The sequence below is a fragment of the Pseudomonas sp. EL_65y_Pfl1_R83 genome, from assembly GCF_963970695.1.
Lineage (GTDB): Bacteria > Pseudomonadota > Gammaproteobacteria > Pseudomonadales > Pseudomonadaceae > Aquipseudomonas > Aquipseudomonas tritici.
This window is the reverse complement of the sequence record NZ_CAXAQI010000026.1, coordinates 1-47,288: the sequence shown is the minus strand read 5'-3', so window position 1 is coordinate 47,288 and position 47,288 is coordinate 1. Positions and strand designations below refer to the sequence as shown.

The 47,288-nt window shown below is 58.8% G+C and carries 40 protein-coding genes, 4 tRNA genes, 1 pseudogene and 1 riboswitch; of the genes and pseudogenes, 13 read left to right on the top strand and 32 right to left on the bottom strand.

Going from position 1 to position 47,288, the window contains the following annotated elements:
• From AACY08_RS26495 to AACY08_RS26465, 7 genes are all read right to left on the bottom strand, one after another.
• Window positions 1-253: transposase domain-containing protein (locus AACY08_RS26495; protein WP_339472091.1), on the bottom strand; the 253-nt coding region annotated here is incomplete at its 3' end.
• A gap of 116 nt (window positions 254-369) precedes the next feature.
• Window positions 370-1,674 (bottom strand): flagellar hook protein FlgE, encoded by a 1,305-nt coding sequence (gene flgE, locus AACY08_RS26490; protein WP_339472089.1) that lies wholly within the window; start codon window positions 1,672-1,674, stop codon window positions 370-372.
• Window positions 1,675-1,705: 31 nt separating this feature from the next.
• The gene (gene flgD / locus AACY08_RS26485) at window positions 1,706-2,431 is read right to left on the bottom strand and encodes a flagellar hook assembly protein FlgD (protein ID WP_339472088.1); all 726 of its coding nucleotides are present in this window, start codon (window positions 2,429-2,431) and stop codon (window positions 1,706-1,708) included.
• Between the two features lie 16 nt (window positions 2,432-2,447).
• Window positions 2,448-2,891, bottom strand: coding sequence for a flagellar basal body rod protein FlgC (gene flgC, locus AACY08_RS26480; protein ID WP_065873987.1), 444 nt, complete (start codon window positions 2,889-2,891; stop codon window positions 2,448-2,450).
• 3 nt (window positions 2,892-2,894) lie between these two features.
• Window positions 2,895-3,302 (bottom strand): flagellar basal body rod protein FlgB, encoded by a 408-nt coding sequence (gene flgB, locus AACY08_RS26475; RefSeq protein WP_010208346.1) that lies wholly within the window; start codon window positions 3,300-3,302, stop codon window positions 2,895-2,897.
• A 243-nt stretch (window positions 3,303-3,545) separates the two neighbouring features.
• Window positions 3,546-4,373, bottom strand: a complete 828-nt coding sequence (gene cheR / locus AACY08_RS26470; protein ID WP_065873988.1) for a protein-glutamate O-methyltransferase CheR — start codon at window positions 4,371-4,373, stop codon at window positions 3,546-3,548.
• Between the two features lie 43 nt (window positions 4,374-4,416).
• Window positions 4,417-5,349, bottom strand: a complete 933-nt coding sequence (locus AACY08_RS26465) for a chemotaxis protein CheV (RefSeq protein ID WP_339472087.1) — start codon at window positions 5,347-5,349, stop codon at window positions 4,417-4,419.
• Between the two features lie 81 nt (window positions 5,350-5,430).
• Between AACY08_RS26465 and flgA the strand changes: the two genes are divergently transcribed.
• The 4 genes from flgA (at window position 5,431) to AACY08_RS26445 (ending at window position 8,021) form a co-directional block, all read left to right on the top strand.
• Entirely contained in the window at window positions 5,431-6,201 is a 771-nt protein-coding gene (flgA, locus tag AACY08_RS26460) for a flagellar basal body P-ring formation chaperone FlgA (RefSeq protein ID WP_445262046.1), read from the top strand.
• 140 nt (window positions 6,202-6,341) lie between these two features.
• The gene (gene flgM / locus AACY08_RS26455) at window positions 6,342-6,656 is read left to right on the top strand and encodes a flagellar biosynthesis anti-sigma factor FlgM (protein WP_065873991.1); all 315 of its coding nucleotides are present in this window, start codon (window positions 6,342-6,344) and stop codon (window positions 6,654-6,656) included.
• 48 nt (window positions 6,657-6,704) lie between these two features.
• Window positions 6,705-7,175 (top strand): flagella synthesis protein FlgN, encoded by a 471-nt coding sequence (locus AACY08_RS26450; protein ID WP_339420747.1) that lies wholly within the window; start codon window positions 6,705-6,707, stop codon window positions 7,173-7,175.
• Window positions 7,176-7,271: 96 nt separating this feature from the next.
• Complete coding sequence (locus AACY08_RS26445; RefSeq protein WP_339472084.1) at window positions 7,272-8,021, top strand: flagellar brake protein; 750 nt, start codon at window positions 7,272-7,274, stop codon at window positions 8,019-8,021.
• Between the two features lie 59 nt (window positions 8,022-8,080).
• On the opposite strand, the gene AACY08_RS26440 is transcribed toward AACY08_RS26445, so the two are convergent.
• Both AACY08_RS26440 and AACY08_RS26435 read right to left on the bottom strand, forming a co-directional pair.
• A complete protein-coding gene (locus AACY08_RS26440; protein WP_339472083.1) occupies window positions 8,081-9,466 on the bottom strand; it encodes an MFS transporter in 1,386 nt (461 codons plus the stop codon).
• Window positions 9,467-9,722: 256 nt separating this feature from the next.
• On the bottom strand, window positions 9,723-10,505 hold the full coding sequence (locus AACY08_RS26435; protein ID WP_339472082.1) for a hypothetical protein: 783 nt from the start codon (window positions 10,503-10,505) through the stop codon (window positions 9,723-9,725).
• A 196-nt stretch (window positions 10,506-10,701) separates the two neighbouring features.
• Here AACY08_RS26435 and AACY08_RS26430 point away from each other — a divergent pair, with 196 nt between their 5' ends.
• Window positions 10,702-11,091 (top strand): DUF2946 domain-containing protein, encoded by a 390-nt coding sequence (locus AACY08_RS26430; RefSeq protein WP_339472081.1) that lies wholly within the window; start codon window positions 10,702-10,704, stop codon window positions 11,089-11,091.
• Window positions 11,092-11,262: 171 nt separating this feature from the next.
• Window positions 11,263-13,281: a TonB-dependent receptor gene (locus tag AACY08_RS26425; RefSeq protein WP_339472095.1), complete on the top strand. Its 2,019-nt coding sequence runs from the start codon at window positions 11,263-11,265 to the stop codon at window positions 13,279-13,281.
• A gap of 97 nt (window positions 13,282-13,378) precedes the next feature.
• On the opposite strand, the gene AACY08_RS26420 is transcribed toward AACY08_RS26425, so the two are convergent.
• Window positions 13,379-13,455 (bottom strand) — tRNA-Arg (locus tag AACY08_RS26420).
• A gap of 325 nt (window positions 13,456-13,780) precedes the next feature.
• Between AACY08_RS26420 and AACY08_RS26415 the strand changes: the two genes are divergently transcribed.
• The 3 genes from AACY08_RS26415 to AACY08_RS26405 all read left to right on the top strand — a co-directional run bounded on the left by AACY08_RS26415 (window position 13,781) and on the right by AACY08_RS26405 (window position 14,903).
• Complete coding sequence (locus tag AACY08_RS26415) at window positions 13,781-14,008, top strand: hypothetical protein (protein ID WP_339472080.1); 228 nt, start codon at window positions 13,781-13,783, stop codon at window positions 14,006-14,008.
• 11 nt (window positions 14,009-14,019) lie between these two features.
• A complete protein-coding gene (locus tag AACY08_RS26410; protein WP_339420755.1) occupies window positions 14,020-14,199 on the top strand; it encodes a PA3371 family protein in 180 nt (59 codons plus the stop codon).
• Window positions 14,200-14,576: 377 nt separating this feature from the next.
• Window positions 14,577-14,903, top strand: a complete 327-nt coding sequence (locus tag AACY08_RS26405; protein WP_003175643.1) for an Arc family DNA-binding protein — start codon at window positions 14,577-14,579, stop codon at window positions 14,901-14,903.
• Window positions 14,904-15,040: 137 nt separating this feature from the next.
• On the opposite strand, the gene mgtE is transcribed toward AACY08_RS26405, so the two are convergent.
• The 8 genes from mgtE to ltaE form a co-directional block, all read right to left on the bottom strand.
• The gene (mgtE, locus tag AACY08_RS26400; RefSeq protein WP_065873997.1) at window positions 15,041-16,486 is read right to left on the bottom strand and encodes a magnesium transporter; all 1,446 of its coding nucleotides are present in this window, start codon (window positions 16,484-16,486) and stop codon (window positions 15,041-15,043) included.
• A 339-nt stretch (window positions 16,487-16,825) separates the two neighbouring features.
• Window positions 16,826-16,902: transfer RNA gene (locus AACY08_RS26395), tRNA-Arg, on the bottom strand.
• A 72-nt stretch (window positions 16,903-16,974) separates the two neighbouring features.
• Window positions 16,975-17,051: transfer RNA gene (locus tag AACY08_RS26390), tRNA-Arg, on the bottom strand.
• A gap of 108 nt (window positions 17,052-17,159) precedes the next feature.
• A tRNA-Ser gene (locus AACY08_RS26385) sits at window positions 17,160-17,250 on the bottom strand.
• 62 nt (window positions 17,251-17,312) lie between these two features.
• Window positions 17,313-17,501: a carbon storage regulator CsrA gene (gene csrA, locus AACY08_RS26380; protein WP_003175645.1), complete on the bottom strand. Its 189-nt coding sequence runs from the start codon at window positions 17,499-17,501 to the stop codon at window positions 17,313-17,315.
• 174 nt (window positions 17,502-17,675) lie between these two features.
• On the bottom strand, window positions 17,676-18,917 hold the full coding sequence (locus AACY08_RS26375) for an aspartate kinase (RefSeq protein ID WP_339472079.1): 1,242 nt from the start codon (window positions 18,915-18,917) through the stop codon (window positions 17,676-17,678).
• Window positions 18,918-19,012: 95 nt separating this feature from the next.
• Window positions 19,013-21,631, bottom strand: coding sequence for an alanine--tRNA ligase (gene alaS / locus AACY08_RS26370; protein WP_339472078.1), 2,619 nt, complete (start codon window positions 21,629-21,631; stop codon window positions 19,013-19,015).
• Window positions 21,632-21,777: 146 nt separating this feature from the next.
• Window positions 21,778-22,782, bottom strand: coding sequence for a low-specificity L-threonine aldolase (ltaE, locus tag AACY08_RS26365; RefSeq protein WP_339472077.1), 1,005 nt, complete (start codon window positions 22,780-22,782; stop codon window positions 21,778-21,780).
• Window positions 22,783-22,972: 190 nt separating this feature from the next.
• Window positions 22,973-23,142, top strand: a riboswitch (FMN riboswitch).
• Between the two features lie 96 nt (window positions 23,143-23,238).
• On the opposite strand from ltaE, the gene AACY08_RS26360 reads away from it, so the two are divergent.
• The gene (locus tag AACY08_RS26360) at window positions 23,239-23,748 is read left to right on the top strand and encodes a 6,7-dimethyl-8-ribityllumazine synthase (protein WP_065874001.1); all 510 of its coding nucleotides are present in this window, start codon (window positions 23,239-23,241) and stop codon (window positions 23,746-23,748) included.
• 56 nt (window positions 23,749-23,804) lie between these two features.
• Here the strand turns inward: AACY08_RS26360 and astE are convergent, their stop codons facing one another.
• The 7 genes from astE to AACY08_RS26325 form a co-directional block, all read right to left on the bottom strand.
• On the bottom strand, window positions 23,805-24,809 hold the full coding sequence (astE, locus tag AACY08_RS26355; RefSeq protein ID WP_339472076.1) for a succinylglutamate desuccinylase: 1,005 nt from the start codon (window positions 24,807-24,809) through the stop codon (window positions 23,805-23,807).
• An 11-nt stretch (window positions 24,810-24,820) separates the two neighbouring features.
• The gene (locus AACY08_RS26350) at window positions 24,821-25,111 is read right to left on the bottom strand and encodes a hypothetical protein (protein WP_003214319.1); all 291 of its coding nucleotides are present in this window, start codon (window positions 25,109-25,111) and stop codon (window positions 24,821-24,823) included.
• 24 nt (window positions 25,112-25,135) lie between these two features.
• Window positions 25,136-26,482: an N-succinylarginine dihydrolase gene (astB, locus tag AACY08_RS26345; RefSeq protein WP_339472075.1), complete on the bottom strand. Its 1,347-nt coding sequence runs from the start codon at window positions 26,480-26,482 to the stop codon at window positions 25,136-25,138.
• A 154-nt stretch (window positions 26,483-26,636) separates the two neighbouring features.
• Window positions 26,637-28,106 carry a succinylglutamate-semialdehyde dehydrogenase gene (gene astD / locus AACY08_RS26340; RefSeq protein ID WP_339472093.1) on the bottom strand — a complete coding sequence of 490 codons (1,470 nt, stop codon included), beginning with the start codon at window positions 28,104-28,106 and terminating at the stop codon, window positions 26,637-26,639.
• Window positions 28,103-29,128 (bottom strand): arginine N-succinyltransferase, encoded by a 1,026-nt coding sequence (gene astA, locus AACY08_RS26335; RefSeq protein WP_065874005.1) that lies wholly within the window; start codon window positions 29,126-29,128, stop codon window positions 28,103-28,105. Before astA ends, astD begins: the two co-directional genes overlap by 4 nt.
• 52 nt (window positions 29,129-29,180) lie before the next feature.
• On the bottom strand, window positions 29,181-30,200 hold the full coding sequence (gene aruF, locus AACY08_RS26330; RefSeq protein WP_339472074.1) for an arginine/ornithine succinyltransferase subunit alpha: 1,020 nt from the start codon (window positions 30,198-30,200) through the stop codon (window positions 29,181-29,183).
• A 243-nt stretch (window positions 30,201-30,443) separates the two neighbouring features.
• Window positions 30,444-31,664 carry an aspartate aminotransferase family protein gene (locus AACY08_RS26325; protein WP_339472072.1) on the bottom strand — a complete coding sequence of 407 codons (1,221 nt, stop codon included), beginning with the start codon at window positions 31,662-31,664 and terminating at the stop codon, window positions 30,444-30,446.
• A 246-nt stretch (window positions 31,665-31,910) separates the two neighbouring features.
• Between AACY08_RS26325 and AACY08_RS26320 the strand changes: the two genes are divergently transcribed.
• Window positions 31,911-37,802, top strand: coding sequence for a dermonecrotic toxin domain-containing protein (locus AACY08_RS26320; protein ID WP_339472071.1), 5,892 nt, complete (start codon window positions 31,911-31,913; stop codon window positions 37,800-37,802).
• A 3-nt stretch (window positions 37,803-37,805) separates the two neighbouring features.
• Here AACY08_RS26320 and argR read toward each other — a convergent pair whose 3' ends face one another.
• The 7 genes from argR to acs all read right to left on the bottom strand — a co-directional run bounded on the left by argR (window position 37,806) and on the right by acs (window position 45,701).
• On the bottom strand, window positions 37,806-38,786 hold the full coding sequence (gene argR, locus AACY08_RS26315; RefSeq protein WP_049711881.1) for a transcriptional regulator ArgR: 981 nt from the start codon (window positions 38,784-38,786) through the stop codon (window positions 37,806-37,808).
• Between the two features lie 160 nt (window positions 38,787-38,946).
• Window positions 38,947-39,711, bottom strand: a complete 765-nt coding sequence (locus tag AACY08_RS26310) for an ABC transporter ATP-binding protein (protein WP_339472070.1) — start codon at window positions 39,709-39,711, stop codon at window positions 38,947-38,949.
• Window positions 39,712-39,738: 27 nt separating this feature from the next.
• Window positions 39,739-40,851 carry a succinylglutamate desuccinylase/aspartoacylase family protein gene (locus tag AACY08_RS26305; RefSeq protein WP_339472069.1) on the bottom strand — a complete coding sequence of 371 codons (1,113 nt, stop codon included), beginning with the start codon at window positions 40,849-40,851 and terminating at the stop codon, window positions 39,739-39,741.
• A 1-nt stretch (window position 40,852) separates the two neighbouring features.
• Entirely contained in the window at window positions 40,853-41,551 is a 699-nt protein-coding gene (locus AACY08_RS26300; protein WP_339457272.1) for an ABC transporter permease, read from the bottom strand.
• Window positions 41,548-42,237: an ABC transporter permease gene (locus tag AACY08_RS26295; protein WP_032886746.1), complete on the bottom strand. Its 690-nt coding sequence runs from the start codon at window positions 42,235-42,237 to the stop codon at window positions 41,548-41,550. The genes AACY08_RS26300 and AACY08_RS26295 overlap by 4 nt, the downstream gene beginning before the upstream one ends.
• 90 nt (window positions 42,238-42,327) lie before the next feature.
• Entirely contained in the window at window positions 42,328-43,113 is a 786-nt protein-coding gene (locus AACY08_RS26290; RefSeq protein WP_339420778.1) for an ABC transporter substrate-binding protein, read from the bottom strand.
• A 632-nt stretch (window positions 43,114-43,745) separates the two neighbouring features.
• A complete protein-coding gene (gene acs / locus AACY08_RS26285) occupies window positions 43,746-45,701 on the bottom strand; it encodes an acetate--CoA ligase (protein WP_339420780.1) in 1,956 nt (651 codons plus the stop codon).
• 397 nt (window positions 45,702-46,098) lie between these two features.
• Between acs and AACY08_RS26280 the strand changes: the two genes are divergently transcribed.
• Entirely contained in the window at window positions 46,099-46,368 is a 270-nt protein-coding gene (locus AACY08_RS26280; protein WP_339472067.1) for a DUF2790 domain-containing protein, read from the top strand.
• Between the two features lie 577 nt (window positions 46,369-46,945).
• Window positions 46,946-47,288, top strand: a pseudogene (locus AACY08_RS26275) (ribonucleotide-diphosphate reductase subunit beta); the annotation flags it as partial.

Genomic DNA, 47,288 nt, shown 5'->3' with positions numbered 1-47,288 from the left:
CGGTTGCCAAGCCTTGGGCGCAGATGTTGAGCCGCCTCGCGACCTCGTGCACCGGTTCGTCGCGAAACAGCGCCATGCCAAGCACAAGCCAGAGCACTTGATCGGCAGGCAAACGACGGCGCCTGATAGTTGCCTGACTGGAGAGATCCAACGCAGATGCCACCCACTCAACGGGGATATTTTGAGTGAAGGTACTCAGGTCAGAAAAGTTGAAAAGGTCGCTGAGGTCTAGCAGGTGCTGCTGAACAGACATAAAAAATCCGATGCCAGATATCTGGCATCGGATTTTCTAGGAGCTTCGACGTGAGCTCAAATGCTTAAGTGAACAGCATTACTCTTACGAGGGGCTTCTTATGGAGCACGACTGCATCACGTCATCTGAATGATGGTCTGCATGATGGTGCTCTGGGTGGAGATGGTCTTGGCGTTCGCCTGGTAGTTGCTCTGGGCCTTGATCAGGTCCACCAACTCGTTGGTCAGGTTGACGTTGGAGTTCTCCAGGGAGTTGGCCACGATCGAACCCAGGGTACCGGATTGCGGAGTGTCGTAACCCGGTTGACCGGAGGCGAAGGTCTCTCTCCAAGTGGTGCCGCCCGACGGCTGCAAACCTTGTTCGTTGTTGAAGCTGGCCAGGGAGATCTGGCCGATGGCCTTGCTCTGCTGGTTGCTGAACGTGGCGAACAATACGCCGCTGCCGTCGATTTTCAGGCCGGTGATCTGCCCGGTAGCGTAACCATCGGTGGTCGGCGGGTTGCGGTAACTGGCCGAGTTGTACTGGGTGACATTGCCCAGATTGACGGCAATATCCGGCGCTGTAGCGTTGTTTGGCGCCCATGTACCGTTGGTCACCGTACCCGGGACCCAACCCGTGAGTGTCAGGGTCGTGCCGACCACACCTGTACCGGTGACCCCCAGAAGCTTACCGGCACCGTCAAAGGTATAGGTCGCCGGCACGGGGGCGGTGGCGCCGGTGGTTGTAGGCTTAGAGCCATCCAGGTTACGGCCGTCGATCAACGTGTAAGCCTTCCACTCGTTGGCGTCCGATTTCACCATGTACTGCACCATTTCGTGGGAGTTACCCTGGGCGTCATACAACGTGGTGCTGTTCTGGGTGGTGAAGGTGCTCGTATCAGTAGGATCAAACAGCTTGGTAACCTGGTCGATCACCGGCGACGACGAGTTCAGGTTACTGGTGGAATCCACCTTGGTGGACGCCTTGGGTGGCAGGTACGACAGGTTCAGTTGCAGGTCGGTCAAGCCGCCCTTGACGATGTTGCCGTCCGCGTCCGCGGCGTAGCCTTGCAAGCGCGAAGTGCCGGTATTGTTGGTGATATAGCCGTCTTTGTCGGCACGGAAGGCACCGCTGCGGGTGTACTCCAGCGAGCCGTCGCTGCCCTTCTGAACGAAGAAGCCACCGCCCTGGATCGCCATGTCCAGTACGCCGCCGCTGTTGTTGACGTCACCCTGGGTGAACTGCTGGGACACAGCCGCCAGGTTCACGCCGTTGCCGATGCTGTTCTGGCCGGTGCCCAGCTTGGAGGCCGCGTAGATGTCCGCGAACTCTGCACGGGACGACTTGAAGCCAGTGGTCGCGACGTTGGCGATGTTGTTGCCGGTCACGTCCAGTTGTTTGTTGGCCGCATAGAGGCCGCTAAGGCCGATATTAAAAGACATGTTTCTCTCCCTCTGCCGTAGTTAGCCGGCTCTATGTACCGATAGTCTGGATTTGCGACAGCCTGACGCTGCCCATGCCGCCGGCAAGGTTCAGCAGCATTTCGCCGCCGGTCTTGCTCAACGTCACGCTGGTTACCGTTGCTGGCAGCGAAGTTGCCAAGGCAACCGCGTCGCCCTTGTCATTCTTGGTAGTGGCCGCGAAGGTGTAAGTGCCCGCTGGGGCGACCTCACCGTTGTCATTCTTGCCATCCCAGATAAAGTCGGAGTTGCCTGCACTCTGGGCGCCCATGTCAATGGTGCGCACCACGTTGCCGTCTTTGTCGGTGATCTTGATGGCGACGTTGCCTGTCGCCGCAGTCACTGCAACCGAACCGGTCATGCTCTTGCTGGTGTCCACCAGCGCCTTGTCGGTCTGGGTGATGATCGAACGCCCTACCAGCGACGATGCCTGCAAAGCTTGCGACGAGCTGAAGTTGCTCGAGATGTTGTTCACCGAGTCGTTCAGGGTGTTGATGCCTTCCAGGCTGCTGAACTGCGCCAACTGGGCCACGAACGCGCCGTTGTCTTGCGGCGACAACGGGTCCTGGTTTTTCAGTTGGGTCACCAGCAGTTGCAGGAACGCATCCTTGCCCAGCGACTGGCTGCCCGTTGCCGTCTTGGCTGCATCGCCGACGCTGCTGTTGTCTGTCGCGGTCTTGACCTTGGAGTTGAAAAGGTCCTGGACTGCCGTGTTGTTACTCGTATCAACGATGGCCATTATTTGGCGCCCCTTATCACTGACCCAGGGTCAGGACCTTCTGCATCATGGTTTTGGCGGTGTTCATCATTTCCGCATTGGTCTGGAACGAACGGCTGGCGGAAATCATGTCGGCCATTTCCTCAACCACGTTGACGTTGGGGTAGTAGACATAACCCTTTTCGTTCGCGGCGGGATGGTTGGGTTCGTAGCGGGCTTCAAGGTTGCTCTGGTCTTCGACCACACCAAGCACCTGGACGCCAGAACCGGCATTACCCTGGTCCTGGAACAGCGAATCGCTGCCGCCAGCCTGGCCACCCTGGAACATGGTGGCGAACACCGGGTGACGGGCACGGTAGGTCTGGTCAATGCTCGAAGACACGGTCTCGGCGTTGGCGATGTTACTGGCGACGGTGTTCAAACGCGTGGTCTGCGCGCTCATGCCACTGCCGGCAATATTGAAAACACTGGACAGGGACATGGCTTACTCTCCACGCAGGGCTGACATCAGCCCTTTGAATTTGCTGTTAAGCAGGGTGAAGCTGGCTTGAAAGTTCACCGAGTTCTCGGCATAGGCCGATTGCTCCAGCTGGGCGTCGACGGTGTTCTGGTCGATCGACGGCTGCATCGGCGTGCGATACAGCAACGACTCGTCACCATTGCTCAGGCCTTGCGCTTCAATATGACGGCTGTTGGTCATGTTCAAGGCGAAGGTGCCGTTTTTGGTCTTGTCCTGCTGTGCGGCGAGCACGGCGGAGAAGTCCAGATCCCGAGCCTTGTAGTTCGGGGTGTCGGCGTTGGCAATGTTGTTGGCCAGGACTTCGGCACGCTGGGCGCGGAAGCCCAGGGCTTGTTCGTGGATACCGAGCGCTTTATCGAAGCTGATGCTCATGGCGGAAACCTTTAGGCTGACCTGCTTTTCGTTAACAAGGTTATAGCAAGGTGCATGCCAATCTTGCGCAGGCCCATATATCAAGGGTTTGCGGGGCGGTTGCCGGCGGCAATGCCAGAAAAGCGGCAAGGGGTTTCCGCGTGGCGCCAGTAAAGCGGCAATGGAGGGTTGCCGCTATTGGGAGAATTGCCGCAAAAAAAAAGTGGGAGCGGGCTTGCCCGCTCCCACCTTTAGATTTGCGTACTATTTAGCCTGGTAGATGATCCCAGGGCTGCACTGCACCATCTGGTAATGATCCGGCAAACCGTTCAGCGCTTCGGATGCACCGAGGAACAGATAGCCGCCCCGCTTGAGCGTACCGTGGATGCGCAGCAGGATGTCCTTCTTCACTTCAGCGGAGAAGTAGATCAACACGTTGCGGCAGAACACCATGTCGAACTTGCCCAGGCTGGCGTAGCTGTCGAGCAGGTTGAACGAGCGAAATTCCACACGGTTCTTGATCGGCGCCTTGATCGCCCAACGTCCTGCCCCTTTCGGGTCGAAGAAACGTTGCAGGCGCTCCGGGGACAAGCCACGGCCCAGGGCCAGGCTGTCGTACTCGCCGGTCTTGCAGTTGGTGAGCATGGTGCCGGACAGGTCAGTGGCCACGATTTGCGCCCCGGCCTTCAGCTGGCCCATGTTGGTCCGCTCGAACTCATCGATGGACATCGAGATCGAGTACGGCTCCTGCCCCGAGGAGCACGCCGCCGACCAGATGCGCAGGCGCTGGCCCGGGCTGGCCTTGATGGCCTCCGGCAGCACTTTGCTCTTGAGCACTTCAAAGGGGTAGGTGTCGCGAAACCACAGGGTTTCGTTGGTGGTCATTGCATCGACCACCATTTCCTTGAGCCCGCTGCGCGGCTGGCCCTGGATGCGCTGGACCAGCTCACCCAACGACTTGATGCCCTGCTGCTCCATCAGTTTGTTGAGACGGCTGGATACCAGATACTGCTTGTTTTCACCAAGCAATATGCCACAGGCCTTTTCCAGGAAGACCCGGAACTGTTCAAAATCCAAATTACCTGTAGACACTGATACCGCCTCTTAAATCGTGTGATCGCCAGGGAAAAAGCCCCTAGCCTTGATCTGCTGCTTTGATCCGCTCGACGACCCGGGATGCCAGGTCATCGGGGCGGAATTTGGCCAGGAAGTCATCGGCACCGACCTTCTTGACCATTGCCTGGTTGAATACACCCGACAACGAAGTATGCAGGATGATATGTAATTTTTGCATGCGTGGATCGTTGCGTATCTCGGCCGTGAGGGTGTAGCCGTCCATTTCCGGCATCTCGATGTCGGAGATCATCATCAAGAATTCTTCCTCCGGCTTCTTGCCGTCATCCACCAGCTTGCGCAGGTAATCCAACGCCTGGCGACCATCGTTGAGAGCCACCACTTCCACGCCGACGGTTTGCAGGCAACGGGTCACCTGTTTACGTGCCACAGAAGAGTCGTCCACCGTCAACACGCGCAGGGAGACTGCCTTGTGCGCAGTTTCAGCGTCCACGACACCCACGGAAATCGATTCCGAGGTGGGTGCCACTTCGGCGAGGATTTTTTCCACGTCGATGATTTCGACCAACTGGTTATCTACCCGCGTCACTGCCGTGAGGTAATGATCGCGACCCGTGCCCTTGGGCGGCGGATGGATCTCCTCCCAATTCATGTTGACGATGCGTTCCACCGAGCGCACCAGGAAACCCTGGGTCTTGGTGTTGTACTCGGTGATGATCACGAATGGATTCTGGCGATCCTGCAAACCTGCAGAACTGGTGGCCAGGGCCAGATCAAGAATCGGGATCGTCGCGCCACGGATATTGGCAACGCCGCACACCACCGGGCTGGACTTGGGCATGATCGTCAGCTTGGGGCATTGCAGCACTTCCCGCACCTTGAACACGTTGATGCCATACAGCTGTTTGCCATCCAAGCGAAAAAGCAACAACTCCAGGCGATTCTGCCCTACCAGCTGTGTGCGCTGGTTTACTGAATCCATTACTCCTGCCATGCCCAGACTCCTACGCTAAAACCTTTGAGGGTGCGACGCGCACCCAACGCTAAACGGCACGAGCTTTGCTATTTATTGATTATGGACATTAAAACGACGGTTTCCCGACGCTCCAACCCTACACGGTTTTGCAGATTGTTCTGCACACCGATGGCGATACTCGCCCTCGCCTTGGGCCTGAGCGCCACAGCCCGCGCAGATAACGTCACCCTGCCTGATCTACTTATCGGCGTCACTCAAGGCTTTCTTGAGTTCACTGTAGAAGATTATCTGGCGACCACCCAGACGCCAGGGCGTTATGAAATCCAGGTCAACCAGTTGGACCCGCGTTTGCGCATGCCAATGTGCGACAAGGAATTGACAGCCACCCTGGAAAGCCCGGCACAGCCCATCGGCCGCGTGACGGTCAAGGTTCGCTGCGACGGCGCCTCGCCCTGGACCGTGTTCGTGCCGGCCCAGGTCAAGTTGTTTCGCGATGTGGTGGTGGTGGCCCGCCCACTCAAACGCACCGGCATCATCGGTTTCGAGGACGTTGTGTTGCGCGAGCGCGACATCAGCATGATCAGTCAGGGCTACCTGACGTCCCTCGATCAGGCCATCGGGCAGAAATTGACCCGACCAGTGGTCACTGACCAGGTGATCACGCTGGTGCATCTTGAGCAGGCAGAGGTGATTCGCAAAGGCGAACAGGTGGTCATTTCCGCCAGCAGTGGTGCACTGCAGGTAAAAATGCCGGGGGAAGCCTTGTCCAACGGCGGTATGAGTGAACAGATACGCGTCAAGAACCTCAATTCCAACCGGGTAATCAGGGCCAGGGTAACGGCGCCGGGGCAAGTCGAGGTCGCTTTATAGATTGCTGGTAGTGGACGCTAGCTTTTTCTACACTGTGCACGAGATGTTCCGTGCGGAGATTTATTGTCATTCGCGCCTAAAGTTAATCCGGGTATTGCCGAAAACATGGCAAGCGTCCAAATACCCAGAGGTTTTTTATCATGGTCATCGATTTCAGTCGTTTGAATAACGCCCCATCAACGGCAGGCACTACGCGCTCCAAGGAAAGCGTGGAAGCCAAGGCCCAGCCACTGCCAGCCAAGGCAGAACAGGCCAGCGCCAGCCAGAGCGGGGAATCCGTACACCTGAGCAATGAGGCTCAACAGTTGCAGAAGGTCACTGACTCGCTGCGCGATCAACCGGTGGTCAATAAAGCCCGTGTGGCTGAATTGAAACAGGCAATCGCCGATGGCAGCTATAAAGTCGACAGCAACCGTGTAGCCAGCAAGCTGCTTAACTTCGAAGCCGAGCGCTAGGCAAAGGCCTGCGCCGGGCTTTTGGACGCTTAAAACCCAAGGCCAGCCATGCATCACGACGAAAATCTGCTTCAGCTAATCATTGATGATCTAGCGCCGACGCAACAGTTGCTAGAGCTGCTCAGGGAAGAATCCCTGGCCCTCTACGGCCGCGATATGCCCTTGCTGGAAGAAATTCTGGCGCGCAAACAGTCGTTGATTGTCCTGCTGGAACAGCACGGCAAAAAACGCAGTCAGATCCTCATCAGCCTGGGCCTGCCCGCCGACCAGGACGGCCTGGCGCAGCTGGCCAGCCACTCCTCGGTCGGCGACCAATTACTGGCCCAGAGCAAAGAACTCAATCAATTGCTCTCCTTGTGCCAGGAAGCCAACCGGCTCAACGGTCAGTCGATCCAGCTTCAGCAAGCTACGACCGCCAACCAGTTGCGTATACTTCACGGCGGTGAGCCTCCGGCGCTATATAACGCGCAAGGCTCCACCTCGCGCCTGGTCAAGCCAAGCACCCGCAGCCAAGCCTGACGCCCGTTTACAGCGCGGCCTATCCAAGGCGCGCAACATACTGGCAGAATGCCTGCTCTTGCGTGTAGTCGTATTTTGTCTGGAGATGGAAGAACCGTGTTCAACGCCCTTAATGCGGAAGATGCCCCGCAGCCACCCAAGGTCCTCACCACCCCTCTGGAAATCGCCAGCACCTTGCGGATGCTGCAAGAAAGCCATGACCCGCTGATCATTACCTTCCATGAACGCAGCCAACGCTTCCAGAGCTACTTGGTGGACGTCAATCGGGACGGCGGTACCCTGGCCCTGGATGAAATGATCCCCCGCGACGGTGAACGCCACCTCGAAAATGGCGAACCGTTCCGCATTGAAGGTTTCCATGACGGTGTGCGTATCGCATGGGAAAGCAACGGTACGCTTACCGTAAGCGAAAAGGACGGCCACCGTATTTACACCGGCGGCCTGCCTGACGAGGTGGTCTACCATCAACGGCGCAATGCCTTTCGCGCCGCGTTGAAGCTGGCGCAACTGATCAACATCGAATTGGGCGGCGAGAAACTCCAGGCGCCGGTCAACGGCAAGCTGCTGGATATTTCCGCTACCGGCTGCAAACTGCGTTTTGAAGGCGACATTTCCGAGCGCTTGCAACTGGGCCAGGTCTACGATCGGTTTATCGCGGCACTGCCCTTTGGCAGCATGACCACCTCGGTCGAACTGCGTTATCTGCATTTCGAAGAAAGGATCAACACCACCTTCGCCGGCGTGCGCTTCCATAACATGACTGGTTTGGTGCAGCGTCAGGTCGAGCGTTTTGTATACCAGCTCCAACGTGAAGCACGGCGCTTCGACAAAGACGACGATTTTTAAGGCTTAACAACCGCCATAAAAAACGGGCAGATCCTTGAGGGATCTGCCCGTTTTTGCTTTCAGGGACGCGCCCTGCTCAAGTCATGCGGATGCTCTTCGGGCCCCAGCGGCTCCGGCGGTCCCTCAAAGGGCGGCTCACCCGTCGGTGGTTGCGGCTCGGTCTCCGGCTCCGGGTCGGGAACGGTGTTTTGCATCTGCTCTTGCACCACCTGCTCATCAACCCGCGGGTCCAGGGCAGCGACCAGCGGTGAGCTGGACATACTGTCAGGCATCGCCACGTGATGCAGTGGCGCATCTTCCACTTGGTGCAGGTTGGTCACGGCTTTCGGGCGGATACGCCATACCAGGATCACCGCGCACAGACTGAAGAACGCGTACAGCATCTGGCTGCCAAAGAGCTTCATCACCACGCCCGCCAACAAAGGCCCGATGCTGGCGCCGACACCGTAGGTCACCAGCAGCATCGCTGTCAGGGAGACCCGACGATCACCTTCGACGTGGTCATTGGAAAACGCCACGGCCAACGGGTACAGGCAAAACTGCACCAGCGAGCACAAGAACCCAGCGACAAACAGCACTTCCAGCGGGACTTTGGACATGATGGCCAGCGGCAACGCCGCCACCGCGAGGCACAAGGCAAAACAGCGGATCAGCAGCGCCCGGTCATACCGATCCGACAACCAGCCAAGCGGCCATTGCACCAGCAGGCCGGCAAAAATGCAGCTACCCATGAACAAGCCGACCTGCTCGGTGCTGAGCCCTTGCTGCGACGCATAGAGCGGCGCCAGACCGTAGAAAGAACCGACAATCAAGCCCGACCCCAGCACAGTACTCAGTGACTGCGGCACGCGCTTGATAAAGAAGCGCGGCTCCATCGGCGCCGGATGCAGCGGTGCCGGGTGAATACGCTGGGTCATGGCCACCGGCACCAGGCACAGGGCAAAACACAGCGCGACCAGCATCAGCAATTCAAGGCCAAGCTGGGGGTGCATGACCAGGATCAGTTGACCGAGCACCAGGCCCAGGTAGGACGCAATCATGTAGCCGCTGAACACCACCCCACGCTGCTTGACGTCGGCCTGCTCATTGAGCCAGCTTTCGATCACCATGTACTGGCACATCATCCCCAGGCCTACGATGATCCGCAGCACAATCCAGGCCGGCAGCCAGTCGACCAGGCCATGGCCCAACACCGCCGCGCCGACAATGCCAGCACAGGTGGCATAGGCGCGGATATGCCCGACCCGGGCAATCAGGCGGTGCCCGATCTTGCCTCCCAGCACCAGGCCAAAATAGTTGGCCGCCATCAGCGCACCCACCCACAGGCTGTCGACATGGTCGGCCGCCAGGCGCAACGCCAGGTAGGTACTGAGCAAGCCGGAGCCGATCAGCATCATCAAAGAGGCGAAATAAAGGGCTCGAAAAGATTTCCAGATTTGGCGCATCGGCGTTCCGAGCGGCTCCTTGCAGTGAGAGGTAGGGCTATCGGCATGATAGTCCGGGGTGGCCGGGTCCGGACAGGCAACATTCGCTGTTTCCGGGGATTATTGTGCGTAGTAGCTCAGACGCTGCCCGACCGCTTGCAAGGTACATAAGTTGAGATAAATACACCGCGCACGTGCTGAGAACCCTGAACACCGACAAGGTTCGACAAAGTATCGAAAATGCTCGACCGTCAGGGCTTATGGCTTTCACAAAGCGTCACTCCACGTAACGCAACCACAGGTGCGTGCGACCGGAAATCGCCTCTGTGACTGCACGAACCCGTGCTGGCAGGCTTTCATCGCCAGTGTTGTAGAGCGCACAAAAATCCTTCGCAACGCGGTCAGCCAGGGATACATCGGGCGGCTCAGCACGAATGAAGCCGATGTAAGAGGCACCGACGCCCATCAGCTCATAGCCATGTAATTCTGAGAAGTGACGCGCAACCGCATGGTTTTTCGCTGGGTCCAGGTCGCAAGTGAAATAGCCGTTCGGAAAAGCAGCGAGCGTCTGAAAGGACTGCTGAACGGGCACCAAAAGCGCTGAAAGCGGCTGATCCAGTAGCGAAACAGGATTTTCCTGGTAGGCCACCCATTCTTGCAGGGCCTGCTCATCAAGCGTCAAGCCATGAGCGCAAGCCTCTTCAAAAGACGTGGCTGATACCAGGTTCGTAAAATTGCGAAAGCACATCGCAAACTCCGCTTTCGTCGTCGGATAACCGATGTATTCACCTTTCTCGAAGCACGCTGGAGGCAACCCGATGATGTCCTGCGCCGATGCGTCGTCCATCCCCAGATTATTGCGCGCATGCCCTGAGGTATAACGGGCCTGGGACAGATCATCAAGCGAGAATAAGGGCTTAAAACCAGGATGGGTGTCAGCCAGCTTACGATAAGCCCCGGTCAGATCATCGATGCTGGTAATGCCGCTCACGCGGTATTCATCGCATGTACCTATAGACGGGTTATCACGCGTGCCATTACCGCAAAATTGAATATCCATCAAAGGTCGCCTACTCCCTGCTGTCACTTGATCAAACGGATGTGGGGGGTGCCGTGAATAGGCCGCGATAATGCCCCTGATTAACATCACGCGCCCGCAAAGATGTAGCACCTGTGGCGAAATAGCGCACCCTGGAAAAATTTACTTCATCCGTTAAAGCGGGCTAAATAGTGGCCCCTTTACGGCGATTTCATTTATGGCTTCGTTGAAGCGCATCAGCCCCTGGATCGCCTGCCTGGCGGTCTTGCTGAACCTGTTCGCCATGCCCTTGAGCCGTGCGATGCAGACGCCCGACACGCGCCTGATGCTCTGGGGCGGGTTCTGTTCGGGTGGAAACTCGAGCGCGTTGCCTCAAGCATTCAGCAAAGTGATCGATGCCTTACAGGTACCTCAGTCGAAATCGGTCATGCAACACGGCGACTGCTGTTGTGGCCACGCCGGACTGGCAGCATTACCCTCCAACTACTACCGGCATTTTCTGCCACAGTACACACCCGACACCTCCCTCGAAAATCCAGAGTTGCCAACCCGGCACCCAAGGATTCGTTTGCCCAGCCTCAGTCCACGCGCCTCCCCCCTCGCCTGATCACAACACCGCGACATTGTCCGGTGCTGCTCTCTTTAAATCCTTTTAGCGGCCCGCGAAGGACGCTGAACGCCCTTAGAGTTTCTTGATCATCAGGAAGTGCGTGCTATGCCTGCTCCATTGACTTTGCGTCACGCAAAGCGTTTGCCTGTGCCCCGTTCCCTGTGGCCGATGATGTCCGCTGGTTTATTCGCAATAAGCCCCTTGTGCTCCGCGTTGGCTGACGTCACCAAGGTGGAAGACTCAACGTTGACCCTCGGCACAGTAAATGTTCAAGCGGCGCCCAGCGGCCCATTGAGCACCAGCACCGTCCTCAGCTCGGTAGATATCCTGGGGGCAGACATCCTCGAAAAGATGCCCGTCAATTTCAGCTGGGAACTGTTCAGCCGCGCCCCGGGAGTGATGCTTACGGAGTTCAACCAAGGCACCACCTCCGGCAAGATCTCCTTGCGAGGCTTCAACGGCGAAGGGGAAGTGAATGCGGTCAAATTGCTGATCGACGGAATCCCAAGCAATAGCAACGACGGCAACATGCCGTACATGGACATGATTTTTCCCATGGAGCTGGACAGCATCGAGGTGGTGCGTGGCACCAGCGATGCGCGTTATGGCCTGAATAACATCGCCGGCAACGTCAATATGCTGACCCGCACGGGTGGCGACTACACAAAAGCACGGCTTCGTTATGGCAACTTCAATACCCAGGAGGCCCAACTCGCCAAAGGCATTGAAAGCAGCAACTGGACTCAAAACTATTTCTTCGCCTATCAGAAGTCCGAGGGCTACCGGGATCATGCCGAAGCCGACAAGTTCTCAATGTCAGGCAAATGGTTCTATACGCCCGACGATGCCAGCTACCGCATCGGCCTGATCGCTCGTCACTACGAAACCGAGGCTCTGGAGCCGGGCTATCTGGCTGAGGACGATGCACGTCATCACCCCGAGATGACCAACCGCTTCAATGCCACGGATAAAGGCACCCGGCGCATGAACCAGGTCAGCCTGCATTTCGATACCGACCTGGCTGATACGCTCGCCTGGTCAGCCAAGACTTACGTCAACACCTTCGATGACAGGCGCTGGACGCAATACTGGCAAACAAGCTCGCAGCAGGAGCGCGACACCTACGAGACTCAATACGGCGCCCTCACGTCATTGACCTGGCGCCCGGACGTCAGCGGGCTATACGATTTTGCCCTGGAAGGTGGTGCAGACGTACAACAACAGCAAAACAAGAGCGAACGCTATCGCACCAAAGACCGTGCACGCCTGGCGACCACTCGCAATCAGCAGTTCGACTTCGACACCTACGGCGCTTATATCCAAGCTGAGATCAAACCTTTCGAGTCACTGAAGATCGTACCGGCCTATCGGGTCGACAAGATCCAGGGTGACTTCAGCAACGAAATGACCGGCGCCGACTACGACATCAACGATTACGGGCTGATCAAGCAGCCGAAGATCAGCGTTGTCTATTCCCCATGGGAAGTCGCCAGCTTCTACGCGAACTGGGGGCGCACCTTTCAGGTAGGCACGGGAGCCGCGGCCTATAAAATTCCGCCCCGGGATACTGACCTGGCACCTTCGATCAACGAAGGTTGGGAAACGGGCATCAAGTTCACGCCGACTGACTGGGTCGATGGGCGAGTCGCCTATTGGCAGCAAGAGGCCTCTGGGGAAGTCAGTCGCAGGCTTAATGACCCGAGCGGCGAGTCCGATAACGTCGGTGAAACCCGGCGGTGGGGCTATGACTTGCAAATGAACCTGCACCCTGACGACCGCACCGAAATTTGGATGGCGTACTCGTGGCAGTACTCGAAAATACTCCGGCCGAGCGCAACGCTGCCTAACAGCAAAGGTCAGGAAATCGATCACATCCCGCATCACCTTTACAACGCAGGCATAAGCTATGACGTGACACCTGCCTTACAGCTCAGCGCCTGGATGAACGGCCAGACTCACTATTATCTGGAGCGGGAAAACACCAAAGGAACCTATGGCGGCTACGTGCTGGTGAACCTGGGTGCAACCTACAAGGTGACGCAGTCCGTCAGCGTCGACCTACAACTGAAAAACCTTACAGACCGATACTATGAATACGTCTGGTACGACCCGGATGGTGCACAGGCATCCCTGCATTCTCCAGGTGATGGGCGCGCGCTTTACACCGGCGTAACTGTGGACTTCTGAGCGGGGGGCATTGCGCAGGTCAATCTGGACTGCGCAGCTCGGGGCACGGATATGCCGTACCGAGCAGAGGGAGGATAGCTGAAAGCCTTGAAGGAGATGGTGTCCCAGGGCCGGTTCGAACGGCCAACCTTCCCCTTAGGAGGGGGATGCTCTATCCAATTGAGCTACTGGGACAAATGACAGTCGTCTGGCCAAGGACACGGCGACGGACGGCGTGCATGTTAACGGCCGAGGTGGGTTTTGTCATGTCGTCCGTCGGCTTTTTGAGTGTAGGTCGATCCCTGCCGGGCTGATCGCAGTTTCGACCCGTAAATCCGGGCACTTGCCGCCATCGTGCAAAATGCACTCCCTCAAAATGCCATCATTGCAAATTGCAACCTTTCGGTCCTTTAAAGTACACTCAACCCATTGATTTTAATGGATTAATAGATTGGCACGAGACCTGCAATACCTCTCCTACAAACCCAATAGGCCACGGCGTTAAGCGGAGAACATGACCATGAACAGTGCCCTTCTGTTAGCCCTCAACACCGTAGCCTTGGCTGCATTAGTAACATTCCATTTTCAATCGACTGGCGCTAACGATCCTGCGCAGATCGGCCAGGCTGTCCCGCATCACCTGCAACAGCGGCCGCAACTGGCGGTAATGACGCCCAACGCGCAATCGCCGGTACGCCTGACCGAAGGCACCCAGGCTGCACCTGCATCTGAACACTGGGTTTTCTAAGGAAATCGTAAATGACCAAATCTGCCTGGCTGTTTTTGTGCCTGACCGCCTTCACCGGCGCTGTGGGCTTGGGCGCCGAATCGCAAGACGGCCAAACAACCGCATTCATTGCCACGGGTGTGTTTGCCAGCCTGTTGTTGATCTCCCTCATTGTCGGTCGTCGTATCAAGTTCGACCCGGTCCTGCGCTGATTCCCTCCTACCTTACGTCGCCTGGCTTTGGCTAATCGGCAGATTGCCACTATTCTTAAAACTAAGGGCAAAGTGCCACTTTGCTATAAGATGTGCGGCCTCAAGCCCTGTGCTGGTCTGGAGTTCTGGGAAGTTCCCTCGCGGAATCACCCGTAGAAGATTTTTCCAACCAGTCCGCAAAAAAACAAATGAATGCTGGCATAAAGCCTCTAGTCAGTTCAATATTTGTCACAGAATTGACGCCAGGGAACTGGCAAATCTGAGGCATGATGCGGCCTCTTTGCAATTCGGGTTGAACTTTGGTCGTGAGTCTTGTCTTAACATTCATCTTGCGGCCAATTCCAAAAACCGCTCCCCTGAACTAACCGGTTAAATATATGCGCCCATTGAAACAGGCAATTTATTCCAGCCGTACGGCTGACAAGTTCGTCGTACGTCTGCCAGACGGAATGCGTGAACGCATTGCCGAGGTGGCTCGCAATCATCACCGCAGCATGAACTCCGAAATCATCGCGCGCCTGGAACAAAGCCTCATTCAGGAAGGTGCGCTGGGCGACGAGTTGAGCATGCGTCTGGACAGCCCCGAGCTGTCGCTGCACGAACGCGAACTGCTGCAGCGTTTTCGCCAGCTTTCCCACCGCCAGCAAAATGCTCTCGTCTCGCTCATCGCGCACGACGTTGAGGCGGCCGCAGAAGCCAATTGATTTGCAGCTGAAAGCCAAAGCCAGCCATGTGCTGGCTTTTTTTTGCCTGGAATTTGTATAGGCATCCACACATTTTTGATGTGCTGGTGCTACGCGGGGAGCTCGTTAGGGGGCAGACTTGCCCCCGCCGAAAGGGATCAGAGCAGGAAAATTGTTGCCAAGCCCAGGAAGATGAAGAAGCCACCACTGTCGGTCATGGCTGTGATCATCACGCTGGCACCCATCGCAGGGTCCCGTCCAAGACGCGCCAGGGTCATGGGGATCAATACCCCCATCAGGGCCGCCAACAGCAGGTTGAGGGTCATGGCAGCAGTCATCACCACGCCGAGCGACCAACTGCCATATAGCAAGTAGGCCACCACACCGATCACCCCACCCCACACCAACCCGTTGATCAGGCCCACAGCCAGTTCTTTGCGCAACAGACGCGATGAGTTAGCCGTACTCACTTGGTCCAGCGCCATCGCGCGCACGATCATCGTGATCGTCTGGTTGCCGGAGTTGCCGCCAATACCGGCCACAATCGGCATCAATGCCGCCAGGGCTACCAGCTTCTCAATGGAACCTTCGAACAAGCCGATCACACGCGAGGCAATAAAGGCGGTAACCAGATTGACCGCCAGCCAGGCCCAGCGGTTACGCAGCGAACGCCAGACCGACGCAAAGATATCTTCCTCTTCACGCAAACCCGCCATGTTGAGGACTTCAGTTTCACTCTCTTCACGAATCAGGTCGACGATCTCATCGATGGTCAAACGGCCAATCAATTTGCCGTTCTTGTCGACCACCGGCGCCGAGATCAAGTCATAACGCTCGAATGCTTGCGCCGCGTCGTAGGCATCTTCATCTGGGTGAAAACTCACCGTATCGCTGGCCATTAAATCCGCAACCATCTTGTCCGGATCATTGACCAACAGACGCTTGATCGGCAGTACACCCTTGAGAATGCCTTCGTAGTCGACCACGAACAGCTTGTCGGTGTGACCAGGCAGCTCTTTCAGCCGGCGCAGGTAGCGCAGGACCACTTCCAGGCTGACGTCTTCGCGGATGGTGACCATCTCGAAGTCCATCAGCGCGCCGACTTGGTCCTCATCGTAAGACAACGCAGAGCGCACGCGTTCGCGCTGTTGCGTGTCCAGCGCCTCCATCAGCTCATGGACAACATCACGCGGCAGCTCGGGGGCAAGGTCAGCCAGCTCATCGGCGTCCATCTCCTTGGCCGCAGCCAGGAGCTCATGATCGTCCATGTCGGCGATCAGGGTTTCACGGACTGAGTCGGATACTTCGAGCAGGATGTCGCCGTCACGATCAGCCTTGACCAATTGCCAAAGGGCCAGTCGGTCATCCAGCGGCAGGGCTTCGAGAATATAGGCGACGTCGGCGGAGTGCAGGTCATCGAGCTTGCGTTGCAGCTCGACGAGGTTTTGCCGGTGGACCAGGTTTTCGACCAAGTCGTTATTCGGGCCATCCTGGCGGTGCGTAAGGTCTTCGACCACGCGCTGGCGCTGCAGCAGCTCAATGACTTGAGCCAAGCGATCCTGCAGGCTGTCTTGTGTTTTTTTCTTTACTTCTACTTCGGTCATAGGCGAACTCCACTCCCAGCAGCGGGGCACGCCGGAAGGATCAATCAGTCAATTCATGATTGGTAAAACGGGGTACTGAGTAACTACTGGGTAAGTCCATGGAGGTATTCCACAAGCCCCGGCGGGGCTGACGGGCGCAATGATACACCGCCCGGCCACTTTAAACGTTAAAAAACTGGAAAGAACAAGCGCTTGCGAGCCAAAGCTAAGCATTGGCTGCATCTATGAACTGCGACGACGCAGTGTGGAAGGAAAACACATGAGAGAAGAGAAAAAGAAAAAATCCTACACAAACTCCAGACGGCAAAAAGCCCGCACTAGGCGGGCTTTTTGTTTGTATGGTGCACTCGACAGGATTCGAACCTGTGACCGCTCGGTTCGTAGCCGAGTACTCTATCCAGCTGAGCTACGAGTGCATATTGTGTTTTTAGACCAGATCACAACTGGTTCCAACCGAATCAACTGCATTGCTGCAATTGACTCTTAAATGGTGCACTCGACAGGATTCGAACCTGTGACCGCTCGGTTCGTAGCCGAGTACTCTATCCAGCTGAGCTACGAGTGCATTTGTTGCCGCGCATTATAGGCCGTTCAATCTCTATGTAAAGCTATTTTTTCGAGTAACTTCAACAACTTACCGAAAAAACCAGATTGCAACGTACTAAGCAAATAATGGCGGAGAACGGGGGATTCGAACCCCCGACACCCTTTTGAGGTGTACTCCCTTAGCAGGGGAGCGCCTTCGGCCACTCGGCCAGCTCTCCGCAACACGGGGCGTATATTAACCACGTTCATCCCCGTTTGCAAACATAAAAAACGATAAAAATTAAAGGCTTGGTTCTTCGTCCTTCTCTTTCTTGATCCGCAGGTAGATTTCCTCGCGGTGCACCGCTACCTCTTTCGGAGCGTTAACCCCGATACGTACTTGATTGCCTTTGACGCCAAGCACGGTCACGGTGATTTCGCCATCACCGATAATCAGGCTTTCTGCGCAACGACGAGTCAGAATCAACATACCTTTCTCCTCACGCATTTCAGTTCAGGAACAACAGTCTGCAAAAAAAAGGCATTCGACCTACAACCCAAAAGCCGTAGCCCTACCACCTAAGTATTGTCGAGCCCACGCAAAAGAACATGCGCCCTACAAAAAAATGAAAGGCGCGGTAAACCGCGCCTTTCTGGCACTGCATCACTCGCCCTGTCGGGCCGGAGCGTCCAGCTCAAAAGCGGTATGCAGCGCACGTACAGCCAGTTCCAGGTACTTCTCTTCGATCACCACCGAAACCTTGATTTCCGAGGTAGAGATCATCTGGATATTGATGCTTTCCTTGGCCAGGGCCTCAAACATACGGCTGGCAACGCCGGCATGCGAACGCATGCCCACACCCACGATCGACAGCTTGGCAATCTTGGTGTCGCCGATCACTTCGCGGGCACTGATTTGCTTCGCAGTGTTCTGCAGGATCCGCTCCGCCGCATCGTACTCGTTGCGGTGCACGGTGAAGGTGAAATCGGTGGTGTTATCGTGCGATACGTTCTGCACGATCATGTCGACTTCGATGTTCGCGCCGCTGATAGGGCCCAGGATCTTGAACGCCACGCCCGGGGTGTCTGGCACGCCACGGATGGTCAGCTTGGCTTCATCACGGTTGAAAGCGATACCGGAAATGATTGGCTGTTCCATGGATTCCTCTTCATCAATAGTAATGAGGGTGCCCGGACCCTCTTTGAAGCTGTGCAATACGCGCAGCGGAACGTTGTACTTGCCGGCAAACTCCACCGCGCGGATCTGCAACACCTTGGAACCAAGGCTGGCCATTTCCAGCATCTCTTCAAAGGTGATCTTATCCAGGCGCTGAGCCACGGACACTACACGCGGATCGGTGGTATAGACGCCATCCACATCGGTGTAAATCTGGCATTCATCGGCCTTGAGCGCCGCCGCCAGCGCCACGCCGGTGGTATCTGAACCGCCACGCCCGAGGGTGGTGATATTGCCCTGCTCATCCACACCCTGGAAGCCCGCTACAACTACCACGCGGCCGGCTTTTAGATCAGTGCGAATTTTCTGATCATCAATTTGCAGGATGCGCGCCTTGGTGTGCGCGCTGTCAGTGAGGATACGCACCTGGCTGCCAGTGTAGGACACCGCCGGCACACCGCGCTTATTCAGCGCCATGGCCAGCAAGGCGATGGTCACCTGCTCACCGGTGGACACGATCACATCCAGCTCACGCGGGAGCGGCTGTTGATCACCACTTATTGCCTTGGCCAGATCGATCAGGCGATTGGTCTCGCCGCTCATGGCCGACAGCACCACCACCAAGTCGTCGCCAGCATCGCGGAATTTCTTAACCTTGTCGGCCACCTGCTCGATTCTTTCGACAGAGCCGACCGAGGTGCCTCCAAATTTCTGTACGATCAAAGCCATTTCTAAGCCGCCTCAGCCCGTAAAGGGGCGCCTGATAACCAATCAACCAGCACCGAACCCGCCCGCGACTAGACCACGGGCTGATTAACAGTGCCTTAAATACCTGCCTCGACAAACGGCACGGTCAGGGCCAGGGCTGCGTCCAGGGCGCCAGCGTCTACACCACCGCCTTGCGCCATGTCCGGACGACCACCGCCCTTCCCGCCCACTGCCGCGGCGGCTTGCTTCATCAAATCACCGGCCTTGAGTTGGCCAGTCAGGTCCTTGGTTACACCGGCAACCAGAACGACCTTATCCTCATGGACACCGCCGAGCAGGATCACTGCGCGGCCGAGCTTGTTCTTCAACTGATCGACCAAGGCCAACAGCGCCTTGCCGTCCTGACCGTCCAGGCGCGCAGCCAACACTTTCACGTCCTTGACGTCCACCGCAGAAGCCGACAAATCGTCGCCCGCCGCACTGGCCGCCTTGGCCTGCAACTGCTCCAGCTGTTTCTCCAGCGTACGGTTGCGCTCCAGTACAGCGGACAGCTTGTCGATAAGGTTGTCGCGGCTGCCCTTGACCAGGCTGGCCGCTTCCTTGAGTTGTTCTTCAGCCGCATTGAGGTAGGCCAGGGCTGCAGCGCCAGTGACGGCCTCGATACGACGCACACCGGACGCTACACCCCCTTCGCTGATGATTTTCAGCAGGGCGATGTCGCCGGTACGGTTGGCGTGGATACCGCCACACAGTTCCACAGAGAAACTGCCGCCCATGCTCAATACACGCACGTTGTCGCCGTACTTCTCGCCGAACAGCGCCATGGCGCCTTTGGCCTTGGCGGTCTCGATGTCGGTTTCTTCGGTTTCTACCGCGGTGTTCTTGCGAATCTCAGCGTTGACGATGTCTTCCAGGGCCTTGATCTGCTCGGGCTTGATCGCTTCAAAGTGGCTGAAGTCGAAGCGCAGGCGCTGGCTGTCGACCAACGAACCTTTCTGCTGGACGTGCTCGCCCAGTACCTGGCGCAGCGCGGCGTGCAGCAGGTGAGTGGCCGAGTGATTCAACGCGGTCGCATGGCGTACATCGGCATCGACCTGGGTGTCCACCGGCGCACCAACCGTCAAGTTGCCCAGCACCAACACACCGTGATGCAGGAACGCACCGCCGGTCTTGGTGGTGTCGCGCACCTCAAAACGGCCGGACGTCGAACTCAGGAAACCACAATCACCAATCTGGCCACCCGACTCGGCGTAGAACGGCGTCTGGTCGAGGACCACAACCGCCTCTTCGCCTTCACTCAACACGTCGACCGACTTGCCGTCTTTATAGATGGCAACGATCTTGGCAGCGCCAACGGTAGCCTTGTAACCGATGAATTCGGTGGGCACGTCAACCTTGACCAGGGTGTTGTAGTCAAGGCCAAAGGAGCTGGCGGAGCGAGCACGCACGCGCTGGGCTTCCATCTCACGCTCAAAACCCGCTTCATCAATGGTCAGCTCACGCTCACGGGCGATGTCGGCGGTCAGGTCCATCGGGAAGCCATAGGTGTCATACAGCTTAAACACCACATCGCCTGGCACCACGGTGCCTTTGAGTTCAGCCAGGTCCTGCTCGAGGATTTTCAGGCCGTGTTCGAGGGTCTTGGAGAACTGCTCCTCCTCAGCCTTGAGCACGCGCTCGATATTGCTTTGCTGCTGCTTGAGTTCCGGGAAGGCTTCGCCCATCTCGGCAACCAGTGCGGCCACGATTTTGTAGAAGAAGCTGCCAGTGGCGCCCAGCTTGTTACCGTGACGGCAGGCGCGACGGATGATACGGCGCAGCACATAGCCACGGCCTTCGTTGGACGGCAACACACCGTCGGCGATCAGGAAACCGCAGGAACGGATGTGGTCAGACACCACCTTGAGGGAAGACTGGCTTTCATTGGCACAACCAATGGCCGCGGCCGACGCGCTCAACAACTGGGTGAACAGGTCGATTTCGTAGTTGGAGTGAACGTGCTGCAGCACCGCACTGATCCGCTCCAGGCCCATGCCGGTATCCACCGACGGCGCAGGTAGCGGATGCAACACGCCATCGGCGGTGCGGTTGAACTGCATGAACACGTTGTTCCAGATCTCGATGTAACGGTCGCCGTCTTCTTCCGGCGAACCCGGGGGGCCACCCCAGATGTCGGCGCCGTGGTCGTAGAAGATCTCGGTGCAAGGGCCACACGGGCCGGTATCGCCCATGGTCCAGAAGTTGTCGGAAGCGTACGGCGCACCCTTGTTGTCGCCGATGCGAATCATGCGCTCGACGGGCACGCCGACTTCCTTGGTCCAGATGTCGTACGCTTCGTCGTCCGTGGCGTACACGGTAACCCAGAGTTTTTCCTCTGGCAGCTTCAACACGCCGGTGAGGAAGGTCCAGGCGAACGTAATCGCATCTTTCTTGAAGTAATCACCAAAGCTGAAGTTACCCAGCATTTCGAAGAACGTGTGGTGGCGGGCGGTGTAGCCCACGTTTTCCAGGTCACTGTTCTTGCCGCCGGCACGCACGCACTTCTGGCTGCTGGTGGCGCGGGTGTAGGCGCGCTTTTCCTGGCCCAGGAAGCAGTCCTTGAACTGGTTCATCCCCGCGTTAGTGAACAGCAGGGTTGGGTCATTGCCTGGGATCAAGGAGCTGGAGGCGACACGGGTGTGACCTTGCTCTTCGAAGAAGCGAAGGAAGGCTTCACGGATTTCTGCGCTTTTCATTAGGTTCTTCCACGGAGGCTGCGGCCAAAGGCCAGTGCGCAACATCATCAGACGGAGCGACGGCAAAGGGCCGCATTATATCGGCCCTTTGCCGGGGGTACAGCGTGTTTATACGATTGAAAGGTTCAATTAGACGGTCTGCACGCTCATTTGCGCGAAAACTCGACGAATGCCTGCACGACTTGCTCGATCTGCGCCCGACTGACATCCCTATGCGTGACCATGCGCAGGCTAGGCGCAGTGCTCAACTTGATCCCACGCTCGGCAGCAAAAACCTTCAAGGCTTCGGCCCGATCACCGATCTGCACGTAGACCATGTTGGTCTGTACCGGCGCCACGTCATAACCCACTTTGCGCAGCTCATCGCCCAGCCATTGGGCGTTAGCGTGGTCGTCGGCCAGGCGCTGCACCTGGTGATCCAGCGCATACAGCCCGGCCGCCGCCAGGGAACCGGCCTGGCGCATGCCGCCGCCGACCATCTTGCGCAGGCGCCTGGCCTTGGCGATCAACGCCGTGGAACCGCACAACACCGAGCCAATCGGCGCGCCAAGGCCCTTGGACAGGCACACCGACACCGAATCAAAGTGCTTGGCAATCTCACGCGCCTCCACGCCCAGCTTGACCGCGGCGTTGTAGAGCCGTGCGCCATCCAAATGCAGGGCCAGACCCTGTTCCCGGGTGAATGCCCGTGCCTTCGCCAGGTAGTCCATCGGCAATACCTTGCCCTGCATGGTGTTTTCCAATGCCAGCAGGCGGGTACGGGCGAAATGGAAGTCGTCCGGCTTGATCGCCGCCAGCACCTGGTCCAGGTCCAGGGAGCCATCCGCCTGCACGTCCAGCGGTTGCGGTTGGATCGAACCCAACACCGCTGCCCCGCCACCTTCGTATTTGTAGGTGTGGGCCTGCTGGCCGACGATGTATTCCTCGCCACGCTCACAGTGAGCCATCAACGCCAGCAGGTTGCTCATGGTGCCGGTGGGCACGAACAGCGCAGCGGCAAAGCCCAGGCGCTTCGCCAGCTCGGCCTCCAGACGATTGACGCTGGGGTCTTCGCCATACACGTCATCGCCGCTGACAGCAGTGGCCATGGCGTCGAGCATGCCGGGAGTGGGTTGGGTCACGGTGTCACTGCGCAGGTCGATCACAGACATGAAACACGCCTCTAGGGGTTCAGTAAGTTCCTTTTCTGAGTGATTACTGCGGGCAAAGCCACGGAATATCAAGCCCCCGCTGCATTCAATCGAATACCAACCAAACAAACCGATATAGCTTATCGATACGGTGATCGTGCAGTTTGCGAAAAACCGTGTTAAAAACTCTCCGCCGCCAGGGTTCTGGTGGCAACGTTCTCAGGGCGGGGTGCAATTCCCCACCGGCGGTAATTACACGCAATGTGTATAGCCCGCGAGCGCTTGGCGCCTTGAACTGCTCACGCAGGACGGCGACAAGGTCAGCAGACCCGGTGTGATCCCGGGGCCGACGGTCATAGTCCGGATGAAGAGAGAACGGGATTGGCGCCTAAGGGCCGCGCACGAACTGTGCTTGCGTACCCTTAAATCCCATTCGATTCATAACGCCCTGTTTTTTTCTTAAACAGGAGTCAGAACATGCAACCCACCGCAATCGACAGCAAAAGCAAAAACCATCACGGCGAGCGCGTCGCGTTTATCCAGGCCTGCTGGCACAAGGATATTGTCGACCAATCCCGCAAAGGCTTCCTCGCCGAAATGATCGCCCAGGGCTACCAGGAATCGGATATTGATTTCTTTGAAGTCGGCGGCGCCTTTGAAATGCCCCTGCACGCCAAGCTGCTGGCCAAGACCGGCCGCTACGCGGGTATCGTCGCTGCTGCGCTGGTGGTGGATGGCGGCATCTACCGTCACGAATTCGTGGCCCAATCGGTCGTCAGCGGCCTGATGCAGGTGCAGCTGGAAACTGAAGTGCCGGTGTTCTCGGTATCGCTGACACCGCATCACTTCCATGCGGGCACTGAGCACCACACCTTTTTCTACGAGCACTTCGTGCACAAAGGCCAGGAAGCGGCGCGGACCTGCGCCGATACGCTGCACAAAGTGCGTGCGATCCGTCGCAGCGAGCCGCGTGCTGTAGCGGTCTAAACAATACCGCCAGGCCCAGCCTCAGAGCTGGGCTTGTGTGGGAGCTGGCTTGGAATTCAGGCCAAACCAGCGTCCGTCGTCGGCACAATCAATATCCCCGCCCGCAAGCCATTCTTTACCTTCGGGTTGGGAAAGATGATGCGCGCGCCCTCCTCTTCGATCACCCAACGGGTCTTGGCCACGTCTTCGGCCAGCAGATAGCCCTTTTCCAGTTCCGAAAAGTTTTCCACATCCGCCGGCAAGTGCATCAAGAAGGCATCGCTGTGCTTGATCACTTCGCGCGCAACGGCGAACAGCTTCAAGCCTTCAAGGCTATCGGTCTCAGGCTCAGTGCCTTCAATGATCTGCTTGAGGCGAGTTTCCAGGCGCGACACATCCACGCTCTGGTTCTGCCCAAACGGTCGCGCCTTGCCCAATTCCAGCGTGAAGGCCTCGGCTTCCAGCTGCTCGTAGGTAAACGCGGTGAAGGTGATCGAGGTCTTGTTTTGCAGCAGCACCGCTTGCATGCCGGCAGCGTTGAGGCGCGCCAGTTCGTGGCGAGCGTGCTGGCGACCTTCCTTCCACGGATACAGGGCAAACTGCTCGATCTTCGAGCCGCGAATGGCCGTGTGCAGGTCGTAATGCAGGCGCGAACGGTCAGGCACGCTGAAGAAGCTGCGGGCCAATTGCTCAAGCTCGGCGGCACGCATGGCTTCAGGGCCGATGTTTTTTTCATGACGGCCGTTGAACAGCCGGTTGACGTCCAGTTCGAGGTAACGCTCGCCGCGGCGCATGGCCTCGGGGTTGCCGAACAGGAACAGAATACGATTGCGGGGTTTGATCTCCCCACGGGCGATGCCATGCAACAGGCGGTCGAGCAGTTCGATCGGCGCGGTTTCGTTGCCATGGATGCCGGACGACAGCAGCAAGTCGCTGCCTTTGTCCTGGGCTTGCGGCGGGCGCACTTCAAGTGCGCCCTCGCTGAGCCAGCGCATTTGCACGCCGTCGACAGTCAGTTGAATTTTTTGCGCCGGTTCACGACCGGCGAGGGTCAGTTCAAGCAGTTTGCCGAGGGCGAGCATACGCAGCTTCCTTAGTGGTTGCAGCCTGGGCCGTGGACGTGATCGTCGTCATCACCTTCGACGTCGGCCGGTTCCATTTCCAGTTGCAGGCTCATCAGGTTGGTGGCCAATGGGCGCATGAGCAGGTTGGCGTATTCCGCGTCACCTTCTTCCACGTCTACGCCGATCAGCAGTTGGCCACGGCCGTCGTGCTGAATCCAGATTTCCTTGCCCTGCCAGACCACAGCGACGCGGGTGCAGGAGGTTTCCAGCTGGGTGCCGTCGGTGTCTTCAAGGATCAGTTTCAGGGTGTCGGTGGTCATAAAATAACTCTCAGCCATACGGCATTAATTGATCTGGAAAGGATAAACCGAGCCCAGTTTAAGGATTTGCGTCAGTTCATCCAATGCCGTCCGGCACTCCAGCAGCAATTGCGGGTCAGCCAGGTCGGTTTCACGCAGGCTGTCGCGGTAGTGCTTGTCGACCCACTGGGTCAGGGTTTCGTACAACGGTGCAGTCATGATAACGCCTGGATTCACCGCCGCCAGCTCGGTTTCGTTCAAGGCTACGCGCAAGCGCAGGCACGCCGGACCACCGCCGTTCTGCATGCTTTGCTTGAGGTCGAAGACTTTCACTTCACGAATCAGCCCGCCTGAAGCCGTGAGGCTTTGCAGGTAGTGCCAGACGCGTTCATTGACGCGGCATTCTTCCGGCACGATCAGCAGCATTGAGCCGTCGGCACGGGTCAGCAACTGGCTGTTGAACAGGTAGGAACGCACCGCGTCCTCGACGCTGACCTGGGCGCGGGGCACGCAAACAGACTGGAAGTTGCCGCCCAACTTGCCCAGTTTGCCTTGCAGCTCGCCAAGCATCTGCTCGGTATTGAGGAACGCGTCCTCGTGATAGAACAACACTTCACCGTTGCCCACCGCGATCACATCATTGTGGAACACGCCGGCATCGATCACCGCCGGGTTCTGCTGGGCGTACACCACACCGTCATCCTTCAAGCCGTGCAGGCGTGCAACTGCCTGGGACGCTTCAAGCGTCTGGCGCGCCGGGTACTTCTGCGGCGCCGGGTAGCGGGGGTCGAACGCACTGCGACCGAACACGAAAAACTCAACGCCGGCCTCACCGTATTCCCGGCAGAAGCGCGTGTGGTTGGCCGCGCCTTCGTCGCCGAACTGCGCCACTGCCGGCAACGCAGTGTGGTGAGCAAAGTGCTTTTCATCGGCAAACATCGCGCCCAGCACACGGCTGGTGGTGGGGTGTTCGATGCTGCGGTGGTATTTGCAATTGAGGTTGGCAGCGGTGAAATGCACGCGGCCGTCAGCCGTATCAGCGCTTGGGCTGACGGTCGCGGCATTGGCTACCCACATGCTCGACGCCGAGCAGCTCGCGACCAGCAAAGGCATTGCCTGCTTGGCCGCCTGCTGAATCACCTGAGCATCGGTGCCGCTGAAACCAAGGCTGCGCAAAGCGGCCACGTCCGGGCGCTCCTGCGGCGCCAATACGCCTTGCACAAAGCCCATGTCCATCAGGGCTTTCATTTTTTGCAGGCCCTGCAACGCCGCTTCCTTGGGGCTTGAATGCTGCTGGCTGTTGCTCTGGGACGCGACGTTGCCGAAGGACAAACCGCCGTAGTTATGGGTCGGCCCCACTAGACCGTCAAAATTGACTTCATAGGATTTCATCGGCGAGGCTCCACGAACATCTGTTTTTATAGGCTTCAAATTACTTGAATACACCACAAATCAAGTGGGAGCGGGCGTGCTCGCGAATGCGCTGGATCAGTCACCTGAACTGTTGAATGACACACCGCTTTCGCGAGCAAGCCCGCTCCCATATTTAGATCAGCGTAATGCCGGGGGTTAGTGTGGCTGGAACAACCAGGCTAGGCGTTTCCAGCGACGCCACCGGGTACGCGCAATAATCCGCCGCGTAATACGCACTGGCGCGGTGGTTGCCCGACGCCCCTACCCCACCGAACGGCGCGGTACTGGCGGCGCCGGTCAGCTGTTTGTTCCAGTTGACGATGCCAGCGCGGCTTTCCAGCCAGAACTGCTGGTAGCGTGCCTCAGAATCCGACAACAAACCGGCGGCCAGCCCGTACTGGGTGTTGTTGGCCTCGACAATCGCCGCTTCAAAATCAGCGTAGCGGATCACTTGCAACAGTGGGCCGAACAGTTCTTCGTCTTCGCGCTCGGTCACGGCCGTCACGTCGATGATGCCCGGGGTCAGCAAGGCGGCCTGATCCTGAGGCTGAGTCATTTCCAGCAACGCCACGGCACCGTTGGCCAGCATCAGTTCCTGGGCGTCCATCAAGGCCTTGGCGGCGCCAAGAGAGATCACCGAGCCCATGAACGGCGCCGGTTGCTGGTCAAACGCACCCACTTCAATCGTCGCGCTGACCGCCACCAGGCGCCCCAGCAATGCATCGCCCCAGGCGCCTTCCGGCACCAGCAAACGGCGGGCACAGGTGCAACGCTGGCCGGCGGAGATAAACGCCGACTGAATGATGGTGTAGACCGCCGCGTCCACATCGGCCACTTCGTCCACCACCAGCGGGTTATTGCCGCCCATTTCCAGGGCCAGGATCTTGTCCGGGCGCCCGGAGAACTGCTGGTGCAGGTGATTGCCGGTGCGGCTGGAGCCCGTAAAGAACAAACCGTCGATGCCAGGATTGGCCGCCAGCGCGATACCGGTCTCCCGCGCGCCTTGCAGCAGGTTCAGCACACCCGCCGGCAGCCCCGCGTCGATCCAGCACTGCACGGTCAACTCGGCGACTTTGGGGGTCAGCTCACTCGGTTTGAACAGCACAGTATTGCCCGCCAGCAACGCCGGCACGATATGCCCATTCGGCAAGTGACCAGGGAAGTTGTACGGACCGAACACCGCAACCACACCGTGAGGTTTATGACGCAATACGGCGGTGGCGTCGCCCAACGGGCCGCTCTTCTCGCCGGTGCGTTCGCGGTAGCTTTGCACCGAGATCGCGATCTTGTTGGCCATGCTGGTGACTTCGGTGGCCGATTCCCACAGCGGCTTGCCGGTTTCTTCGCCGATACAACGGGCGATTTCATCGGCGCGGCTTTTCAGGGTGGCGGCGAAGGTTTCCAGCACGCTGATGCGTTCTTCCAGCGGGCGCTTGGCCCACGCAGGGAATGCCTGGCGTGCGGCCTGCACGGCGGATTCGACCTGCTCGGCAGTGGCGCCATTGCCGGCCCACAGTACTTGCTGGGTCACCGGGTTGCGCGATTCGAACAGTTCACCCTGGCCTTCCAACCAGCTACCTGCGATATACAGCGAATTCATTATTTCGACTCCCGGGCAGCGGACAACGGTACGGCACGCACTTGATCGCCGGCGATCAGCTGCAGGCGCTTGGCGGTGAGCGGGTCAACCACCAGGGTGCCTGCCGCCAGCCGCGCGGGGGCGGCGGTGATGCGGCAATCGTCGCGTTTACGGTTATGGATCAGGAACGGGGTGGCGTCGTCGCCGGGCGTGCCGATCGCCAGCACCAGCGCTTCGCTGTCGCGGACCGCGCGGATCTTACTGGTCTCGCATTCCACCGCAGGGCCGGCGTCGAAGATGTCGACATAGCCCTGGTAGCTGAAGCCTTCACTCTTGAGCATGCTCAACGCAGGTTCGGTGTCCGGGTGGACCTTGCCGATTACGTTGCGTGCGTCTTCCGACAGGAAGCAGCTGTACAGGGGAAACTTCGGCATCAGCTCGGCGATAAACGCTTTGTTGCCCACGCCGGTGAGGTAATCGGCCTGGCTGAACTCCATTTTGAAGAAATGGCGGCCCAGGCTTTCCCAGAACGGCGAACGCCCGGCGTCGTTGGACACACCGCGCATCTCGGCAATGATCTTGTTACCGAACAGTTGCGGAAATTCAGCGATAAACAGCAAGCGCGCCTTGGCCAGCATGCGGCCGTTGAGGCCGGTGCGGTAATCGGCGTGCAGGAACAACGAGCACAGCTCGGAATTTCCGGTAAGGTCATTGGCCAGGAACAGCGTCGGAATCTCGCGGTAGATATTCAGCTCCTGGGAGGCGCTGACAGTCAGGCCGACCCGGAAGTTGTACCAAGGCTCACGCAGGCCAACGGCGCCGGCGATGGCGGAAATGCCCACCACGCGGCCCTCGTCGTTTTCCAACACGAACAGGTAGTCGGCATCGCCGCGCCCGGCGTCGCCGCGAAAGGTTTTTTCCGCCCAGCCAACCCGGTGGGTCAGGCGCTCTTCGTTGGCCGGCAAAGTGGTGAGACCGGTGCCGGTGCTGCGCGCCAGATCAATCAGGGCTGGTAAATCGCTGCTGCGTACGGGACGAACGATCATGCTATCTCCTCAGACGGGCCGCCTGCTTCAGGCCACCCGCGAAACTCTGCTTTTAAACCGCTACCAAGCGCACGCTCGCGCCTTCGCCGACGCCCAAGGCCTCAGCGGCTGCCATGTCCAGGGTCACCGGTTTGCCGGGCGCATAGTCCAGCTCCAGCATCACCGCACGGTAATCCTGCAGCTGCACGTTGCTCACCAGGTACTGGCGGCCCACACCCTTGACCCTCTCGCCGATCTTTACCGGTACCACGCGGCTCTGGGCAATCGAGCGAATGCCCGAAACCCGTGCGTGCAGCGTCGGGCCGCCGTCGAAAATGTCGATGTAATGGTCGGTCTCGAAGCCTTCGCGCATCAGGATGTCGAAGGTGATCTGCGCCCGTGGGTGCACCTGGCCCATCGCTTCCTGGGCTTCGTCCGGCAGCAGCGGCACGTAGATCGGGTAATGCGGCATCAGCTCGGCGAGGAACGTACGGCTTTTCAGCCCGCACAGGCGCTCGGCGGCGGCGTAGTTGAGGTCGAAGAAATTGCGGCCGATGGCGTCCCAGAACGGCGAATCACCGTTCTCGTCGCTGTAGCCGACGATTTCGGTCACCACCGAGTCGGCAAAACGCTCGGGGTGGCTGGCGACGAACAACAGGCGGCCACGGGAGTTGAGCTCAGACCACGCTGAACCGACCAACTCCGGCACCACGTAGAAACTGGTGAGCAGGCTGTTGCCGGTGAGGTCATGGCACTGGGAAAGCACGTGGATCTTGTTGTGGATCTTCAGCTCGCGGGAGGCGTGCACGAAGGTCTCGTTACGGAAGCTGTAGAACGGCTCCGAGTAACCGGCCGAGGCGACGATGGCCGAGCAGCCGGCCAGCTTGCCGGTCTCGGTGTCTTCGAGCACGAAGAAATAGCTTTCTTCACCGTTGAAACTGACCTCGGCCGCGAAGGACGCTTCGCTGGCAGCGATCTTGTCGCTCAGGCGTTCCACATCGTCCGGCAAGGAGGTGACACCAATCGGGCTGTCCGCAGCCAGACGCTGTACCTCGCCCAGATCAGCCATTTGCGCGGGGCGCATCACCAGCATGGTGTCACTCCTTAACTCGAAAACTTCATAGAGGGAAAAATGCCGGACACGAGATCTGAGTTCACATACATCTCGATGTGCAAGCAGATCCATGTGGGAGCTGGCTTGCCTGCGATGCAGGCAACTCGGTCTGTCAGTTGCACCGAGGTGATGCTATCGCAGGCAAGCCAGCTCCCGCATCTGACTCGGTCCGGCATATAGAATTTTTGCTCGACGCCCGATCGCCAGGCGCCGAGCGGTAGATCAACCTTGCGTCAGTGCTTTTACAGCACGCTCAAAACGGTCCAGACCTTCGTTGATATCCGCTTCTTCAACCACCAAACTCGGTGCAAAACGCACAACATCCGGGCCGGCTTGCAGGATCATCAGGTTTTCTTTCTCGGCCGCGTTGAACACGTCCTTGGCCTTGCCTTTGAACGCATCGCTCAGCACGCAACCAATCAGCAGGCCCATGCCGCGCACTTCGGTGAAGATGCCGTATTGCTTGCCGATCTGCTCCAGGCGCGCCTTGAACAGATCGTGCTTGGCGTTCACACCGGCCAGCACTTCAGGCGTGTTGATTACGTCGATCACTGCCTCGGCCACTGCGCACGCCAGCGGGTTGCCGCCGTAGGTGGTGCCGTGGGTGCCGACGACCAGGTGCTTGGCCAGCGCTTCGGTGGTGAGCATCGCTGCGATCGGGAAACCGCCGCCCAGGCTCTTGGCGCTGGTGAGGATGTCCGGCGTCACGCCGTAACGCTGATAGGCGAACAGATGGCCGCTGCGGCCCATGCCGGTTTGCACTTCGTCGAACACCAGCAATGCGTTGTTCGCGTCGCACAGTTCACGGGCACCTTGCAAGTAAGCCAGTTCGGCCGGCAGTACGCCGCCTTCGCCCTGGATCGGCTCCAGCACCACGGCGCAGGTCTTGTCAGACACGGCGGCTTTCAGCGCAGCCAGGTCGTTGTAAGGCACGTGGGTGATGCCGGTGATTTTAGGCCCGAAGCCATCGGAGTACTTGGATTGGCCACCGACGTTAACGGTGAACAAGGTACGGCCGTGGAAGCTGTTCAGCGCCGCGATGATCTCGTACTTCTCGGTGCCGAAACGGTCGAACGCGACGCGACGGGCCAGCTTGAACGCGGCCTCGTTGGCTTCGGCGCCGGAGTTGCAGAAAAACACCCGCTCGGCAAAGGTGGCGTCGATCAGTTTATGCGCCAGGCGCAGGGCCGGCTCATTGGTGAAGACGTTGGAGACGTGCCACAGCTTGTTGGCCTGTTCGGTCAGAGCCCCGACCAACGCCGGGTGGGCGTGGCCCAATACGTTGACCGCGATGCCGCCGGCAAAGTCGATCAGCTCGCGACCGGCCTGGTCCCACACGCGCGAACCTTCGCCACGTACGGGAATGAAGGCAGCAGGTGCATAGTTGGGAACCATGACCTGGTCGAAATCGGCACGTTGCACCGGGGCTTGCTCAACGGACATCGGAGTCTCCTGAAGAGGAACGCCTGCCTGGAACTGGCGGGCGATGCAGGGATTGTAAGGACAGTTTTCAGTAGGGCCTTGCCGCCAAGCGACAACTTCTTATAGCGCCAACCCGCGATTTTGGCGGGTTTACGCCAATGCGACAAATAGCATCGCAATGGCGCAGTTTAAACTAACTATCTAGAGCAGGCCGGGGGAAACGCACTGATCTACTGATGTGCTTTGTTGCCATTCAGAGTTGCGCCCATGAGCACGCCAACACCCCCTACTGATACTGTTCAGCCCGACAGCCACTATCACCTGCTGCAAACCGCCATTCCCGACTGGCTGGGCAAGGCCTCCAGCGCCAAGCACCAAGCCATGTCCCAAGCCAAACCAACACCCCTGCACACCCGCCCCGCGCTGCTGGGCGAACTCAAACGCCTGAACGCCGCTCACTGGAGCGCGCAAAATACCGTGGATGACGCGCTTAACAATGTGCAGGACCCCAGGACCTACGCACGCAGCATCCTCGAAGAAGCGCTGCTGACGCGTTACGGCCTGGACCTCAACAGCGAAGCCGTCTACCTGCGCCTGTACATTCCCCAGACCATCACGTTGTTTAAGATACCGTCCGGTGCCGCGCGCACCTGGACCGTGTCAGTGCTGGACGCCGCGCTGCACAACTTCGAGCAGGGTGAAACCGTCGAGGGCGCCTACGAGGCGGCATCAACCTTCATCACCCGCCCCACGCCCAGTGGACAGTTCGATACCCTGCCGGCCACGTTGGAAAAAATCAGCATCCGTGCGTTTACCGGCCTGTGCCGCGAACTGGATATCGGCGCGCGTTACAGTCGTTACCTGCGCCTGCAACTGGGTCTGACCGAACCGCTGAGCGCTGCTGTCATCCAGAACAAAGTCGAAACCAGCCAAAAAGCCGCCCTGCGTGCCGCACTGCATTTGGCGAAAATCGGTGCAGATATCAAGGACGACTTTGCGCAACAGGTCGAGGGGTTATTACAAGGGCGCAGCGACCTGACGCTCGGCAACCTGCCACTGCGTTGCCACGGCTTGACGCTGATGGGTGCGCCGCTGGCCGGCGTCCTGCTGCTTGCCCCAAACCTGGAAACCACGCGCACCGTGCAGCGCCTGGTCGCCTACGTACCGGATGACCCGCTGCATCCGCTCAAGGAATACCCATCGGCGCTGGCGTTCAAGCAGGAGCTCACCCGTCAACTGCGTAATGCCAATTACCAGACGTTTTTCAGCCGTTTCGTCTCCCATGAGCGCCGCGGGGTGTTTTTCGCAGGCCTGAGCCAGCGCCTGGCGCGCATTACCTGGCACCCGCCCGAGCATGGCAGCGGCCAGGCGCCGTGGCGCAAGGAGCCGACCGACGACCCCAAACTACAGTTCGTTGCCACCCCGATTCAGGACGATGCCTGGCAGCACCTCTATCAACAAAAACTCAACCAGATCCTCAACGACGCCCGCTCCCAGGCCGTGTCGACCGCCGAGGCCGATCGCGCAGCGCGGTGGGCGCGCTGGGACTCGTTCGTCAATGTGGCGTCGTCGATCCTCAACGCCGCGCTGCTTATCGTTGCACCGTTCATTCCCGGGCTGGGCGAGCTGATGCTGGCGTACATGGCCTATCAACTGCTCGATGACCTCTTCGAAGGTGTCATCGACTGGGCCGAAGGGCTTGACCAAGAAGCCTTTGGCCACTTGATGAGTGTGCTGCAATCCTTGGTACAGCTGGGTATTTTCGGCCTGGGGGGCCACATCGGCGTCGCCGAGCTGCGCAAAGTTTTGCCTCAGGAAGTGCTGACCTTTATCGATCGCTTCAAGCCCGTCACCTTGGCCAATGGTGCCAAGCGCTATTGGAAACCCGACCTTGCCCCTTATCAACAAGACATCAAACTGCCGCCGAAACTGGGCCATGACCGCCTGGGTCTGCACCAGATGCGCGGCGAGCCCATGCTGGCACTGGAAGACAAGCTGTACACCGTGCAAAAAGCTGCTGGGGACGAAGACTATGTGATCAAACACCCTACCCGCCCCGACGCCTACACCCCACGTCTGCAACACAACGGCGCAGGCGCATGGCACAGCGAACTGGACACGCCCTTGCAATGGGACGAACCCACCCTGCTGGGGCGCCTGGGACATGGCGCGCGCGGTCTGGGTGAGGCCGACCGACGCTTGGCCTTGAACCTCAGCGACGTCAAGGAAAACGCCCTGCGCCAGATGCACGTACGGGGTGAGCCGATACCGCCCCTGCTGGACGATACCCTTGAGCGGCTGCGCATCGATCGCGACCTGCAAACACTGATAGACCAGCTCAACAGCGACAACCCTGACGACCATGCCCAGATCGACCCCCAGGACACGCTCCAGTTGCTGACCACCCACGGCAACTGGCCTAAAACCCGCTCCCTGCGCATGCTCAACGCCGAAGGCAGGGCTGCCTGGGAGTTTGGCGACATGCGCATGCCGGTCGTGCAGATCCATGAAACCCAACTGGCCAATGGCGAACTGCTCAAGACCGTACTGCAAGCCCTTAGCCCGGAAGAAATCCGCGCCCAGTTCGGCGAAAGCGCCGCTGACCCGCAACTGAGCCTGGATAACCGCGTCAAGCAACTGCGCAAAAAGCTTGGGCGACTCGCCGAGCAAAATCGTATCGAGCTGTTCGAGTCGCGTTACGCCCAGCAGCAACTGGGCCAAGGTACGTCGACGCAGCGGTTGGTTCAGGCGGCGCCAGGCTTGCCGGCCAAGGTCGCTACACACTTGCTGGACCACGCCAGCGCAAATGAACGGTCTGAGCTCGACCATCAACGCACACCACCGCGCCTGGCAGACTTGGCAAGCGCCGCACTGGCCGAACTACGCCTGAACCGTGCTTACGAGGGTCAGCACCTAATCGCCTCCCCCAATCTGGACAGCGAAAGACTGGCCCTGAACACGCTGAGAGTCCAACCGGGCTGGTCGCCAAATATGCGCATTGAAGCCCGACACCTGACCGTCGACGGGGAGACATGGCTGCACATCGGCTCGGATGATGCGCCGCTCTTACGCACGCTGGTGCGCACCGCCGACGGACGCTATGTCCCTCACGACGAAAAAGGCCCCCTGTTTGGCGAAACCGACCTCTATACCGCGACGCTCAACGCGCTGCCCGACGCACAACGAAGCGCCCTAGGGTTCCACGTCAATCAAGGCCCGGCGCTGCAACAACGCCTGCGGCAACACCCACTGCCCCGCGACGAACTGCGAAAAGTCCTGGATCCCGAGGTGATCCGCCCACCGAGTCGGGAAACACTGCACGCACTGGGAATGGATGCGGGCTACCGCGTCCAGGCAGGGCCGGCAGCGTTACCGTTGACCTTGGAGCAACGCGCACGGGCACTCTACCCGGCATTCGACGCGCGACAAATCAACGACGTGCTCAACTATCTGCGCAGCCAACCGGAAGGTGCTGCTAACGGCCTTGCGGCACTGGCCGAGGAGTACCGCCAACTGGACAGTGACCTAAGTACCTGGCGGCGACACGTCATCGACGTCCACCCCGACACAGGTCAGCCTTTAACCGCGCTTGAACGCAGCAACGAGCGCCAGAACCGGCGCATGATCGCCCAAGCGTTGCGACGCTGCTGGCGACGCGAAACCGAAGTCGACGACTACTTCGATGACCCCTCCGTTGATGGCCACAGCCTGCGACTGGAGTACCCGATCCTCGGCGCGCTGCCGGAACTGACGGCCAACTTCAACCACGTGTCGCTGCTGACGCTGAGCGGACACCCCCACACCCCTGGCGCCAACGCGTTTGTGCAATGCTTCCGGCAACTGCGTCACCTTTCGGTCAGGGGCTTCAACCTCGGCAGCGTTCCAGACTCCATTTTTACCCTGCCACGCTTGAATTCCCTGAGCTTGAGCAATTGCCAGATCCGCCTGGACCCGGCCAGCCAGGCCCGGATTGCATCACTGCGCCGCTTGCAGACGCTGGAACTGGCTAACAACCCTCTGGGCCTGGCACCCAGTATCGAAAACATGCCCGATCTGATTCACGTCGACTTCTCGAACACGGGTATCGCGCAGTTGCCCGCCGGTGCCCTGAGTCGCGCCGAACTACAAGTGGCGCTGCTCAACGACAACCAAATCCAGACGCTGCCACCTGGTTTTTTTGAGATCACCCCGCAAAAAGCCAATACTTTCTTCCTGAGCGACAACCCGTTGTCGCTGCCCACGCTGGAACAGGTCAAGAACTACTACCAACGCCACGGCGTTGATTTCGGAGCCGACGCACCGCCCGCGCAGGTGCACGAGGCACATAGACTGTACCCAAGCCTGGCAGAAACAGAGCTCAACCGATTGATCTACAACCTGCCAGGCACACTCGAAGCCGGCCGTATCGAACTGGCGCGCAGGGCGGCTGAGCTGGAAACACTGCAAGGGCAACTCACCCAGTGGGAACAGACACCAGGCACTGCCCCACAAGAGGTTGCACGCAGAATCGCGCTGCGCCGGTTACTGGAAAGCAGCTGGCGACGCGAATTGACCACCGGCAGCCAACAACGGCACTCGCTGATCATTCCCCACAACCTGGCTGGCGAACTGCCCACTTTGGACGCTTCGTTCACGCACATTACCTCGCTGATGATCCGGGGCAACGACGCATTCATCAACGTCGAAAGCTTCCTCAACCGCTTTCCCGAACTGCGGGCGATCAGTCTTTATCGAGCGAGACTGGGCGATATCCCATCCGCAATTTTTGCGCACCTCAAACTCGAATTCGTGGATCTGGAAAACTGCTCAGTCCACCTGACGCAAACCAGCCGCGCGAACCTGGAACGCATGACCCAACTCAACTACTTGAACCTGAGCAACAACCCCTTGGGCGAGACAGCGGACTTCAGTCAACTGACCCACCTGACGACCCTGCTTCTGCGAGACACTGGACTCTCGGCCGTGCCCCCCAGCCTGTTGACGGAAACACCGCGCGCCCTCATTGATCTGTGCGGTAACAGCATCACGGAACTGCCCCCCGATCTTTTCGCGCTACCAAGCCACGTCAGCCAAGCATTCGACCTGTCTGCCAACCCACTGACGCGCCAGGCCCTTGAGCGGGTCAAAACCCACTGCCAGCGTACTGACGTATTTTTTAATATCCAGACACCTGCCATACAACGACGTCGCGCTAAACAGCTCTACCCCAAAAAACAGGAAAAAGACCTGAACAGATTGATTTTTGGACTACCCGGCGACCTGGACGGCATTGATAACGCACTGATTGCACTTGAGGCTGACTACCATCAACTGGTCGCCGACCTCCAGCGTTGGACTGATGCTATTCCTGAACAGCATCCACTGGTTGGCGGCGTACTGGGCGACAGTCTGCGCGTCGAAGAAGAGCTCAATCGCCGGCGCCTGAAGCGTCAGCTTGAAAAGGCGTGGCGCCGCGAGACCCCGGAAGACACAGAAAGCCTGGACGATCGTTTTTCTCACGCCGTAGTACTCGACGTGTCGATCATCGGCGCAATGCCAGTCTTGAGGGCAGGTTTCGAACATGTGACCTCGCTCGAAATCAAAGGCGCATTCACCGTCACGGATGTGAATGGCACGCTTACCCGCTTCGGTGCCCTCCAGACCTTGATCGTCAGCCATTGCACGCTCGGTGAGTTGCCATCTGCGATTTTCAGCATGCCCCATCTGAACACGCTGGACCTGTCGCACTGCGAGATCAGCCTGACAACGACCGCGGCCCGCGCAATGGGTGACCTGCACAGCCTTGAGTATCTGCGCTTAGGCAACAACCCACTCAATAACGCGCCGGACGTCACCCACCTGCAACAGTTGAGCTCACTGCACTTACCGCACACGAAAATAAGCGAAGTGCCTGCCGGTGTGTTTCAACTACCCCTGCTGCAAAGCCTCGACCTGAGCAGTAACTCCATTACGAAGATCCCAGCGCAACTGATGGAAATGCTGCAGGTGTTCGACGCGGACTCGGATTTGAGTGGCAACTCCTGGTCGCCAAAGAGCATGAGGCGCTTGCGCGCGTACTACCAACAGACAGGGATCGATTTCCAGATCCAAGGCGTGACCGTGGATGAACACGGTGCCCCATTGGTCACGGAATCAGACGACGCCATGGATGAGGAGTAACGGCTAACCGCGCTCGGACGGCACTGAAGACAACTCGAACGGACTGCTGCTGCGCCGCTGGTTGCGGTCTTCACGCGGCGTGGCGCCGAAGAAGTTGCGGTAGGCGCTGGAGAAGTGCGGCCCCGAAGAGAAGCCGCATGACAGGCCGATCTGAATGATCGACTTGCTGGTTTGCATGAGCATCTGGCGCGCCTTGTTCAGGCGCAATTCCAGGTAGTACTGGCTGGGGACGCGGTTGAGGTATTGCTTGAAGATGCGTTCGAGTTGTCGTCGCGATACACAGACGTGCTGGGCGATTTCATCGGTGGTCAGCGGTTCCTCGATATTGGCCTCCATCAACAAAACCGCCTGGGTCAGCTTCGGATGACTGGAACCCAGGCGGTTTTGCAGTGGAATGCGCTGGCGCTCGCCGCCTTCGCGAATGCGCTCCACCACCAGCTCTTCGGAGACTGCACCGGCCAGTTCGGCGCCGTGATCACGGGCGAGTACTGCCAGCAGCAGATCGAGCACTGACATGCCACCGCAGGCGGTGAGGCGGTCGCGGTCCCAGTCGAACAGATGGCTGGTGGCGATGACCTTGGGGAAACGCTCGGCGAAATCGTCCTGCCAGCGCCAGTGCACGGCGGCGCGGTAACCGTCGAGCAGGCCAAGCTGGGCCAGCGGGTACACACCCGCCGACAAGCCGCCAATCACGCAACCGGCGCGAACCAGCTGCTTGAGCGCGGTGCTCAGTTGCGAGGCGATGACGGTCGGCGGTTCGTCCGCCAGCAGGAACAGTTTCTGGAAGCCCTCGAGCTTACCGGCCCACGGCTCGCCCGGCAGTTGCCACGCGCCTTCGGCCGCCGGTTCCGCGAGCAAAAACGACAGCTCGTAGACCACGTCCGGATGCACCCGCTGAGCAACGCGCAAGGCCTCCTCAGCCAGCGCAAGCGTCAGGGCTTTTGTGCTGGGCCAAATCAGGAAACCAATTTTATGGGCGGTCATGGAGGGCTATCCGAAACGAAGAACGGTAATGAAGACAAGGGCTAATGCTAGCCCGTAAACCAACACAAATCTCTAAAGCTGATGAAGATCCAAATGTGGGGGCGGGCCAACCTGAAGACTGCCGAGCATGCACTACTTCAGTGCACAAAAGCAGCCTTGATTATTTCAAGCTGCCTGACAAGAACTGCTGCAGACGCTCCGACTGAGGGTTCACCAGCACTTCACGCGGGTCGCCACGCTCCTCAACGATACCTTTGTGCAAGAACACCAGTTGGTTCGACACTTCACGGGCAAAGCCCATTTCGTGGGTCACCACCACCATGGTGCGGCCTTCCTGGGCCAGGTCCTGCATCACCTTGAGCACTTCGCCGACCAGTTCCGGGTCGAGCGCCGAGGTGGGTTCATCGAACAGCATCACCTCCGGCTCCATCGCCAGGGCACGGGCGATTGCCACGCGCTGCTGCTCACCGCCGGACATATGGCCGGGGAACGCATCCTTACGATGGCCCACCCCAACTTTGGCCAGGTAGTGCTCGGCCTTTTCACGGGCTTCTTTTTTCGACATGCCCAGCACGTGCACCGGCGCTTCCATGACGTTTTCCAGCGCGGTCATGTGCGACCACAGGTTGAAATGCTGGAACACCATGGACAGGCGCGAACGCATGCGTTGCAACTGCTTAGGGTCGGCGGCCTTCATGGCGCCGTCTTTGTTGGCCACCAGTTTCAGCTCTTCGTTGTTGAGCAGAATCTTGCCGGCGTGAGGTTGCTCGAGCAGGTTGATGCAGCGCAAAAAGGTACTTTTGCCCGAACCACTGGAACCAATGATGCTGATTACATCACCGGCCGCGGCGGCCAGGGACACGCCTTTGAGCACTTCATGACTGCCATAGCGTTTATGCAGGTCTTGGACTTCAAGTTTGTACATGCGGTCGGTTCTCACAAAAACAGGTGGTCAGTCGTTGAGCAAGCGCCCGTGACGCAGCGCTTCGCGCCCCGCCACCTTGGCCAGCCAGAAACCCGCTTGGGCATAACGTAGCCGTTCAACGGCAAACAACACCCCCGAGGTGCCCGCGCAAACGGTGCTCACGCGGTCGTCCAGGGGGTCAATCACTTCAAAAATCGGCTCGCCTTTCTCGATCCACTCACCGGCTTTACGCAGGTAGCTGATCACCCCGGCGTGGGGGGCGAACAGCAGCTCGGTGCCTTCAAAGGGCATGCCTTCGCACGGTGCGTGTTGCGCAGCCGGCCATTCACCCTTGATCAGGCCTTGCTCGGCGAGAAACGCGAGAATGCCTTCCGCGTGGAAGATCGCCTCGTCACGACCAGTGTCGGCCTGGCCGCCCAGTTCCAGGGTCGTCGCCAGGCAGGCCAACGGGATCTGTGCTTCGGGGAACGCCTGGGACAAGCGCAGCCACGGCAGCGAGCAGGCTTCATCAAACGAGCTGCCGCCGGAATCTTCCGCCAGCAGGCCGACCTTCACACCCAAATGCGCCGACAGCGAGCGCCACTGCGGCCAGTGCTGCGGCAGCGCATACATGTGCAGTGCGGCTTCAGCGTCGCAATGCAGGTCGAGCACTACATCGGCGGTGCAGGCGTGGCTCAGCAGGATGCGTTGCATGCCTTGCAGCTGGCTGCTCGGCTCGGGCAACGCGCTGAGCGCATCGGTCATCGCCTGGCGGATCATGCGCACATTGGCGTGAGGATCATCGCCCAACTTGCCGTCCAGCAACGCAGCAACCGGCTCGCTCAACTCGACGAAATCGCGGTTGAAGTTCTTGCCGCTGCCCACTTCGAAACGGCCCTGGTGACTGCCTTGCAGCAACTGGCCCAAGCCCATCGGGTTGGCTACCGGCACCAGCTCGATCACGCCATTGAGCGCACCTTGCTGTTCCAACTCGGCCAGGCGCTTTTTCAGCTCCCACGCAGCGCGCATGCCGGGTAATTCATCGGCGTGCAGGCTGGCCTGGATATACGCCTTGCGCTCGCCCTTGCCAAAGCGAAACACGCTCAGTTGGCGCTCGCACCCCAGGTGGCCCCAGGGCAACAGGTGATCGATACGTTCCATATCAGTGCTTCCGCGGAGCCAGGTAGCTGAGCCAGCGGCGCTCGGCCAACTTGAACAGGCGCACCAGGATAAAGGTGAGGCACAGGTAGAACACGCCTGCGGTGATATAGGCTTCGAACGGCAGGTAGAACTGCGCGTTCACCGTGCGCGCGGCACCGGTGATGTCGATCAGGGTGACGATGGAGGCCAGGCTGGTGGTCTGCAACATCATGATCACTTCGTTGCTGTACTGCGGCAGCGCACGGCGCAGCGCCGACGGCAGCAGGATGCGGCGATACAGCTTGTAGCGCGACATACCCATGGCCTTGGCCGCTTCGATCTCGCCGTTGGGCGTGGCCTTGAGGCTACCGGCAATGATCTCGGCGGTGTAGGCGCTGGTGTTGATCGCAAACGCCAGGCACGCACAGAACGTGGCGCTGGACAGCAGCGGCCACACGAAACTCTCGCGCACCGCCTCGAACTGGGCCAGGCCGTAGTAGATCAAGAACAGCTGCACCAGCATCGGCGTGCCGCGGATCACGTAGGTGTAGAGCCAGGCCGCGCCATTGACGATCGGCTGCTTGGACACACGCATCAAGCCCAAGGGCAAGGCGGCGAGCAGGCCGAAGAACAGCGAGATGGCGAGCAGTTTCAGAGTGATCAGCAGGCCGCCGAGGTACAGCGGCATGGCTTCCCAGATGACGTTGTAGTCGAAGATCATAGATCAGCCGCCCTTACGCCTACCGAGTAGCGTTTCTCAAGATAACGCAAGGCCAGCAACGACACGCTGGTGATCACCAGGTACATCGCCGCCACTGCGAGGAAGAAGGTAAAAGGCTCGCGGGTGGCATCTGCCGCCTGCTTGGCCTTGAACATCATGTCTTGCAGGCCCACCACCGAAATCAGCGCGGTGGCCTTGGTGAGTACCAGCCAGTTGTTGGTAAACCCAGGGATAGCCAGCCGAATCATCTGCGGCACCATCACCCGGAAGAACACCTGAAAACTGCTCATGCCATACGCAAGGCCGGCTTCGGCCTGGCCCTTGGGAATGGCCATGAAGGCGCCACGAAACGTTTCCGAGAGGTAGGCGCCAAAGATGAAACCCAGGGTGCCGATGCCGGCGGCCAAGGGGTTCAAGTCGATATAGTCGTCATAGCCAAGCATCGGCGCGACGCGGTTAAGCAAGTCCTGACCGCCGTAGAAAATCAGCAGGATCAGCACCAGGTCGGGGATCCCGCGGATCACCGTGGAGTACAAGTCACCCAGCCAAGCCAACCAGCGCACCGGCGACAGGCGTAATGCGACCCCGATCAGACCCAGAACAATGGCCAAGGCCATGGACGACAAGGCGAGCTGAAGCGTCAACCATGCGCCATCGAGGATGACGGCCCCGTAGCCTTTCAACATGATTCAGGTCCTCGAAAAGGGGATGAAAAAATGGCGCAAACCTCAGGAACTCTGTTGCTTGCGCCATTTAGGACAGACAGCTACGACGGTTTACTTGGCTTCAGCGCCGTAAATATCGAAGTCGAAGTACTTTTTCTCGATTTCTTTGTACTTGCCATTGGCACGGATCGCGGCAATCGCTGCGTTGATGCGGTCCAGGTTTTCCTTGTCGCCTTTACGTACCGCAATGCCTACGCCGTCGCCGAAGTATTTGACGTCGGTGAAGGCCGGGCCGGTGAACGCGTAGCCTTTGCCGGCTGGGGTATCGAGGAAACCTTCCTGCAGCAGGGTAGCGTCAGCCACGGTGCCGTCGAGGCGACCGGCTTCCACGTCCAGGTAGATTTCGTTCTGCGAGCTGTAAGGCACAACCGTGGCGCCTTTAGGGGCCAGGACTTCCTTGGCAAAACGGTCATGGATCGAACCGCGCTGCACGCCGATTTTCTTGCCTTTCAGTTCATCCAGACTGTCGCTGACCGCAGTGCCTTCCTTCAACACCAGGCGCGCGGGGGTCAGGTAGTAGCGGTTGGTGAAGTCCACGGACTTCTTGCGGTCTTCAGTGATGGACATGGACGACAGGATCGCGTCGATCTTGCGCACTTTCAGCGCGGGGATCAGGCCGTCGAATTCTTGCTCGACCCAGGTGCACTTGACCTTCATCTCTTCGCACAGCGCGTTGCCGATGTCGTAGTCAAAGCCGACGATGCTGCCATCGGGAGCTTTAGAGGCAAACGGAGGGTAAGCCGCTTCGATACCAATTTTCAGCGGCTTGCCTTCAGCGAAAGCCTGCATGGACAGCACGGACAGCGCCAGGGCGCCCAACAGCACGAGTTTCTTCATCTTGGGACTCCATCGGTATAGGGCAAAAACAGCAGTATGAGCCATGGCCCACGATGCGACTTAAAGGAAACCGAATTGCGGTGCTACGTCCTACGCCAGTTAAACCTGCGACGACGAGCGAGTGATCGGCATTCTAACGACAGGCTGGAAGCCGATATTTCCTCAATGCGACAACAATTTACAGAAGCACCGAGAAAGCCGTTCCAACTCATTGACAGCCTCTGGATTTTATGCAGAGACAAAAGACATTAAACCTGTAGACGCTGCAAGTTGCGGGCCTATTATTCGCAAACCCTTCTAGCACGGCAAGTGTGGCGTTTAATCTAATTTGTTGGGGTGTCTGGAATGCGGCTTTTGCGGGCGGGGACGTAGCACTTTGCCTCATGTTTGGGCGTGAGGTTACACATTTGCGTTCGACGGTAACATTCAGAAACCTCCTAGGTGAGAAACCGATATTTATTGGCTTGGATGGAATGAAGATCTGTCAGACACCATAAGGCCTGCTTTGAAATGCCGTCAAAAGGTGGGCGCTGGCTTGCCTGCTCCCACCTTTGATCTTCATTGTTTTCGGGATCCCACAAAAAAGCCCCACCCGGCTCACACCGAATAGGGCTCTGTCCCACCAACCCGCCTTACGCGACGTTCATGGTCTTGTGCGTTTCAATCAAATGCGCCACTACACCCGGGTCTGCCAGGGTAGAGATATCCCCCAAGCCGTCATACTCAGCCGTGGCGATCTTGCGCAAGATGCGACGCATGATTTTGCCCGACCGCGTCTTCGGCAACCCGGGTGCCCACTGGATCACATCCGGCGAAGCAATCGGCCCGATCTCTTTGCGCACCCAGTTTTTAAGCTCCAGGCGCAGCGCTTCGTTCGGCTCTTCGCCATTTTTGAGCGTGACATATACATAGATGCCCTGGCCCTTGATGTCGTGCGGCACACCCACCACCGCCGCTTCGGCGACTTTCGGGTGGGCAACCATGGCACTTTCAATCTCGGCGGTGCCCATGCGGTGGCCGGACACGTTCAACACGTCGTCCACGCGGCCGGTGATCCAGTAGTAACCGTCCTCGTCACGGCGCGCACCGTCGCCGGTGAAGTACATGCCACGGAAAGTCTTGAAGTAGGTATCAACGAAACGGTCATGGTCGCCGTACAGCGTCCGCGCCTGGCCTGGCCACGAATCGAGGATCACCAGATTGCCTTCGGCAGCCCCTTCAATCAGGTTGCCCAGGTTATCCACCAACGCCGGCACCACACCGAAGAATGGCCGCGCGGCCGAACCCGGCTTGAGCGCGTGAGCGCCCGGCAGTGGGCTCATCATGTTGCCGCCGGTTTCGGTCTGCCACCAAGTGTCGACAATCGGGCAACGGGATTGGCCGACGTTCTTGTAGTACCAATCCCAGGCTTCCGGGTTGATCGGCTCGCCCACCGACCCCAATAAACGCAGGCTGCTGCCATCGGCACCTTCACAGGCAGCGGTGCCCGAAGCCATCATCGCGCGGATCGCGGTCGGTGCAGTGTAGAGGATGTTGACCTTGTGCTTGTCGACGATCTTCGCCACCCGGGTGATGTCCGGATAGTTCGGCACGCCTTCGAACAGCAGCGTGGTCGCGCCATTAGCCAGCGGGCCGTAGACAATGTAGGTGTGGCCAGTGACCCAGCCGACGTCGGCGGTGCACCAGTAGATCTCGCCTGGGCGGTAGTCGAATACGCGCTCATGGGTCAGGGCCGCGTACAGCAGGTAGCCACCGGTGGTGTGCTGCACGCCTTTGGGCTTGCCGGTTGAACCGGAGGTATAAAGGATGAACAGGGCTTCTTCAGCGCCCATCTCTTTGGGTGCGCACACAGTGCCGGCCACTTTCATCAGGTCTTCGTACCAGATGTCGCGATGCTGGTTCCACTTGATCTGGCCATTGGTGCGCTTGCACACGATGACTTTCTGGATGCTGCTGGTTTCCGGGTTGGTCAGGGCGTCGTCAACGTTGGCCTTCAGCGGAATTTTCTTACCGGCGCGAATGCCTTCATCGGCGGTAATCACCACCTTCGACTTACAGTCGATAATACGACCGGCCAGAGCCTCCGGCGAAAAACCGCCAAACACCACCGAGTGAATCGCACCGATGCGGGTACACGCCAGCATGGCGACCACGGCTTCGGGGATCATCGGCATATAGATCGTCACTACATCGCCGCGGTGCACATCCTGGCCGCGCAGGGCGTTGGCGAACTTGCAGACTTGTTCATGCAGCTCGCGGTAGGTAATGGTGCGGCTCTCGGCTGGGTCATCGCCCTCCCAGATGATCGCCGCTTGGTCGCCACGCTCAGCGAGGTGACGGTCCAGGCAGTTGTAGGAAACGTTCAGCGTGCCATCGGCGAACCACTTGATGTCGACATGGTGATCGTCGAAAGAGGTCTGCTTCACCGTGGTGAAAGGCTTGATCCAGTCAAGACGCTTGGCTTGCTCGCGCCAGAAACCATCGGGGTTGACCACCGACTGCTGGTACATGGCCTTGTAGGTTGCCTCGTCAGTCAGCGTGTTGGCCGCTACTTCGGGGCGAACGGGGTACAGGGAAGCCGCACTCATCTTTCTTACCTCGGTGACATAGTTGTTTTTGTATGGCCCTGTTGTAGCCGGGGCTGGCCTATAGAACCATTCGACGATGGTAGTAACAAGCCCCTACAAATTACCCTGACATCCCCGTTCGCGCCTCTAGCCCGCGGGCTGCGGCGCTTGGCGGCTGTGTGAAAAAAGCTTTACCACGGGATTGTTACAAAAACCGCCAAAAGTGTTTATCAAAAGTGCGGGTATATGAATATAACCCACACGCCTAGAATCACTTCCGCCAACAAAGGCACCGCGATTGACAACGTAACAGCCCCCACGAAGGCAACGTTAATCCGAACTCACCAATCCTAAGTGACACACGTGGCCTCACAAGGGCCCCGTGACCCCTTTCGCCCTGAAGAAGGTAAGTAAAGAAATGAAAGCTTTATTAGTTATGGCCTTGAGCAGCTTGTGCGTCACCGCCGCCCTGGCCGACGAGGCCCCGACTGAGCTGGCTGGCCAGAACCCGCCGATTGTTGAGGACTACACTTACAGCACCCACCTGGACGTCGCCAAAGTAGTGTCGATGAGCAATGTCCCGGAAGTTTGCGAAGTTGTACCGGTGAAGATGGAATATGAAGACTCGCACGGTCAGCGTCATATTCTTAATTACCACGTGATGGGCAATGGTTGCTCTAACGGGTAATAACTTATTAAGACAGGTTTAACCCCGGATCTTGGCCGCCGCAAGAAATTGTTCTTGCGGCCAAGAACCAGTCTTGAATACACCGCAAATCAAATGTGTGTGTGGCTTGCCGGCGATAGCGGTTTTAGCCACAGCCACGCGCCAAAGCCATGCTTGCCTTCCACTCTCCCTCCCCCACAAAAAACTCCCGCCGTCCGTCAAAAATTTCGAGCCCCAGCAAAGCCTTATAAAACCGCGCTCTGGCCGAAAAACACGCCATTCTGACCGGTCTGCGTGACCACCCGTCCCAACACAAACCCATTTTTTTCCCCTACAATGCGCGGGTAAATCGGGCCTGCAATATCCCTTTACACAGGGACGAAGAGACAGACCTGAGGCCTCCGCAGGAGCAAGCACGCACCGCTCCGCACCTCAAGCCTCACGCAGAGTACCCGTAACCCTATTCCGTTTAATGCCTGCGCTAGCTGCTGCAACAAACGATTCCTTAAGATCCACCGCGGCCTCTGGGCCGTGTGAACACCCAACCATCCGGTTTCACACGGGCACCTTTGAGCCCTCACGCAGGAGACGACACGTCATGCTGAGCTGGGACGAATTCGACAAAGAAGAAGAAGGCGAAGTAGCCACCAAAGGCGCCAACGCCGGCCACGCCACCGAAGCCAACATGGACCGCCTCGACGGTGCCGGCGCTGCCGCCGCCATCGAAGCCCGCGCCGTCACCGCCAATGACTCCGCCGCCATCGTGCGCGCCAAGGCCGCCCTCGACAAACTCGACATCGCCGAAGGCCTCGCCGAGCTGGAAGGCGCCTCCGCCCGCGTCGCCGTTGACGAAAAGCGCATGATCAACTGCCGCGCCGACCTCAACCAACTCGTGCCCTTCAAGTACGACTGGGCCTGGCAGAAGTACCTCGACGGCTGCG

Bases quoted from the DNA above. Each gene is read 5' to 3' on its own strand.
- flgE (WP_339472089.1), bottom strand. From the start codon at position 1,674: ATGTCTTTTAATATCGGCCTTAGCGGCCTCTATGCGGCCAACAAACAA.
- flgD (WP_339472088.1), bottom strand. From the start codon at position 2,431: ATGGCCATCGTTGATACGAGTAACAACACGGCAGTCCAGGACCTTTTC.
- flgC (WP_065873987.1), bottom strand. From the start codon at position 2,891: ATGTCCCTGTCCAGTGTTTTCAATATTGCCGGCAGTGGCATGAGCGCG.
- flgB (WP_010208346.1), bottom strand. From the start codon at position 3,302: ATGAGCATCAGCTTCGATAAAGCGCTCGGTATCCACGAACAAGCCCTG.
- AACY08_RS26465 (WP_339472087.1), bottom strand. From the start codon at position 5,349: ATGGCAGGAGTAATGGATTCAGTAAACCAGCGCACACAGCTGGTAGGG.
- flgA (WP_445262046.1), top strand. From the start codon at position 5,431: ATGGACATTAAAACGACGGTTTCCCGACGCTCCAACCCTACACGGTTT.
- flgM (WP_065873991.1), top strand. From the start codon at position 6,342: ATGGTCATCGATTTCAGTCGTTTGAATAACGCCCCATCAACGGCAGGC.
- AACY08_RS26450 (WP_339420747.1), top strand. From the start codon at position 6,705: ATGCATCACGACGAAAATCTGCTTCAGCTAATCATTGATGATCTAGCG.
- AACY08_RS26440 (WP_339472083.1), bottom strand. From the start codon at position 9,466: ATGCGCCAAATCTGGAAATCTTTTCGAGCCCTTTATTTCGCCTCTTTG.
- AACY08_RS26435 (WP_339472082.1), bottom strand. From the start codon at position 10,505: ATGGATATTCAATTTTGCGGTAATGGCACGCGTGATAACCCGTCTATA.
- AACY08_RS26430 (WP_339472081.1), top strand. From the start codon at position 10,702: ATGGCTTCGTTGAAGCGCATCAGCCCCTGGATCGCCTGCCTGGCGGTC.
- AACY08_RS26425 (WP_339472095.1), top strand. From the start codon at position 11,263: ATGATGTCCGCTGGTTTATTCGCAATAAGCCCCTTGTGCTCCGCGTTG.
- AACY08_RS26415 (WP_339472080.1), top strand. From the start codon at position 13,781: ATGAACAGTGCCCTTCTGTTAGCCCTCAACACCGTAGCCTTGGCTGCA.
- AACY08_RS26410 (WP_339420755.1), top strand. From the start codon at position 14,020: ATGACCAAATCTGCCTGGCTGTTTTTGTGCCTGACCGCCTTCACCGGC.
- AACY08_RS26405 (WP_003175643.1), top strand. From the start codon at position 14,577: ATGCGCCCATTGAAACAGGCAATTTATTCCAGCCGTACGGCTGACAAG.
- mgtE (WP_065873997.1), bottom strand. From the start codon at position 16,486: ATGACCGAAGTAGAAGTAAAGAAAAAAACACAAGACAGCCTGCAGGAT.
- csrA (WP_003175645.1), bottom strand. From the start codon at position 17,501: ATGTTGATTCTGACTCGTCGTTGCGCAGAAAGCCTGATTATCGGTGAT.
- AACY08_RS26375 (WP_339472079.1), bottom strand. From the start codon at position 18,917: ATGGCTTTGATCGTACAGAAATTTGGAGGCACCTCGGTCGGCTCTGTC.
- alaS (WP_339472078.1), bottom strand. From the start codon at position 21,631: ATGAAAAGCGCAGAAATCCGTGAAGCCTTCCTTCGCTTCTTCGAAGAG.
- ltaE (WP_339472077.1), bottom strand. From the start codon at position 22,782: ATGTCTGTGATCGACCTGCGCAGTGACACCGTGACCCAACCCACTCCC.
- AACY08_RS26360 (WP_065874001.1), top strand. From the start codon at position 23,239: ATGCAACCCACCGCAATCGACAGCAAAAGCAAAAACCATCACGGCGAG.
- astE (WP_339472076.1), bottom strand. From the start codon at position 24,809: ATGCTCGCCCTCGGCAAACTGCTTGAACTGACCCTCGCCGGTCGTGAA.
- AACY08_RS26350 (WP_003214319.1), bottom strand. From the start codon at position 25,111: ATGACCACCGACACCCTGAAACTGATCCTTGAAGACACCGACGGCACC.
- astB (WP_339472075.1), bottom strand. From the start codon at position 26,482: ATGAAATCCTATGAAGTCAATTTTGACGGTCTAGTGGGGCCGACCCAT.
- astA (WP_065874005.1), bottom strand. From the start codon at position 29,128: ATGATCGTTCGTCCCGTACGCAGCAGCGATTTACCAGCCCTGATTGAT.
- aruF (WP_339472074.1), bottom strand. From the start codon at position 30,200: ATGCTGGTGATGCGCCCCGCGCAAATGGCTGATCTGGGCGAGGTACAG.
- AACY08_RS26325 (WP_339472072.1), bottom strand. From the start codon at position 31,664: ATGTCCGTTGAGCAAGCCCCGGTGCAACGTGCCGATTTCGACCAGGTC.
- AACY08_RS26320 (WP_339472071.1), top strand. From the start codon at position 31,911: ATGAGCACGCCAACACCCCCTACTGATACTGTTCAGCCCGACAGCCAC.
- argR (WP_049711881.1), bottom strand. From the start codon at position 38,786: ATGACCGCCCATAAAATTGGTTTCCTGATTTGGCCCAGCACAAAAGCC.
- AACY08_RS26310 (WP_339472070.1), bottom strand. From the start codon at position 39,711: ATGTACAAACTTGAAGTCCAAGACCTGCATAAACGCTATGGCAGTCAT.
- AACY08_RS26305 (WP_339472069.1), bottom strand. From the start codon at position 40,851: ATGGAACGTATCGATCACCTGTTGCCCTGGGGCCACCTGGGGTGCGAG.
- AACY08_RS26300 (WP_339457272.1), bottom strand. From the start codon at position 41,551: ATGATCTTCGACTACAACGTCATCTGGGAAGCCATGCCGCTGTACCTC.
- AACY08_RS26295 (WP_032886746.1), bottom strand. From the start codon at position 42,237: ATGTTGAAAGGCTACGGGGCCGTCATCCTCGATGGCGCATGGTTGACG.
- AACY08_RS26290 (WP_339420778.1), bottom strand. From the start codon at position 43,113: ATGAAGAAACTCGTGCTGTTGGGCGCCCTGGCGCTGTCCGTGCTGTCC.
- acs (WP_339420780.1), bottom strand. From the start codon at position 45,701: ATGAGTGCGGCTTCCCTGTACCCCGTTCGCCCCGAAGTAGCGGCCAAC.
- AACY08_RS26280 (WP_339472067.1), top strand. From the start codon at position 46,099: ATGAAAGCTTTATTAGTTATGGCCTTGAGCAGCTTGTGCGTCACCGCC.